Source organism: Aromatoleum anaerobium (assembly GCF_012910705.2).
Taxonomy (GTDB): domain Bacteria; phylum Pseudomonadota; class Gammaproteobacteria; order Burkholderiales; family Rhodocyclaceae; genus Aromatoleum; species Aromatoleum anaerobium.
This window is the reverse complement of record NZ_WTVG02000038.1, coordinates 562603-620273: the sequence shown is the minus strand read 5'-3', so window position 1 is coordinate 620273 and position 57671 is coordinate 562603. Positions and strand designations below refer to the sequence as shown.

Genomic DNA, 57671 nt, shown 5'->3' with positions numbered 1-57671 from the left:
GCGGCCTGATCGTGCCGCTGGGCGAATGGGTGCTCGAAACCGCCTGCCGGCAGGCGCGTCAATGGCGCGACGCGGGCCTCGCGCCGTTGGTGGTGGCGGTGAATCTGTCGGCGCGCCAGCTGTGGCAGGCCGAGCTGCCGGACCGCATCGCGGCGATCCTCGAACGCACCGGGCTGCCGCCGGAATGTCTCGAGTTCGAACTCACCGAGAGCATGATCATGGGGCACGAAGCCCAGGCCGAGCAGCGTCTCGGCCTGCTCAAGTCGATGGGGATGCGGCTGGCGATCGACGATTTCGGCACCGGCTACTCGTCACTCGCGTACCTGAAGAACTTCCCAATCGAAATGCTGAAGATCGATCAGGGCTTCATCCGCCACATCCCCAATGACCGCAACGACATGGAGATCACCGCCGGGATCATCGCGCTGGCGCGCAAGCTCAACATCAAGGTACTCGCCGAGGGCGTTGAAACCGACGCGCAGCTCGCGTTCCTCACCGAGCAGGGCTGCGACGCGTACCAGGGCTACCTGTTCAGCCGCCCGCTGTCGGCCGAGGATTTCGCGCAGCTGCTCGCACAACAGGCCCGCTAGCCGCGCCGTCGCCGGTCACGCCGCCGGTCGCAGTTCGACGCCGGTCGCCCCGGCGTTCAGTTCGCCGCCCAGTGCTTCGATGAGTGCCGGCAGCAATCGGCCGAATTCTCCGGTCATCAGCGCGAAACCGCCGTCGAACAGCGCGCGCGCGTCGTCTGCCCCCTGCTCGTCGAGCTTTTCCTTGACGACGTCGAGGAAATCGACGCGCTTGATCTCGAGCTTCTCGCTCAGCACGAAGCTGACGCGATCGTCGAACGTCAGCGCGAGGCGGGTCGGCAGCTTGCCGGCCGCGAGGTGGCCGCGAACTTCATCACCTTCGAGCGGGTGACGGACGTAGCGCACCGCCGCCTTGTCCTCGCTGACCGAGCGCAGCTCGCAATCCTGGTCGATCGTGAACCCGGCCGGCGCTTCGCCGCCGGCGAGCCAGTCGGCCATCGCGCTGGTCGGCGAGCGCTCGGTGCGCAGCAAACCGAGCGGGAGTGCATCGAGAGACTGGCGCAATGCCTCCAGCACGTCCTCCGCGCGGGCCTGGCTCGGCGCATCGATGCCGAGCCACCCCCCGATAGGGTCGATCCACGCGAAGACCTTGCGGCGCCGCGTGAAGGCCCGCGGCAGCAGTTCCTGCATTACCTGTTCGCGCAGGTCCTTCATCTGCTTGCGACCGAGCTTGTAGCCCTGGCGCGCGGCGATGTCCTCGGCGCGCTCTTCGGCCTCCTGCTTGACCACCGACGACGGCAGCAGCTTCTGCTCCAGGCCGAGCGCGATCAGCCACTGCCCGCCGACGCGGTGCAGCAGGAATTCGTCACCGGTCGGCGACACCCAGCCACGGGTTTCCTGGTCCTGGCTGCCGCACGGCACGAAACGCTTGCGGGCGAGCTGGTCCTCGAGCGTCTCGGCGCTGATGTCCCAGCCGACGGGAAGGCGATAAACCTGCAGGTTCTTGAACCACATGAATATTTTTCCGGATTTTCGATGATCTGACGGTCGCGCCGGCGCCATCGTAGCGATGCGGCGCATGACGAAGGATTACTGGATGCGCCCTGACTCGGCAATCATGCGGATCACGCGAACGGTGTCGAGGTCCGATTGATGATAGGCGGCCTTGACATATTCGGCGTAGGCCCGGTCCGGACTTCCCGCCTCTTCGGGGAACGTCGTCAGGTAGCGGAAACGCAGCACGAGGACGCCCTCGGCCGGCTCCTCGATCGCGATCGTCAGGCTGCCTCCCGGATGGCTCGCAGTGCGCTCAGACTCGAAGCAGATTGATTCCATGGGCATCAGCGTGACCCGGTCGCGAACCAGCGCGCTGCCGAACCGCAGTTCCCGCACGAGCTCGTTCGTGCTCCGCTCGACGATCGTGCACGCCTCGAGGCCGGGCAGGAACGGCCGCGCATCCTCGGCCCGGCACAGCAGCCCGAACCACACTTCTTCGCGATTCAGCTCGGTGAGCAGGGGGTCGGCGGGGTCATTCACCACCACCACATGTTCAAAGTTCACACTCCACTCCGGTACCGCGGGGGGCAACAGTCTAACGCGCTTCGGTTAGCATCCACCGATGCATATCGAACGAATTCTCCACTCCCAGGGCTTCGGCAGCCGCAAGGTTTGCCGCGCCCTGATCCGCGCCGGCCGCGTGACGATTTCCGGCCAGGTCCAGGACAACCCCTTTGCCGATTTTCCGGCCGAAGACCTGGTCTTCACGGTCGATCGCGAGACCTGCCGGTTTCGCGACAAGGCCTACCTGATGCTGCACAAACCCTCCGGTTACGAGTGCTCGCGCCAGCCGCAGTTCCATACTTCGGTGTTCGCGCTATTGTCGGAACCGCTGGTGAACCGTGGCGTCCAGGCGATCGGCAGGCTGGACCAGGACACCACCGGCCTGCTGCTGCTGTCCGACGACGGACAGTTCATCCACGTCTGGAGCGCCGGCAGGAAACGCGTGCCGAAAATCTATGAAGTCGTCGTGCGTCACCCCGTCAGCGAGACGATGACCCAGGCGCTGCTCGCCGGCGTGCAGCTTCACGACGACCCCGAGCCGGTCGCAGCGGCGGCTTGCGAACGAACGGGGGAGCGGAGTCTAAAGCTGACGATCACCGAAGGCAAGTACCACCAGGTCAAGCGCATGGTCGCTGCCGCCGGCAATCGCGTCGAGTCGCTGCACCGCAGCGGCATCGGCGGCCTGATGCTGCCCGACGACCTCGCCCCCGGCCAGTGGCGCTGGCTGGACGACGGCGATTTCGCCCGGTTGGCCGATTTCGATACCCCTGCAGACTGAAAAACCCGCATCGGGAAGTCCCGGCGACCTGCCTGCCAAACCTTTTTCCCCTTCGCTGAAGACGCTTTGTACAGCAGAGTCCGGGCGCCGTCCAGCGCCGCTCGAAGCGGTTTCGCCAAGGGTTCGGAGTGGCTGCGGGTTTTCGTTCGCCGCGTTTCGCAGGTTCGTGTTTTGTTCTTCTGTTTTTTAAGATTAATTAAAGATAAAGAAGTATACAGTGCCCGCTTTTCTGTGGATAAGTCGATTTTCTCCAGCAGTTGAAAGCGATTCGGCGCGGGACAAAGCCGTAGATAAACCTGCTGTTCACCTGTGTGCGGATTGTGGTCGAATTTGGGCCGTCCGCCGTTGAAGGCCTTTTTCCACAATGCATTCACGCTTGTTCCCTGTGCTTGTCCACCAAAATGAACGCTTGCGCTGACGAACGCTTTTTCGACTGGGACATCTTCTGCCGGGTTGTGGATAACTTCGGGGATATCGGGGTCTGCTGGCGCCTGGCCAAAGGGCTTGCGGGCGATCATGGCCTCGCGGTCCGCCTGTGGATCGATGACCTGAAAGCGTTCTCGCGGCTGTGTCCGGAAATTTCGACAGTCGACGGGCGACTCCTCGCCGCCGGCGTCGAAATTCGTCGCTGGAGTCGCGACTTTCCGTCCGTCGCGCCGGCCGCGGCGGTCATCGAGGGGTTCGGCTGCGAGCTGCCGGAAAGTTATCTGGCGGCGATGGCGGCGCGCCCGTCGCCGTCGCCGTGGGTCAATCTCGAATACCTGTCGGCCGAACGCTGGGTCGACGATTGCCACCGCATGACGTCCCCGCACCCCCGCCTGCCGCTGGTGAAGCATTTCTTCTTTCCGGGTTTTTCGCCGCGCACCGGAGGGCTGTTGCGCGAACGCGGCCTGCTCGACGCACGCGACCGTTTCCAGGCACAGCCGGCGGCGCGCGAGACGCTGCTGCGCTCGCTGGGGGTCGCGACGCCGCCACCGGGGGCGCGCCTGATATCGCTGTTCGCCTACGAGCAACCGGCCGTGGCCGCGCTGCTCGCGCGCTGGGCGGACGGCGACGAGCCGGTGCTGCTGCTCGTGCCCGAAGGGCCTGTCGTCGGCGACGTGATGCGTTTTTTCGGCGAACATGCAACGGCACCCGGTATGTGCCGCAGGCAGGGCGCGCTGACGGCAACCATCCTGCCTTTCGTCGACCAGGAGCGCTACGACCGCCTGTTGTGGGCGTGCGACGTCAATTTCGTCCGCGGCGAAGACTCGTTCGTCCGCGCGCAGTGGGCCGGGCAGCCGTTCGCCTGGCACATTTACCGGCAGGAGCAGGACGCCCACCGGGTCAAGCTGGAGGCTTTTCTCGACCGCTACACCGAGGCGATGGAACCCACTGCGGCAGCGGCAGTCAGGCGGTTCTGGCTGGCGTGGAACGGCTGGGGCGACATCGGCTCGGCGTGGCGCCCGTTCGCGGCCGCCCTGCCTGCGCTCCGCGCCCATAACCGGTCGTGGGCGCAGGCGCTCGCGAGCGCGCCGGATCTGGCTTCGTCGCTGGTGCAATTTTCGCGGAACGCAGTAAAATGACCGGTTTTTAAATATTTACGGGCCGCACCCGTTCGACAGGAAACAGCATGAAAACCGCACAGGAACTTCGCTCCGGCAACGTCATCATGGTGGGTGCCGACCCGCTGGTGGTGCAGAAAGCCGAATACAACAAGTCCGGCCGCAACTCCGCGGTCGTGAAGATGAAACTCAAGAACCTCCTGACCGGCGCGCCTTCGGAGTCGGTGTACAAGGCCGACGACAAGTTCGAAGTCGTCCAGCTCGACAAGAAGGAAGTCACGTACTCGTACTTCGCCGATCCGATGTACGTGTTCATGGATGCCGACTACGAGCAGTACGAAGTCGAAGCCGAGAACATGACCGACGCGCTGAAGTACCTCGAAGACGGGCTGCAGTGTGAAGTCGTGTTCTACAACGGCAAGGCGATTTCGGTCGATCTGCCGAATTCGGTGGTCCGCGAAGTGATCTACACCGAACCCGCCGTCAAGGGCGACACTTCCGGCAAGGTCATGAAACCGGCGAAGATCGCCAGCGGTTTCGAATTGCCGGTGCCGGCGTTCGTCGAGATCGGCGACAAGATCGAAATCGATACCCGTACCGACGAGTACAAGAACCGCGTCAAGTAAGCCGGTTCAGTGCCGCGTACTCGGGCCCCTGCGGGGCCCGAGTTTTTTGCGGCTTTCCGTTGCGTGACGAACGCACTGAAGCACCGCGCGGCCCGTCCGGAAACGACGCACGCTCCGTGGCGCAAGGCCCGTGCCGACGCTCCTCGATTTCGCCGGGGAACCGTTCGGCGAGAGCGCAATCTCTTCTCTTCGCCCCCACGCCCGGATCGCCCGCTTCCCAAATGTCAGCCCCCATCCGCATCCTCGGTGCGCGTCAGAACAACCTGAAGAACCTGTCGCTCGACATCGCGCTGAACGAGATCACGGTCGTCACCGGCGTTTCCGGCTCGGGCAAGTCGTCGCTGGTGTTCGACACGCTGTATGCGGAAGGCCAGCGGCGCTACGTCGAGACGTTCTCGCCGTACGCGCGCCAGTTTCTCGATCGCATGGACCGCCCGCAGGTCGATCGCATCGAAGGCGTGCCGCCGGCGATCGCGATCGACCAGACCAACCCGGTGAAGAGCTCGCGCTCGACGGTCGGCACGATGACCGAGCTCGCCGATCACTTCAAGTTGCTCTACGCGCGCGGCGCGCGGCTGTATTGCCGGCGCTGCGGCGCGCCGGTGCGGCGTGACGATCCGGACAGCATTCTTGCCGCGCTCGCCGAGCGCTGCGCGGCGGACGACCCGCGCCTGGTGCTGACGTTCGCGGTGCCGGTGCCGGCGAATTTCAGCGAGGACGAGGTCACGAACCTGCTCAGCCAGCAGGGCTACACACGCATCCACGCGCGCGAGCAGGGCAATGGAGGGACGGGCGGTGACATGCTGCACGTCGTGCAGGACCGCTTCCGCCTGTCGAACGCCGGGCGCGGCCGCGTCATCGAGGCCATCGAGACGGCGTTGCAGCACGGCCACGGCCACCTCGCGGTGCGCGCTCAGCATGACGGCGGCGAGACGGTGTGGCGCTTTTCCCGCGACCTGCACTGCGCCGACTGCGACATCCATTACGCCGATCCGACGCCCGGCCTGTTCTCGTTCAACTCGCCGCTCGGCGCATGCGAAACCTGCCGCGGCTTCGGCCGCGTCATCGGCGTCGATTTCGCGCTCGTGATCCCGGACGAATCGAAGACGCTCGCCGCAGGCGCCGTCAAACCCTGGCAGACCGCGAGCTACCGCGAATGCCAGGAAGACCTGGCGAAGATGGCGAAGAAATACGGCGTGGCGATGGACATCCCGTTCCGCGACCTGCCGCCGGAACATCGTCGCTGGGTGCTCGAAGGCGATCCGGAGTGGAAGAGCTGGGACGCGTCCTGGCCGCGCAAGTGGTACGGCGTGCGCCACTTCTTCGACTGGCTCGAGAGCAAAGCCTACAAGATGCACATCCGCGTGCTGCTGTCGCGTTACCGCAGCTACACGGAGTGCCCGGCCTGTCACGGCGCAAGGCTGAAGCCGGAAGCGCTGCTGTGGCGGTTGGGTGACGGAAACCCCGCGGATTCGCGCCGCCCCGGCCTTGCGATCCACGAACTGATGGCGCTTCCCGTCAGCCGCGTGCGCGATTTCATCGCCCGCATCGAACTGCCTGCCGGCCTCGACGAGGCGACCGGACTGCTGCTCGGCGAGATCAGGAGCCGCCTCGACTACCTCGCCAACGTCGGGCTTGCGTATCTGACGCTCGACCGCCAGTCGCGCACGCTGTCCGGCGGCGAAGTGCAGCGCATCAACCTGACCACCGCGCTCGGCACCTCGCTGGTCAATACGTTGTTCGTCCTCGACGAGCCGTCGATCGGCCTGCATCCGCGCGATATCGACCGCATCCTCGCGGTGATGACGCGGCTGCGTGACGCGGGCAACACGCTCGTCGTCGTCGAACACGACCCGCAGCTGATGCGCGCCGCCGACCGCCTGCTCGATATCGGCCCAGGTCCCGGCGAGCGCGGCGGCGAGATCGTCGGCTACGCGTCGCCGGCCGGGATCGCCGCCGATCCGGCGTCGCTGACCGGCGCCTATCTCGCCGGTCGCAAGCGCGTCGATGCCGGCCGCATGCGACGGCCGGTTTCGCCGGGCGACACGATGCTGCGGCTCGTCGGTGCGCGTGAGCACAACCTGCGCGGCATCGACGTCGATTTTCCGCTCGGCCGCCTGGTGTGCGTCAGCGGCGTGTCCGGTTCGGGCAAGTCGAGCCTGATCCAGGACGTGCTGTACCCGGCGCTGGCGAAGCATTTCGGCCAGGGCAGCGACGCGGCCGGCGCGTTCGCGCGCCTCGAAGGGGTCGAATCGCTGGCCGGCGTCGTCATGGTCGACCAGGCGGCGATCGGCAAGAGCGCGCGCTCGAACCCGGTCAGCTATGTCGGCGCGTGGGACGCGATCCGCGCGCTGTTCGCCGCGCTGCCGGAAGCGACGAGCCGCGGCTACACGCCCGGCACGTTCAGCTTCAACGCCGGCACCGGGCGCTGCCCGACCTGCAACGGCTCGGGTTTCGAACACGTCGAGATGCAGTTCCTGTCCGATGTCTATCTGCGCTGCCCCGACTGCGACGGCAAACGCTACCGGCCCGAAGTGCTCGAGCTCGCGTGGCGCGGCAAGTCGGTCGCCGACGTGCTCGCGCTGACGGTGTCGGAGGCGCTGGCGTTCTTTGCCGACCAGCCGGCGGTGCAGGCCGCGCTCGCGCCGCTCGCCGACGTCGGCCTCGACTACCTGCGCCTTGGCCAGCCGGTGCCGACGCTATCGGGAGGCGAGGCGCAGCGCCTGAAGCTTGCCGGCCATCTCGCCGATTCGGCGAAACTCGCCGGCCGCCGATCGATCGGGAAAGCTGCGCGCGGTAAGGCGCAGGCGCCCGGCCGGCTGCTGTTCCTGTTCGACGAGCCGACCACCGGGCTGCATTTCGACGACGTCGCGACGCTGCTGCGGGCGTTCGAAAAGCTCCTCGACGCGGGCCATGCGCTGATTGTCATCGAGCACAACCTCGACGTGCTGCGCGCCGCCGACTGGATCATCGATCTCGGCCCGGAAGGCGGCGAGGGCGGCGGCGCACTCGTCATTGCCGGGCGGCCGGCTGCCGTCATGGCTTGCGCCGCGTCGCATACCGGCCGCGCGTTGCGCGCGTATGACGCGGAATTCGCGGCGGAGGCGGCCGGCAGCGCGTCACCCGCGAATGGCCTCGTGGCCGCCGAACCCGCCGCGCGTTACCGCCCGGCCGCCGCGCCGGCGATCGGGATCCGCCATGCGCGCGAGCACAACCTGAAGAACGTCAGCCTGTCGATCCCGCGCGACCGCTTCACCGTGATCACCGGCCTGTCCGGCTCGGGCAAATCGACGCTCGCGTTCGACATCGTGTTCGGCGAAGGCCAGCGCCGCTATCTCGAGTCGCTGAACGCCTACGCGCGGCAGTTCGTCCAGCCGGCGGCGCGGCCCGATGTCGACGCGCTGTCCGGCATCCCGCCGACCGTCGCAATCGAGCAGCGCGTCAGCCGCGGTGGGCGCAAGAGCACCGTCGGCACGCTGACCGAGATCCAGCCTTTTCTGCGCCTCTTGTACGTCAAGCTCGGCACGCAGTACTGCCCGCAGTGCGACGTGCCGGTGTCGCCGCAGAGCTTCGACGCGATCGCGGCGCAGCTCCTGCGCGACTATCGCGGCACCTCCGTCGAACTGCTCGCGCCGCTGGTGACGAACCGCAAGGGGTTGTACACGGCGATCGCGAAATGGGCGAGGGGCAAAGGCTACGCGCAGCTGCGCGTCGATGGCGAGTACTTGCCGACGGCGAAATGGCCGCGCCTCGACCGCTACGTCGAGCACACGATCGAGCTGCCGGTCGGCATGGTCGTCGTCGCGCCGGAGCACGAGGCGGCGCTGCGCGCGCAGCTCGCCGATGCGCTCGAACATGGCAAGGGCGTCGTCAAGGTGCTCGAGCTCGGCAGGCTCGGCGCGAGTCCGGTCACGTTCTCGACGCTGCGCGCCTGCCCGTGCTGCGGCGACAGCTTCCCGGAACCGGATCCGCGGCTGTTCTCGTACAACGCCAAACACGGCTGGTGCCCGGCGTGCTACGGCACCGGCCTCGCGCTGTCCGGTCGCATCGAGGACCCGGACGCGCTGGACCTCGGCGATCTCGGCGAACAGGAGCATGCGGACGGCGCGGTGTGCGCGGTGTGCGACGGCGCGAGGCTCAATCCGGTCGCCCGCGCGGTGCGTTTCCGCGAGCGCGGCATCCACGAACTGTCGGCGCAGCCGGTCGCAGCGCTCGCCGCGTTCTTCGACGGCCTGCGGCTCGCCGGGCGCGAGATCGACATCGCGCGCGACCTCGTTGCCGAGATCCGCGGCCGGCTCGACTTCCTGCAGCAGGTCGGGCTCGCCTACCTCGCGCTCGACCGCGGCGCGCCGACGCTGTCGGGCGGCGAGGCGCAGCGCATCCGGCTCGCCGCGCAGCTCGGCTCGAACCTGCGCGGCGTGTGCTACATCCTCGACGAACCGACGATCGGGCTGCATCCGCGCGACAACCGCATGCTGCTCGACACCCTCGAGCGCCTCCGCGACCGTGGCAACACATTGCTCGTCGTCGAGCACGACGAGGAGACGATCCGCCGCGCCGACCATGTCATCGACCTCGGTCCCGGCGCGGGCGTGCGCGGCGGCCGCGTCGTCGCCGAAGGCCGCCTCGCGGACCTGATCGCCGCGCCCGAATCGGCGACCGGCGCCTTCCTGCGGGCGCCGCTGCAGCATCCGCTGCGCCCGCGCCGGCCGCTCGACGATGCGCATGCGGCGATCCACGTCGTCGGGGCGAACCTGCACAACCTGCGCGACGTGTCGGCAGCCGTGCCGCTGGCGCGCCTGACGGTCGTCACCGGCGTGTCCGGCTCCGGCAAATCGACGCTCGCGCGCGACGTGATCCACGCCAGTCTGCGCAAGCTGCTCGGCGACCCCGACGCGGCGCGTGCCCGGCGCCGCGGCCAGGCGCAGCCGCAGCGCAGCGATGTCGAACCGGTCGGCTGCCGCGCGATCGAAGGCTGGCAGGCGATCGGCCGCGTGCTCGAAGTCGACCAGACGCCGATCGGCAAGACGCCGCGCTCGTGCCCGGCGACCTACGTCGGGTTCTGGGACGCGATCCGCAAGCTCTTCGCCGACACGTTCGAAGCGCGCACGCGCGGCTGGAGCGCGTCGCGCTTCTCGTTCAACACCGGCGCCGGGCGCTGCCCGGTGTGCGAAGGGCAAGGCCAGACGACGGTCGAGATGAGCTTCCTGCCGGACGTCAAGCTGCCGTGCGACGCGTGCGGCGGCGCACGCTTCAACCCCGAGACGCTGATGGTGCGCTGGCGCGACAGGACGGTCGCCGACGTGCTCGCGATGCCGATCGACGAAGCGGTCGGGTTCTTTGCCGCGCATCCGTCGATCGCGCACCCGCTCGCGCTGCTGCAGGACGTCGGCCTGGGCTACCTGACGCTCGGCCAGTCGAGCCCGACGCTGTCCGGCGGCGAAGCGCAGCGCATCAAGCTGGTCACCGAACTGGCGAAAGTGCGTGGCCGCGCCAGCGACAGCACCCCAATGAGTGCGGCGACCGCCGGACGGCCGCTGCCGGCCGAAAAGCACACGCTGTACGTCCTCGACGAGCCGACCGTGGGCCTGCACATGGCGGACGTCGACAAGCTGATCCGGGTGCTGCAGCGGCTCGCCGACGCCGGCCACACGGTGCTGGCGATCGAGCACGATCTGGACGTCATGGCCGAAGCGGATTGGCTGATCGACCTTGGGCCCGAAGGCGGAGACGGCGGCGGCGAAATCGTCGCGCAGGGCCCGGTCGATGCCGTGTGCGAGTGTTCCGCTTCGCACACGGCGGTGATCCTGAAAGAGTTCCTCGCCGCGCGCAGCGCGGCGCCCGCGGGTACACCCGCCACGCCGTCGCCGCCGGCGCGGCCGGAACGACGCCAGCTTCCGCCTAGTTGACGCGCATCGGCACGAAGATGCGCGCACCGCCGCGCTGGATCAGCAGCGCGAAGCGGTCGCCGGCTTTTTCGATCAGTGCGCGGAACGAGGCGATGTCCGACACCGGCTGGTTGTTCAGTGCGAGTATGACGTCGCCGCGCTGCAGGCCGGCGCGTTGCGCCGGACCGGCCGCGCGCTCGATGACGATGCCGCCGCGCACGCCCAGCAGTGCTGCTTCTTCCGCAGTCAGCGGGCGAATGACGAGGCCGATCTTGCCGCCGGCGTCTTCGCCCTGCGGACCGCCCGGCTCGCCGCGGCCTTCCGCGACCGCTTCGCCGCGCATCTCGCCGAGCGTCGCCGTCACCGTGCGGGTGCGGCCGTCGCGCCACAGTTCGAGCTTCACCTCGCTGCCGGGACGCTTGTCGCCGATGATGCGCGGCAGATCGCCCGACTCTTCGATCTTCGTGCCGTTGACGCCGAGCACGACGTCGCCGGCCTTGATGCCGGCCTTGTCCGCGGCGCCGCCCGGTTCGACGTTCGAGACCAGGGCGCCTTTCGGTTCGGCAAGTCCGAACGACTGTGCCAGCTCACGCGTCATGCCCTGGATCGTGACGCCGAGCTTGCCGCGCTGCACGCGACCGTACTTGATGATCTGGTCCTTGACGTTCAGCGCGACATCGATCGGGATCGCGAACGAGATGCCCATGAAGCCGCCCGAGCGCGAGTAGATCTGCGAGTTGATGCCGATCACTTCGCCGGTGAGGTTGAACAGCGGGCCGCCCGAGTTGCCGGGGTTGATCGCGACGTCGGTCTGGATGAACGGCACGTAGTTCTCGTCCGGCAGGCGCCGCGCCTTCGCCGAGATGATGCCGGCCGTCACGGTGTTGTCGAAGCCGAACGGCGAACCGACCGCCACCACCCATTCGCCGACGCGCGCCTTGTCCGCGTTGCCGGTGCGCACCACCGGCAGGCCGCTCGCGTCGATCTTGAGCAGCGCGATGTCGGTGCGCGGATCGGTGCCGACCACTTTCGCCTTGAATTCGCGCTTGTCGATGAGCCGCACGGTCACTTCCGATTCGACTCCGTCCTCACCCGCGCCGACGACGTGCGCATTGGTCAGCACGTAGCCGTCGGCACTGACGATGAAACCCGAGCCGATGCCGCGGCTGATCTGCGGGCCGCGGCTGCCGTTGCCCGGCATCCCGGGCATGCCGGGCAACGGCACGCCGAAGCGGCGGAGGAAGTCGTAGAACGGGTCTTCGGCGAGCGCTCCGGCTTCCGGCGCAGCCCGTTCCTGCACGACACTGATGTTGACGACCGCCGGGCCGACGCGCTCGACGAGGTCGCCGAAATCGGGCAGGCCGAGGGAGTTTGGCGCGACCAGCGGAGCCACGGATTCCGCGGCTGCGAACGCCTGCGGGGACGGGAGCAGGCCGATTGCGGCCGGCACAATGGCGGCAAGGGCGACGACGAACGGGCGGCTGAACGGATGGTTTCTCATGTTTTTCCTGTATCCCTGAAGAAAATTGCCTGCGCCGGTGGACTTGCAGGGCATGCAAATTGTTCCCGGCATGAATTGGCCGACGATCCGTGCGTCATCGCCTGCGTATTCGGCGCAGCAGGCGTGCGATCCGGTGCGGGCAGCGATTTCCGGCCGGATTTCAGGGTTCCGTCGCGCCGGGCAGGGGGTTCGTTCGCGCACGGACCGATCCGGGGGCGGCCGGAGGTGCTTGTCTGCGCCGGCAGGGTACGGAGTAATATCTTTCCTGATACTCCTTTCCGGGGCAGACCGACGCGATGACCCTAACCGACCTGCGATACCTCATAGCGCTTGCCCGTGAACGTCACTTCGGCCGCGCGGCCGAGAAGTGCCATGTCAGCCAGCCGACGCTGTCGGTTGCAATCAAGAAAATCGAAGAGGAACTCGGCGTACAACTGTTCGAGCGCAGTGCGACCGAAGTGAAGATCACCGCGACCGGACGCCGCATCGTCTCGCAGGCCGAGAAAGTGCTGCTGGAGGCGGCCCAGATCCCGGAGATCGCCTCGGCCGGCAGGGATCCGCTGGCGGGGCCGTTGCGGCTCGGGGTCATCTTCACGATCGGGCCTTATCTGTTGCCGCGCCTGATCCCGCGCGTGCATCGACTCGCGCCGCGGATGCCACTGATCATCCAGGAAAACTACACGGCCCGCCTCGCCGAGGCGCTCAAGCGCGGCGAACTGGACGTCGTGATCCTGTCACTGCCGTTCGCCGAGCCCGGGATCGTCGCCCAGCCGGTCTACGATGAGCCGTTCCGTGTCCTGATGCCGGCTGCGCATCCGTGGCACGGCCAGGAGCGGATCGACCCCGACATGCTCGCCGAAGAGCAGCTGCTGCTGCTCGGCGCCGGCAACTGCTTCCGCGACCAGGTGCTCGAAGTGTGCCCGCACTGCCGCAACGTCAGCGGCCTGCAGCGCACGCTCGAGGGCAGCTCGCTGGAGACGATCCGCCACATGGTCGCGACCGGCCTCGGCGTGACGGTGCTGCCGAGCTCGGCAGCGGATGAACTCCCCGCGCACAATCCGCTCGTCGCGGTCCGTCCGTTCGCGGCGCCCGAGCCTTTCCGGCGCGTCGCGCTGGCGTGGCGCGTGACGTACCCGCGCAACGGCGCGATCGACGTGTTGCGCACCGCCATCCTCGAAAGCGCCCTGCCCGGGGTCCGGCCGATCGGCCGGGCCGCGACGGTCGAGACGGCGGAAGCGCCATGAACCTCGGGGGGATGCGCTGCCGGCTACGGCACGGGCGGCCGGCGTGGCGGTGAAGGCGGTCGCGCCCGGCGAGCGAAGTCCGCGCGAGCACCCGAGCGCCGGACGTGCAGGAGCGCCGGGATGAACGCGCCGCTCGTCATCGTCGGCACCGGGGCTGGCGGGTACGCGCTGCTGCGCGCGCTGCGGCAGATCGATGGCGACCGGCCGCTGGTGCTGATCACGCGGGACGACGGTGCGGCCTACGAAAAATTCCGGCTTGCGCGCGCGCTCGGCACCCGCACGCGGGCCCGGGACCTGGTGCTCGCGACCGTCGAGCAGATGGCGCACCGCTACGGCGCGACGATCCTCGCGCATCGCCACATCCTGCGGATCGACCGGCTGCGCCATGAGCTGGTGATGCGGGAAGGCCGGCACGGGTACGGACAGCTCGTGCTCGCGACCGGCGCGGCGCCGCTGCGCCAGCCCGGGCTGCGCGGAACGGCGGCGGCGCAGGCGCTGACGCTGGGAAGCCTCGCCGACTATGCCTATCTGCGCAGTGAACTGGCCGGACGAAGCCGCGTCGCCGTGCTCGGCGGAGGCCTTGCCGGCTGCGAACTGGCCGACAACCTCGCGCGTTCCGGCTGCGAAGTGGCGCTCCTCGAACCTGCCAACCAGCTGCTCGCGGAAACGCTGCCGGCGCTCAGCGCCGCACGCGTCGCGCAGGGGCTGCAGGCGGCGGGAGTGCGGGTGATGACCGAGGACGGCATCCAGCGCATCGACCAGGGTCCGGACGAGCTGGAGCTGACGACGCTCGCAGGCGTACGGTTCTCGACGGACCTGGTGGTGTTGGCGCGCGGCGCGGCTCCCCGAACGGAACTTGCGCGCGACGCGGGGCTTGCCGTGGCGCGCGGAGTCGTCGTCGATCAGGCGTTGGGCACCGCTGATCCGGATATTTTTGCGTTGGGCGAATGTGCCGAGATCGACGGCCGGCTGTTCAGGCTTGCGGAAGATATCGAAGCCGGCGCCCAGGTGCTCGCCGAGGTGCTGTGCGGGAGAAAGCGGCGCATGCGGTGGCCGGCGCGGCTACGGCGCCTGCAGATGGAGAGTTGCCCGGTGACCGTCTGCGAACCGCCGCCGCTCGCCGGGGAATGGCACGAGGCGGCGACGCAGCGCGGCGTCAGGGCAGTGTTCCGCGACCGCCGCGGAGCGCTGCGAGGATTCGCGCTGCTCGGCGACCAGGTCGCCGCGGCCGAGCGCCTGCTCGGCGAGCTCGGACGCTGAACCGGTCGCCGGCCGGGCCGTGCGCCGGGGCTCGCTGCGACGCGGCGGTCGCGAGGAAACGGCAGCCGCGGGGTAGTAACAATCCCTCGGCAAAGCCGGGGCCTTCCGGGGCCCTCATTTGTGAGCCGCTCAAAGCGGCTATACGGGGACGCTAACGCGGCCCCGTGTTCTTGGCGCCGCCCACTGGCGGGCCCCTGTCACATCAGCTTGAGCTGCTCCAACCGCTCGTCCTCCTTCTCCTGGTCTCGGATGTCCTGGTCTCGGATGTAGCGCCGAATCACCTCTTCGTCTCGCCCCACCGTTGAGACGAAATACGCCCTCGCCCAGAAGTGCTGCCCACCTCTTCTCCTTGAGATAGAGACTGCCTGTTGCCCGGTGTTACCGCACAAGTGCCGCGTGTTTTCTGTCGCGCGGCGCGCTTTCATGAACGCTTGGCATCCAGCCGAAACCTGACGTAGGTTCCGGGAGCGTCCTCAAGTACTTTGAGCCTTCCTGCAGCCGGGTCGCGAGCAACAACCTTTTCGCCCCCATCCTGCGCGGCGGCCCAGTCCGACCAGTCGTTCCACCACGAGCCGGCATGCTGCGTGGCGCCGGCGAACCATTGGTTGGCGCTGGCGGGCGGCTTGGCCGCGGGGTTCACCCAGTAGCCGTATTTGTTCGCCGCCGGTGGGTTGATGATGCCGGCAATGTGCCCGGAACCGCCCAGCACAAAGCGCACCGGGCCGTTGAACAATCTTGCCCCGACGTAGGTGCTTGTCCACGGTGCAATATGGTCCTCGATGGCGGAGACGAAATAGGCGGGCACCCGGATCTTGCCCAGATCGATCGGAACGCCATCCAACGTGACTCCACCCGGCTCCTTGAGGCGATTCTTCATGTAGAGCTCGCGCAGGTAGAAGCTGTGCATTCTGGCCGGCATGCGCGTGGAGTCGGAGTTCCAGTACAGCAGGTCGAAGGGGAAAGGGTCCTTGCCCATGAGATAGTTGTTCACCACGAACGACCAGATCAGATCGTTGGCCCGTAGCATGTTGAAGACGCCTGCCATCTCCGAGCCATCCAGGAAGCCACGCGCGGCCATTTTCTTTTCCAGGCTCGCGATCGCCTGGTCGTCGATGAACACGCCGAGCTCACCGGGCTCGGAGAAATCGAGCATGGTGGTAAAGAAGGTCGCCGAGGCGATCCGCTCGTCTTTCTTGGCAGCCATCCAGGCAAGCGTGGTGGCGAGCAGCGTGCCGCCCAGGCAATAACCGACGGCGTTTACCTTATCCTCGCCGGTCTGCCGGCACACGGCATTCACTGCCGTCAGCGCGCCCTGTGTCATGTAGTCGCCGAAGCCGGTATGCGCCAGCGTCTCGTCGGGGTTCACCCAGGAAATCACGAACACCGTGTGGCCCTGATCGGTCGCCCACTTGATGAAGGAGTTCTTCTCCCGCAAGTCGAGGATGTAGTACTTGTTGATCCACGGCGGGATGATGAGCAGCGGCCGCTTGAATACTTCCCGGGTGGTCGGGGCGAACTGCAGCAACTGCATCAATTCGTTCTCGAACACGACTTTGCCCGGCGTGGTCGCGACATTACTCCCCAACTTGAAGGCCGCGGCGTCGGTCATCCTGATGCGCAGGCTGCCGTCACCCTCCTCGATGTCGCGCAGGAGGTTCTTGAAACCCTTGATCAGGTTCTGACCATGGGACTTGACCGTTTCACGGACCACTTCCGGGTTGGTGAGCGCGAAATTGGATGGGGACAGGGCATCGATGCATTGGCGGGTAAAGAAGTCCACCTTGCGCTGGGTGCCACTTTCCAGACCCTCCACCTTGCTCACCCCGCCATGGACGTGGTGCGCGACGATCAAGTAGGACTGCTTGATGAAATCGAACAGGAAGTGCTCCTCCCACTGCTCGTCGCGGAAGCGGTTGTCGCCCTTGGCCGGAATCGCCATCGGACTCGCCTGCACGCCCATGCAGCGCAACACCGAGCGTTGCCACAGGGAGAAGTGGTCCCGCAGCAGGTTCATCTGGGTCGGGGCCAGCACGTAGGGATTGGAAAGCAGTTTCGCCATCATCTCCATGAATGCCGCAGCGATGCCGAGTTCATCGCCGGGAGGCGTGATCCCCTTTTCGATCCGGCGCCGGAAATGCTCGCAGATCAGCTTGGCCGATCGCTCGGCTACCTCGGCGAAAGTCTTGGTAATTTCGCCCGGTTCCTGCAGCGTCGGCGTCTGCGCATATTGGGTCTGGGAAGACATGGTTGCCCCTTACTGGTTAATGCAATTGCACGAATTGACTTACTCGAAGCGAAGAATCGCCTGATCCACCGCCAAGCTCTCGCCCGTCTTGGTCATCACCTCGGCGACCACGCAGTCCTGTTCGGCCTTGAGGACGTTTTCCATCTTCATGGCCTCGATCACGGCGAGCTTCTCGCCCGCCTTCACTTCCTGGCCCGCCGCCACCGCCACCTGGGTAAGGAGTCCGGGCATGGGCGAGAGCAGAAACTTGGACATGTCGGGCGGCGCCTTGTAAGGCATCATCGCCAGAAGTTCGGCCGAGCGGCGCGGCATCACGCGGATGTCCAATTGCTTGCCCCAGTGGAGCAGCCGGTAGGAAAGCCCCACCCGCTCCACCTGCATGCAGAACTCCAGGCCGTTGATGCGGCCGCAGTAGAGGGGCTGGCCGAATTGCCAGTCAGAACTTACCTGGTAGCGCTCGCCCCTGTATTCGACGTGGTAGCCGCCTTCAACCGGATGCACCTTCACGGGATGCTGCTCGGGGCTGCGCCCCATCAGCACCACATAGTCCTCGCCCAATTGGCGCGAATGGCCGGGCATCTGGCCCGCAATGCGCACTGCACGCTCCATGTAGCAACCGTGCATCGACGCCGCCACGGCAATGAGCAAGGCCGGATCGTCGTGGGGGACATCCTCGGCGTGAAAACCGTCGGGATATTCCTCGGCGATGAAGGCCGTGGTGAACTGCCCGCTCACGAAGCGCGGGTGCTGCATCAAGGCGGCCTGGAAGGGAATGTTGGAGGAAACGCCGCGGATCACGAAGGCGTTCAGCGCCTCGCGCATGCGGGCGATGGCGGCGTCGCGCGTCGCACCGTGGGTCACGAGTTTTGCGATCATCGAGTCGTAGTACATCGAAATCTCGCCGCCTTCGTACACCCCGGTATCCACGCGTACCTGCCCCGGCTCTTCGGCCGGTGGCCTGTACTTCACCAGCCGGCCCACCGAGGGCAGGAAGTTGCGGAACGGATCCTCGGCGTTGATCCGGCATTCCATCGCCCACCCCTCGAGCCTGATCTGTTCCTGGCCGAACGGGAGTTTTTCGCCGGCCGCGACCCGGATCATCAGTTCCACGAGATCCAGCCCGGTGATCATTTCGGTCACCGGATGCTCGACCTGCAGGCGGGTGTTCATCTCCAGGAAATAGAAGCGCTTGTCCTTGCCGACCACGAACTCGACGGTGCCGGCGGACTCGTACTTCACTGCCCTGGCCAGCGCCACCGCCTGCTCGCCCATCGCCTTGCGCATCGCGGGGTCTACAAAGGGCGACGGCGCTTCCTCGATCACCTTCTGGTGGCGCCGCTGGATCGAGCACTCCCGCTCCCACAGGTACACCGTGTTGCCGTGGGCGTCGCCGAGCACCTGGATCTCGATGTGGCGGGGCTCCTCGACGTATTTCTCGATGAATACCCGATCATCGCCGAAGGCGTTCTTCGCTTCGTTGCGGCAGGAGGTGAAGCCCTCGTGCGCTTCGGTATCGTCGAAGGCCACACGCAGGCCCTTGCCACCGCCCCCGGCGGAAGCCTTGATCATCACCGGATAGCCGATGCCGCGTGCAATCTCCACCGCTTGCCCGGCCGTTTCGATGGCCTCGTTGAAGCCGGGAATCACGTTGACCTTCGCGGCCAGCGCTAGCTTCTTCGATGCGATCTTGTCGCCCATCGCCGCCACCGAGTAATGCTTGGGGCCGATGAAGACGATGCCCTGCTCCTCCAGTTTCCTGGAGAATTCCTCGTTCTCGGAGAGGAAACCGTAGCCGGGATGGACCGCCTCGGCGCCGGTCTGCCGGCAGGCGGCGATGATCTTGTCCATCACCAGGTAGGATTCCTTCGAGGGCGCCGCCCCGATGCATACGGCCTCGTCGGCGAGGCCGACGTGGCGGGCGTCCTTGTCTGCTTCCGAATACACGGCGACGGTGGCGATCCCTATTTCCCGGGCGGTCTTGATGACCCGGCAGGCGATCTCACCGCGGTTGGCGATCAATATCTTCTTGAACATGGTGTACCCCTTCAGAGCGGGATGTTGCCGTGCTTGCGCCACGGGTTGTCGAGCTTCTTCCCCTGCAGCATTGCGAGGGAGCGGCACACGCGCTTTCTCGTCTCGTGCGGCATGATCACGTCGTCGATATAACCGCGCTGGCCGGCGATGAAGGGATTGGCGAACTTCCGGCGATACTCCTCGGTGCGCAGGGCCGTCTTGGCGGCATCGTCGATGTCCTTGCGGAAAATGATCTCGACGGCCCCTTTCGGCCCCATCACCGCAATCTCGGCGGACGGCCAGGCGAAATTGACGTCGCCGCGCAGGTGCTTGGAACTCATGACGTCGTAGGCGCCGCCGTAGGCCTTGCGCGTAATCACGGTGACCTTGGGTACGGTGCACTCGGCGTAGGCGTAGAGTAGCTTGGCGCCGTGCTTGATGATGCCTCCGTACTCCTGCGCGGTGCCGGGCATGAAACCGGGCACATCGACGAAGGTGAGGAGGGGAATATTGAAGGCATCGCAGAAGCGCACGAAACGGGCCGCCTTGATCGAGCTCTTGATGTCGAGGCAGCCGGCCAGCACCAGCGGCTGGTTGGCCACGATCCCCACCGGCCGCCCTTCCATACGCGCAAAGCCGATGATGATGTTCTGGGCATGCATGGGCTGGAGCTCGAAAAAATCGCCGTCATCGGCGATCTTGAGGATGAGCTCCTTCATGTCGTACGCCTTGTTCGAGTCGTCCGGCACTAGGGTGTCGAGGGACTCGTCCATGCGGTCGGCAATGTCCGGCGTATAGCGCGTGGGCGGCTTGTCGCGGTTGTTGGACGGCAGGTAGTTGAACATGCGGCGCACCATCATCAGCGCATCCACGTCGTTCTCGAAAGTGAGGTCCGACACGCCCGACTTGGTCGAATGGGTGAGCGCCCCGCCCAGTTCCTCGGCCGTCACCTCCTCGTGGGTCACCGTCTTCACCACTTCCGGACCGGTGACGAACATGTAGGAGGAGTCCTTGACCATGAAGATGAAGTCGGTCATGGCAGGCGAGTACACGGCGCCGCCGGCGCAGGGGCCCATGATGACCGAAATCTGCGGAATGACGCCGGAAGCCATGACGTTGCGCTGAAACACCTCGGCGTAGCCTCCCAGCGAGGCCACGCCTTCCTGGATGCGCGCCCCGCCCGAGTCGTTCAGGCCGATCACCGGGGCGCCGATCGTCATCGCGTGGTCCATGATCTTGCAGATTTTCTCGGCGTGGGCCTCCGAGAGCGAACCGCCGAACACGGTAAAGTCCTGGGAGAAGACGAAGGCGACGCGGCCGTTGATGGTGCCGTAGCCGGTCACCACCCCGTCCCCAGGCACCGAGCTCTTGTCCATCCCGAAATCGGTGCAGCGGTGCTCCTTGAACATGTCCCATTCCTCGAAGCTCCCCTCGTCGAGCAGCAACTCGATGCGCTCGCGGGCCGTGAGTTTTCCTTTGGCGTGCTGCGCATCGATGCGGGCTCGGCCACCGCCCAAGCGGGCCTGCTCGCGCTTTTCGTCGAGTTGCTCGATGATTTCATGCATAGTCCTCTCCCCTCGTATGCGTGGCTGCCAGCCCGTTTGCGGCATCAGGCGGGCTGTGCGCCCTTAGCGGTCTCCCTGCAAGCCTCCCCGCGGGCTCCCTCCCGCGGGAGGGAGCCCGCCATCGGTGGGTGGCCTCAGTACATGTGTTGCCCGCCGTTGATCGAGACGTTGGCGCCGGTGACGAAGGCGGCTTCCTCGGAGGCGAGGTAAGCCACCAGGCCGGCAATTTCTTCCGGCTTGCCCAAACGACCGACGGGGATCTGCGGCAGGATTTTCGAGTCGAGGATCTCCGGCTCGATCGCCATCACCATCCGGGTCCCGATGTACCCCGGCGAAATGGTATTGACGGTAACGCCGCTCCGCGCGACCTCCAGCGCGAGCGCCTTGGTGAAGCCGTGCATGCCCGCCTTGGCGGCCGAGTAGTTGCTCTGGCCGAAAGCGCCTTTCTGGCCGTTGACGGACGAGATGTTGATCACCCGGCCCCACTTGCGCCCGACCATGCCGTCCATGACCTGCTTGGTCATGTTGAAGCAGCTGTCGAGGTTGGTGTGGATGACCGCGTCCCAGTCCGCCTTGGTCATCCTCCGGAAGGTCATGTCGCGGGTGATGCCGGCGTTGTTGACCAGCACGTCCACCGCGCCGATCTCTTGTTGGACACGGGCAACGGCCGCCCGGCAGGACTCGAAATCGCTCACGTCCACCGGCACCGCGTGCACGTCATAACCCTTCTCGCGCATCTGCTTCAGCCACGCTTCGGCCGTGGTGTTGCCGGGGGAACACGTTGCAACCACCGTATTGCCCCCTTCGCACAGCTTGACGCAGATCGCCTCGCCGAGACCACCCATGCCGCCGGTTACCAATGCCAATCTTTTTTTCATGACTCCTCTCCCAAAGTGAACACACTATTGCCGAGAACGCCGCAGCCGGACTCGTTCGATCCTTCCTCAATTCCCCTTCGCCTCCGAGCCGGCATCGACCACGGCCACGGCCGTCATGTTGACGATGCGCCGCACGGTCGACGACGGGGTCATGATATGTACCGGCTTGGCCGCCCCGAGCAGGATCCCGCCGACCGTGATGCCGCCGCCGGCCGCGACCCGCAGCAGGTTGTAGGCGATGTTGGCGGCATCCATGCTGGGCATGACCAGCAGGTTCGCCTCGGCCTCCAGGCCGGAGTCGGGGAAGGTCTCGTCGAGCAGCGTTTTCGACAGTGCTGAATCGCCACGCATTTCGCCTTCCACCGCCAGCCCGGGTTCGCGCTCCCTGATCAGCGCCAGGGCGTCGCGCATCTTCCGCGCCGACGCTGCATCCGAGCTGCCGAAGCTCGAATGCGACAAGAGGGCGACGCTCGGCGTCAGGCCGAAGCGGCGTACCTCTTCGGCTGCCAGGAGGGTCATTTCCGCAATCTGCCCGACGCTGGGGTCGAGGTTGACATGCGTATCGCAAATGAAGAGCTGGCGTCCGGGCAGCATCAACATCTGGAGTGCCGCCAGCGTGTCGACGCCGGCCCGGTGGCCGATGGCTTCGCGCACATATTTCAGGTGATCGTCATACGATCCATAGGTCCCGCACAGCATCGCGTCGGCATCGCCGCGCCTTACCAGCATGGCGCCGATCAGGGTGGTGCGGGTGCGCATCGCTTCCTTGGCCAGGGCGCGGGTCACCCCCTTGCGCTTGACCAGGCTGTAGTACTCGGTCCACAGCTCGCGGTAGCGGGGGTCGTCGAGGACATTGACGCACTCGTAGTTCTCGCCGTGCTTCAGGCGCAGGCCGAAGCTCTCGATGCGGGCGGCGATCACCTCGGCCCGGCCGATCAGGATGGGGCGGGCGATCCCTTCGTCGACGACCACCTGCACCGCGCGCAGCACACGCTCTTCCTCGCCCTCCGCATAGATCACCCGCTTCGGCGCCTTTTTTGCCGCCTCGAAGACCGGATGCATGCTGGTGCCGGACTGGTAGACGCGGCGGCGCAGCTGTTGACAATAGGCATCCAGATCCGCGATCGGCCGCGTGGCGACACCGCTGTCCATCGCGGCCTTGGCCACCGCCGGACAAACCTTTTCGATCAGCCGCGGATCGAAGGGCGTCGGCAGCAGATACTCCGGACCGAAGCGCAGCCCCTCGCCGCCGTAGGCGCTCGCCACGGCGTCGGGAATTTCGGCGTGCGCGAGCGCGGCGATCGCGCGCACGGTCGCCAGCTTCATCTCCTCGTTGATCGTGGTGGCGCCCACGTCGAGGGCTCCGCGGAAGATGAAGGGGAAGCACAGGACGTTGTTGACCTGGTTCGGGTAGTCGGAGCGACCGGTGCCGATGATCGCGTCCGGCCGCACCGCCTTCGCGTCCTCCGGCCTGATTTCGGGCGTGGGGTTGGCCATCGCCAGGATCAGCGGGTCGCGCGCCATCTGCTGCACCATCTCCGGCTTGAGCACGCCGCCCGCCGAAAGCCCGAGGAAGATGTCGGCCCCCGGCATGGCGTCGGCCAGGGTGCGCGCGGCGGTGGTTTTCGCGTAGCGCTTCTTGTTCGGCTCCATCGCCTCAGGGCGGTCGGTATGCACGATCCCCTTGCTGTCGGCGACCAGGATGTTCTCCACCGACATGCCGAGGCTGACCAGCAGGTCCAGGCAGGCGAGTGCGGCGGCGCCCGCACCGGAGCACACCAGCTTGACCTGGCCGATGTCCTTGTCGACCAGCTTCAGGCCATTCAGCACAGCGGCGGCCGCGACGATGGCCGTGCCGTGCTGGTCGTCGTGGAACACCGGGATCTTCATCCGCTCGCGCAGCTTGCGCTCGATATAGAAGCATTCGGGCGCCTTGATGTCTTCGAGGTTGATGCCGCCGAAGGTGGGTTCCAGGCTGGCGATGATCTTCACCAGCTCGTCGGGGTCGTTCTCGTCGAGCTCGATGTCGAACACGTCGATGCCGGCAAACTTCTTGAACAGACAGCCCTTGCCTTCCATCACCGGCTTGCCGGCGAGCGGGCCGATGTTGCCCAGCCCCAGCACCGCCGTGCCGTTGGTGACCACGGCGACGAGATTGCCGCGGGCGGTGAGGTTGAAGGCTTCGCGCGGATCCTCGACGATCGCGTCGCAGGCGTCGGCGACGCCGGGCGAGTAGGCCAGGGCCAGGTCCCGCTGCGTCGCCATGGCCTTGGTCGGCGTCACCGAAATCTTTCCGGCGGTGGGCGTGCGGTGGTATTCGAGCGCGGCTTCGCGCAGATTTTCAGCCATTTGATTTTCCTTCCCTTGTTGCGGCCGGACGCCCGTCGTTCATTTGGCGGCGGCGAGCACGGCCTTGACCTGTTCGACGCCGACGACGTCGTCCAGTGTGGTGAGATCGCCGGGGTCGCGCCCCTCGGCGAGGGCCTGGATCGAGCGGCGCAATACCTTGCCGGAGCGTGTCTTCGGCAGTTGCCCGACGAAGCAGACGCGGCTCGGCCGCGCAATGGCGCCCAGGCTGCCATCGACGATGCCCATGACTTCTTTCTCCAGCGCCGCGCATAGCTCCGGCGTGGCGACGCTGGCAGCGTCCTTCACCACGGCAAAGGCCAATGGCATTTGCCCTTTGAGTGCGTCGGCGACGCCGACCACGGCAACCTCGGCAATGGCGTCGTGGCTGCTGATCGCCTCCTCGATCTCGCGGGTGCCGAGGCGATGGCCGGCGACGTTGATCACATCATCGGTGCGGCCGAGGATGAAGTAATAGCCGTCTTCATCGCGGATGCCCCAGTCGAAGGTCGAGTAGATCAGCTTGTCCTTGAAGCCGGTGAAATAGGTCTCGACGAAGCGCTCGTCCTGTCCCCACACGGTGGACAGACAGCCGGGCGGCAGCGGCGGGATGATCGCGACGACGCCCTTTTCATTGGCGGCCGTGATTTCCTCGCCGTCCTCCTGCAGCAGCTTGACGTTGTAGCCGTAGGCCGGGAACGACGGCGAGCCCGGCTTGGTCGGCATCTTCTCGATGCCCGGCTGTCCGGCGAGAATCGCCCAGCCGGTCTCGGTCTGCCAGAAGTGATCGTAGATCGGCACGCCGAGTTCGCCCTCGATCCAGCGCGCGGTCGTCTCGTCCAGCGGCTCGCCGGCAAGGAACACGTGCTTGAGCGAGCTGATGTCGTATTGCTTGAGGAAGGCCGGATCCTGCTTTTTCAGGACCCGGATCGCGGTGGGGGCCGAGAACATGACGCTCACCTTGTAATCCTGGACGATCTTCCACCATATCCCTGCGTTCGGGCGCGTCGGCATGCCCTCGTAGACCACGGTGGCCATGCCGTTGAGCAAGGGGCCGTACACGATGTAGGAATGGCCGACGACCCAGCCGATGTCCGAGGTGGAGAAGAACGTTTCACCGGGCTCGCCGCAGTAGATGTACTTCATCGACGCAGCCAGCGCCACCGCGTAGCCGCCGGTGTCGCGCTGCACGCCCTTGGGCTTGCCCGTCGTGCCGGAGGTATACAGGATGTACGAGGGGTGGCTGGACTCCACCCAGGTCACGGGCACCACGGCGTTCGTGTGCTCGGCCCGCAGGCGCGCGTAGTCGAGGTCGCGCCCGGCGGTGATCGGCATGTCCTTGTCCAGGCCGCGGTTGACGATGACGACCTTTTCCGGCGGCGTTTGCGCCAGGCGCAGTGCTTCGTCGACCAGATGCTTGTAGGGAACCGGCTTGCCGTTGCGCATGCCGGCATCGGCCGTGATCATCACCTTGGGCTGCGCGTCGTCGATGCGGGTCGCGAGCGAATGGGCGGCGAAGCCGCCGAACACCACCGAATGGATGGCGCCGAGGCGCACCATCGCCAGCATCGCGAAGATCGCCTGCGGGATCATCGGCATGTAGATCAGCACGCGGTCGCCCTTGCCGACGCCCAGGCTCTGCAGCACTGCCGCCATGCGCTGCACTTCGATGTGCAAATCGTTGAACGTGTAGGTCTTGTACTCGCGCGTTTCCGTGGAGATGTAGATCAGCGCATTCTGGTCGGCACGCTCCTCCAGATGGCGGTCGACCGCGTTGTAGCAGAGGTTGGTCTCGCCGCCGACGAACCACTTGGCAAATGGCGGACGGGAGTAGTCGAGCACCTCCTGGAATGTTTTGTTCCAGTGGATCAAGCCGGCCTGCTCCGCCCAGAATGCCTGCGGTTGCTCGACCGAGCGGCGATGTACTTCCTGGTATTTGGTTCCCATCATTCCCTCCCAACGGCAAAAACGCGCCCCGGGACATGCCATGGCTCGATCCGGGGCGGAAAAAATCACATCACGTAAAGATCGACATACTCGTGGACGGGCATGCGATCGAGCCTCGCCGGATCCTGATTGGCCTCGACGATTGCCCGCTGTTGCCGCTCCGGGAATCTTCGCGCGAGGTTGCGCCGGAACTTTTCGATCAACAGCGGAACCGCCTCGGCGCGGCGACGGCGATGACCGATCGGGTACTCCACGACGATCTCCTCGGTTTGCGTGCCGTCCTTGAAGAAGACCTGAACGGCGTTGGCGATGGAGCGCCGCTCCGGGTCGAGGTAGTCGCGGGAGAAACGCGGCTCCTCGACGCATCGCATGCAGGCACGCAGGGCATCGATGCGCGGATCGGCGGCGACGTCGTCCTCGTAATCGAAGGCGGCCAGGCGGCCGAAAAGCAGCGTTACCGCGACGATGTACTGGAGGCAGTGATCGCGGTCGGCGGGGTTGGCGAGCGGTCCCTGCTTGTCGATGATGCGCAACGCCGATTCCTGCGTGCGGATGACAACGCGCTCGATCTCGCCGATGCGCCCGCCCACCTGCGGGTGCAGCTTCATCGCGCACTCCACCGCCGTCTGGGCGTGAAATTCGGCCGGGAAAGCGACCTTGAACAAGATATTCTCGATGACGTAGCTGCCATAGGGCCGCTGAAATCTGAACGGCTGACCGTGGAAATGCACGTCGTAGAAGCCCCAGGTCTTCGCGCTCAGCGCCGACGGGTAGCCCATCTCGCCCTTCAGGGAAAGCATTGCCAGGAACACCGCGCGCGATGTCGCATCACCCGCCGCCCAGGACTTGCGCGAGCCGGTATTCGGTGCCTGGCGGTAGGTGCGCAAGGCCTGGCCGTCCACGAAGGCCTGGGATGCCGCATTGATGATCTCTTCGCGCGAGCCGTCCATCAGCCAGGCACACACGGCGGTGGAGGCGACCTTGACCAGCGCGACATGGTCGAGACCCACACGATTGAAGGCGTTCTCGAGCGCAAGCACACCCTGGATTTCGTAGGCCTTGATCATGGCTTCGAGAACCGTGCGCATCGGCAGCGGCCGCAGGTCCACGGCAACGCGCCGGCGCGACAACCAGTCTGCCGTCGCGAGGATCCCGCCGAGGTTGTCGGAAGGGTGGCCCCATTCGGCTGCGAGCCAACAGTCGTTGAAGTCCAGCCAGCGGATCATCGTGCCGAGGTTGAACGCGGCCTGCACCGGGTCGAGCTGGAACGAGGTCCCGGGAACCCTGGCGCCGTCGGGTACGACGGTACCGGGGACAATGGGTCCCAGCAACTTCGTGCAGGCAGCGTAGTACAGCGCGTCCATGGCACAGCCGAGAGCGTCGGCCAGGCAAAGGCGGGCCGTATCGAAGGCTTCCCGGGACTCGATCCGGTAATCCAGCACGTAGTCGGCAATGTCGGCCAGAACCGGGTCGGGCCGGGGGCGGATCGAGGTGGTGTCGTTGGTCATTTTCAACCCCGTTCAGCGCCTGCGGGCGAGGGGCACGAAAGCCCGGTGTTCCGGGCCGACGTAGACGGCGGATGGCCGGATGATCTTGCCGCCTTGCCGCTGCTCGATGATGTGAGCCGCCCAGCCGGCGGTGCGCGAAATGACAAAGAGCGGTGTGAACATCGGCGTGGGTACGCCGAGACGGTGATAAGCCACCGCACAGAACCAGTCGACGTTGGCAAACATCTTTTTCTCCTGCCACATCACCGACTCGATGACGTCCGCGACGTCGAAAAGCAGGCGGTTGCCGTGGTCTTCGCTCAGGCGCCACGCGATGGCCTTGATGACCTCGTGCCTCGGATCGCAGACGGTGTAGACCGGATGGCCGAACCCGGCGACGATTTCGTTGCCTGCGATCCTGCGGCGGATGTCGGCCTCGGCCTGTTCGGTAGTGTGGTAGCGGAGCTGGATTTCGGAAGCCGCCTCGTTGGCGCCGCCGTGCCTAGGCCCACGCAGTGCGCCGATGGCGCCGGTGACGGCCGAGTACAGATCCGAGCCTGTGCCGGCGATCGTCCGGGCGGCGAAGGTGGACGCGGTGAGCTCATGCTCGGCGTACAAACTGAGCGACCGGTCCAGGCCGCGGGTGTGCAACTCGGGCGGTTCCGTGCCGTGCAGCAGGCGCAGGAAATGCCCTGCGATCGAATCGTCGTCGGATTCCGTCTCGATGCGATGGCCGTTGTGGCTCCAGTGGTACCAATACAGAAGCATCGAGCCGAAGGAGGCGATCAGGCGGTCGGCGATGTCGCGCGCACCGGAAATATCATGGTCGCGGGATTCCGGTAGCACGGTACCGAGCGCCGAGCAGCCCGTACGCAGCACGTCCATGGGATGGGCCGAGGCCGGAATGCGCTCGAGGATCAGCCTGAGCGCCTCGGGCAGCGCCCGCAGCGTCCTCAGCCTGCTCCTGTAGAGACCGAGTTCGGCCGGCGTCGGCAGCTTCTCGTGAATCAACAGATACGCGACCTCTTCGAAGCTCGCCTGCTCGGCGAGTTGAATGGCGTCGTAGCCGCGGTAGCGCAGATCGCTGCCCGCGCGCCCGACGGCACAGATCGCGGTGCTGGCCGCCGGGACTCCGGACAGAGCCACCGACTTCTTGGCCCTGGCGGCCGGCGCGTGCGTTGCGTCGTTCATGCCACTCCCCCTCCGGTCCCGGTCGTCGGTCGGCGATAGGCGCTGAAGTCGTAGACGCGAGCGCAAGTCCGCGTGGCGTTGCCGACCTCGGAGGGCGTCCTTTCGCCGCGCCCCGTTTCGAGCGCGTCGACCGCAGCCTCGCTCATGGCGCGAAAGGCCTGCAGGGGAGATACCGCCAGGCCGATGGCCACCGCGACCAGAAGGTGCGCGATGCCTGCGCAGTCGGTCGACGAGCTCATGAGTGCTCCTTTGCGAAGAGCGCATCAAGCCGGGTTTCATACGTGTGGTAGTCGAGCAACTCGTAGAGTTCGTTGCGCGTCTGCATCATCGGCACAACGCTCTGTTGCCCGCCTTCACGCCGAATGGTTTCGTAGACCCTCAGTGCGGCCTGGTTCATGGCGCGAAAGGCGGAGAGCGGATAAATCGCCAGCCGCACGCCGGCATCGGCAAGCTCTTCGGTAGTGTAGAGCGGAGTCGAGCCGAACTCGGTGATGTTGGCGAGCACGGGGACCTTCACCGCTTCGGCGAAACGGCGGTACGTTTCCAGTTCTGTCGCCGCCTCGGGGAAGATCATGTCGGCGCCAGCCTCGACGAAGGCGCAAGCGCGGTCGATCGCCGCCTCGACGCCTTCGACCGCCAGGGCGTCTGTGCGCGCGATGATGACAAAGTCAGGGTCGGTGCGAGCATCCACCGCTGCCTTGAGGCGGTCCACCATTTCCTCGCAACTGACGATAGTCTTGCCGGGGCGGTGCCCGCAACGCTTCGCCTGTACCTGGTCCTCGAGGTGGCAGGCCGCGGCACCGGACTTGATGAGCGACCGGACCGTGCGCGTGATGTTCAATGCCGTACCAAAGCCGGTGTCGGCATCGACCAGCAGCGGCAGATCGCAGACGTCCGTGATGCGACGGACTTCGATCATCACGTCCTCAGGCGTGGAAATGCCGAGATCGGGCAAACCCAGGGCACCAGCGGCCACGCCGCCGCCGGACAGGTAGATCGCTCGGTACCCCACGCGCTGCGCCATCTTCGCGTGCAAGGCATTGATCGCGCCCACTACCTGGAGCGGCTTCTCTTTTTCTACAGCCACGCGGAAGCGCATACCGGGTGAAAGCAGTCGGTTAAGCATGGGTGTGTTCTCTCAGCCAGATCAAATCGTCTTGGGAACCATCTTGATGGCGCTGCAGGGGCATTTGGAGGCGCAGGCGCCGCAGCCACGAAGCCGTATTTGGAACACTTTCCCTCCTGATCTCGCTAGCCACTTACTGCAAGTCCTGTGCCACGCTTGGGCGGGGCGCCGGGGAAAAGTGCAAGATATTGAATTGAAACAAAACACAGGGAAACGTGCGGATTGCCACGGACGCTGTGAGCAGGAAACCGGTTTTCGTTCTCGAAACGCGCGTTCCACCGGCGAAACGCTGGGCGTATCATGAACTGCAATGCAAAGGGGGAGTCATGACGAGATTGAACCGCGAAGCCGACCGCAAACCCGTTATCTGGGCGGTCAGCATCAGCCGCCTCAAGCAACTGTTTCACGCCATCATTCCAACCTATGCGCCCGTGGCGAATATCCAGTTGATCGAGCGGGGCTTCGATGAAGCGGTGCAGGAATTACGCCAGCGCATGAAAACCGAGGACGTCGATGTTGTGGTCGCCGCCGGGTCGAACGGCGCCTATCTGCGCCAGCACCTCAGCGTGCCGGTCATGCTGGTGCGGGTCACGGGCTTCGACATGCTGGGCGCCCTGATTCGCGCCCGCAAGATTTCCGACCGGATCGCGATCGTCACCCACGAGACGATCACGCCCGAACTGGAGCAATTCAAGCACCTCTTCAACCTGCCGATCGAACAGCGTTCCTATCTCACCATCGAAGATGCGGAAGAACTCGTGCAAGACCTCGTTAACGAAGGCATCGAAGTGATCGCCGGTCCGGGAATGGTTACCGAGCTCGCCGAAAAGGCCGGGATCCGCGGGGTGTTCCTCTATTCGCAGGGATCGGTGCGCGAAGCGCTGGACGAAGCGATCGGACTCGTCCAGGCCGGACACATCGAGGAGGCGCGCCGGGCTCGCCTCAACACCATCCTGCTCCATCTGAACGAGGGGGTCGTGGCGGTGGACATGGCCGAGCGCATCCAGTCGATCAATCCGGCGATGGAGCGGCTCCTGGGGATCGACACCGGAATGGCGGTCGGACGCCCGTTGAGCGAAATTGCTCCCGAACTCTCGCTTCGGCGCACGCTGCAAAAGGGCATCGCCGAACTCGAAGGGATCGAAATCATCGGCACACATACTGTCGTTGCCAACCGCATACCGGTCACCGAGCAGGGAATTCAGACCGGGGCGGTGCTGACGGTACAGGATTCGGCCGCCATCGAGCGCGTCGACCGCAATCTGCGCATGCATTACCGGCCGCGCCATTTCATCGCCAAGTACAAGCTTTCGCATCTCCTTGGGAACTCCCTGTCCATCAGCCGCGCCAGGGCCTTGGCGGAGAAGTACGCGAGAACCGATGCGACGGTGCTGATTACCGGCGAGAGCGGAACCGGAAAAGAAATTCTTGCCCAGGGCATCCACAACGCCAGCCGACGCCGTGGACGCCCCTTCGTCGCCCTCAACTGCGCGGCTTTTCCGGAAACGCTGCTGGAAGTGGAACTGTTCGGCTATGAAGAAGGCGCCTTCACCGGCTCCCGCAAAGGAGGCAAAACAGGGCTTTTCGAACTGGCGCACCTGGGAACCATCCTGCTTGACGAAATCGGCGAACTGTCGGTGACTCTGCAGACTCGATTGTTGCGGGTGCTGCAGGAAAAGGAGGTGCTGCGCCTGGGCAGCATCGACCCCACGCCCATCGACGTCCGCGTCATCGCATCGACCAACCGCAATCTGCGCGATTGCGTCAAGCAAGGCGATTTCCGCGAGGATCTCTTCTATCGCCTCAATATCCTGCAGATCGAATTGCCGCCGTTGCGCGAGCGCCAGGACGACTTGATCACGATTGCCGCCTGTCTGCTCGACAATGCCTGGCGGCGGCTGGGGTTACAGGGGTCACCCCAGCATGTACTGGAGCCGCTGCTGCCGCTCTTGCGTTCTCACGATTGGCCTGGCAACGTGCGTGAAATGGAAAGCGTCATCGAGCGCGTTGCGGTCTTTTGCGGTGATCTCGGCCAGAACGAGTCGCCGGATCCGTTGGAAATGAGGCTGATCGTGCCCGAGTTGTTCGTCGAGGATGCCGCTGCCGGCGAAGCGCCGGCCGGGCCGCAGGGGTTGCGTTCGACCAGCCGCAACGCCGAATTGACGCATATCCTCAAGACTATCGAGGAATGCGGCGGCAACCAGGTCGAAGCGTGCCGCCGTCTTGGCATTGGCCGAACAACGCTGTGGCGCAAGCTGAAGATGCTGGGGGGCGACGCAGAGACCGGGAAGCAACAGCGCTGAGCCCCATCTTCGTGGACTTCGCTCGCCGAATTAACTAACCGGCACTGCTGCGCTTGCGCGCCGCGACGCGCGCGGGTTTCGCCGTCGCGCTCCCGGCGGCCGATTTTTCCTCATCCGCGACCGCTGCCGCCTTGCCTTTCGCGGCACCCGCTTTCGGCGTCTTCGCTTCGAATTCGAAGCCGACCTTGCCGTCGCCGCCGCGCACGAGGAAAGCCGAGAACTTGCGCCGCGTGCGCGTCGACACGAATCCCTTGAGCAGATCGGTGCGTCCGTCCGCGAGCAGCTTCACCATCTGCTCGCGCTCGACCGGTTGCTGCAGGATGATCTTGCCGGAGCGGAAATCGCAGGACTTTTCCGGCCCGACGGACTTCTCGCAGACATATGCCATGCCGTGCTCGAACACGCGCGCGCCGCACTTTGGGCATGGGCCGAGCGGCTCCTGCGCGGAAAAATCGACCGGTTCGGCGCCTTCGCCGTCGTCCTTCGGCTGGCCGAAATCGAACTCGGGCTGCTGCTCGTCGTTGAGGCGGATCTCGGCGTTGAACAGCCGCCCCATCTTGCTGCGAAAGCCGGTCAGCGGTCCGACGCGCCGTTCGCGCAGCAGCGTCTCGATCTCGTCGATCTCGAACTGGCGGCCGGCGACGATCTTCCACGCGCTCCAGTCGCAGGACTGGCACGCGAACTTCTTGTAGTTTTCCCTGACGACGCCGCCGCATTTCGGGCACGGCGCCGACAGCGTCGCGAAGTCGCCCGGCACGGTGTCGGATTCGTAGCGCTTCGCGCGCTCGACCATCTCGCGCGCCATCTCGGCGATCTCGCGCATGAATTCGGGCCGCGACAGCTGGCCGCGCTCCATCTGCGCGAGCTTGTGCTCCCATTCGCCGGTGAGTTCCGGTGACGTCAGCGCCGACACGTCGAGGCCTTTCAGCAGCGTGATCAGCGAAAAGGCCTTTGCGCTCGGGATCAGCTCGCGGCCTTCGCGGTGCAGGTACTGCTCGGCGATCAGCCCTTCGATGATCTGCGCGCGCGTCGCCGGTGTGCCGAGGCCCCGCTCGCCCATTGCGGCGCGCAGTTCCTCGTCGTCGACCATCTTGCCGGCGCCTTCCATCGCGGACAGCAGCGTCGCTTCGTTGTAGCGCGCGGGCGGCTTCGTCACCAGCGCCTTGACGAGGATGTCCTCGGTCGCAACGCGTTCGTTCTGTTCGACGGCGACGAGCTGTGCGCCGCCCTCGTCGTCGACCTTCGCCGCTTCCTTGCCGTACACCGCGAGCCAGCCGGGGTTCACGAGCACTTTGCCTTCGGTCTTGAAAGCTTCGTTCTCGACGCGCGTGATACGGGTCGTGATGCGGTATTCCGCGGCCGGGTAGAACACCGCGAGGAAGCGCCGGGTGACGAGGTCGTAGATCTTCTGTTCGGCTTCCGACAGGCTTTTCGGCACCGTGCCGGTCGGAATGATCGCGAAGTGGTCGGAGATCTTCGCGTTGTTGAAGATGCGCTTGTTCGGCCTGACCCAGCCCTGCTTCATGATTTCGCCGGCGAACGGCGCGTAGTCGTCGGGCAGCGCGTGCAGCACGTCCTTGACGGTGCCGACGTAGTCCTCCGGCAACGCGCGCGCATCGGTTCGCGGATAAGTCAGCGCCTTGTGCTTTTCGTACAGCGCCTGCGCGATCTGCAGCGTCACGCGCGCCGAGAAGCCGAAGCGGCCGTTGGCTTCGCGCTGCAGGCTCGTGAGGTCGAACAGCAGCGGCGACAGCTGCGTCGACGGCTTCGATTCCTCGCTGACGATGCCCGGCTTGCCGTCGCACTTCGCCTTGATGGCGTCGGCGCGGGCGCGGTCCCACAGCCGGAACGCGGTCGCGTGTTCGTCGCCTTCGGGTTTGCGGAAACCTTCGTCGAACCAGCGCCCGGCATAGCGGCCGGCCTTGCAGCCGAACGTCGCTTCGAGCTCCCAGTAGTCGCGCGGCTTGAAGCGGCGGATCTTCTCTTCGCGTTCCACGACGATCGCCAGCGTCGGCGTCTGCACGCGGCCAACGGTGGTCAGGTGAAAGCCGCCGGTCTTCGAGTTGAACGCGGTCATCGCGCGCGTGCCGTTGATGCCGATCAGCCAGTCGCTCTCGGCGCGGCACACCGCCGCCGAGCGCAGGCCTTCGACTTCCTGCGCCGAACGCAGCTGGGCAAAACCGTCGCGGATCGCGCCTGCGGTCATCGACTGCAGCCACAGCCGCGATACCGGCTTGTCGGTCTTCGCGTGCTGCACGATGAAGCTGAAGATCAGCTCGCCTTCGCGCCCCGCGTCACAGGCGTTGATGAGCCCGGTGACGTCCTTGCGCTTGATCAGGCGGGTCAGCAGCTTGAGGCGGTCATCGGTCTTCTCGATCGGCTTCAGCGCGAAGCGCGGCGGGATCACCGGCAGGTGCGCGAACGTCCATTTGCCGCGCTTGACTTCGTACTCCTCCGGCACGACCAGCTCGAGAAGGTGGCCGACGGCCGACGAAAGCACGTACTCGTCCGACTCGAAGTAGTCCTTTTCCTTCGTGAAACCGCCGAGCGCGCGGGCGATGTCCTGCGCGACGGAGGGTTTTTCCGCGATGATCAGTTGCTTGCTCATGCCGGTAGGGCTGCCTTCGAAAATCGCCGGAGCGTTTTCGGTTGAGGGTTATCGAGCGGCGCATGATAAGCACGCCGCTGCGGCAGTTGCAAGCGCCGGCCGGAGGCTTTACTGCAGGACCGGGGCGAGTTCTTCCGCTTCGTCGGTCAGCAGTTCGTCGAGGATCAGGCTGTCGAGCGGTTGCTCCTGCTGCCACAGGACCATCAGCACGATGAGCTTGAAACGGTGCAGGTTCATGTTGAAGCCGCCGAGCGCCATCGTGCGTTCGATGATCAGTTCGCGGGTCTGCGGATCGAGCGCGCCGGCGTTTTCGAGAAACGCGAGAAAGCCGCGGCAGCTGGCGTCGAGCTTCGCCTGTTCTTCGGCGGCGTAGAGGCGGATCGAGTCTGGTTGCGGAACCCTCGCCAGCGGCGACACGGCGACCGCGCGCAGACCGGAAAGCCAGTCGAGCGCTTCGGTGATTTCGTCCTCCTCGAAGCCCGCCGCGGAGAGCTTGCGCGCCAGCTGCTCGGATTCGGGGCACGCTGCGGCGTGGAGGTAGTTCTCGAAGAGGTAGACAAGGATGTCGAACATGTTTGGCACACGAGGGAATCAAAGGCGCTGGAACCGGCCTCCCGGCAAGCGGGTCACGTGCCCTTCGAGCTCCAGCGCAAGCAGAATGGCGTACAGCGCATCGAGCGTCAAGCCGGAACGGGCCGCGAGGGTGTCGATATCCAGCGCATCATGGCCGAGCGTGTCGAGCACCCGGAGCTCTTCCGCGGACGCCGCGGGAGGCGCCGTTCGCGGCTCGAACGGCGGATCGGCGGGCCGGGTTTCGCGCGTCCTCGCGGAGCGGGCCGGGCGTGCCGGCGCGTCCGGTTCGGCCGCACGGGTGCTCGACGGGAGGCCCCAGCTGAGCTCGTCGAGCACGTCCGCGGCCGTCTCGACGAGCTTCGCACCGTCGCGGATCAGGCGGTGGCAGCCGCGTGCCAGCGGGGAATGGATCGAGCCCGGGATCGCGAACACTTCGCGGCCGTTCTCGGTCGCCAGCCGCGCGGTGATCAGGGAGCCGCTGCCGACCGCGGCCTCGACGACCAGCGCGCCGCGCGACAGGCCGGCGATGAGGCGGTTGCGGCGCGGGAAGTTGTACGGCAGCGCTGGCGTGCCGAGCGGGTATTCGCTGACGATCACGCCGCGTTCGGCGATCTGCCTGGCGAGCGCCTGGTTGCGTGCCGGATAGACGCGATCGGCGCCGGTGCCGATCACCGCGACGGTGATGCCGTCCGGATGGGCCAGCGCGCCGCGGTGCGCCGCGGCGTCGATGCCCAGCGCGAGGCCGCTGACGATCGTGAGGCCGGCTTCGGCGAGGCTCTTCGCGAACGCGGCCGCATTGCTGATGCCGGGTGCGGTCGCCGAGCGCGCGCCGACGATCGCGAGCGAGGGGCCGGAGAGCCGCGCCGGGTCGCCCTTGACATACAGCAGGACGGGCGGATCGGCGATATCGAGCAGCGCGCGCGGGTACTCCGGGTCAGCGAGCGTGACGATGCGGTTGCCGGGTTCGGCGGCCCACGCGAGCGCGGCGTCGACTTTCTCGTTGTCGGGCGGCGCGCGCAGCAGGTCGGCGACCTCGGCGCCGACGACGGACGCGATGGCGCTGCGGCTGGCGGCGAAGATCTGCTCGGGCAGTCCGAACGCCGCCAGCAGCGCGCGCTGGCGTTCGGCGCCGACACCGGGGCGCAGCGTCAGCCGCAGCCACCCGGCCAGTTCGTCCTCGATCGGCGTCACGCTCAGGGTTTGCGCACGCTGTCGCCGACCGTCACCGGGCCGTCCGCATCCATCACCAGCGCATAGGCGACGCGGTCGAACACGCGGAAGACGAAGGCCAGGCCGTAACGCTGCTGCGGCAGATCGAAAGTTTCCTTGCCGCCTTCGTCGTCCTTGTACACGACGCTGCCGCGCTCGCGGTGCAACGCGAGGACGTGCCCGCGCTCCAGCCCGGCGCGGCTGCCGATATTGAGGGTGACGACGTTATGGCGTCCGGTCTCGATCACGCCGCGGTAGATGCCGATCAGCCGCCCTTCGATTTCCGCGTCGGGCGCATGCGGCATGAAAGAGAAAATCTCGGGCCGCTCGCTGACGACGAGGCGGTCGCCGGCGCCGATCTCCTCGACGCTCGAGAGCAGCCTCAGCGTCGCCGGCGTGCCGTGCTCGGTGACGCGCGCGGTGCCGAGGAACATCGCCTCGTGGCCGAGCACCTCGTTCGTCACCGGATCGACGAGCGGGCGGGCGGGCCGGAATACCTGCCAGACGTCGCTGCCTTCGGTCACGTCCTTGGCGAACACGGTGTCGCCCGCGCCCATGAAGACGCGGCTGGTTTCGGTGGCGACGACGGTGCCCGCGCCGGCAAGTTTCGCGTCGTCGACGACGAGCGGCCGCGTCAGGAAAGGCTCGATGATCTGCATCGGGATGCTCGGGATCGCGCTGTCGACCTCTTCCGAATAGATCTGCGGGAAACGCTTTTCATAGAGCGGCGCGCCGATCCGCCGCCCGATCGACAGGTAGGGGCCGCTGCGGTCGAGCACGATGAGCTGCCCCGGATAGATCAGGTGCGGGTTACGGATCTGGTCGCGGTTGAGGCGCCACACTTCGGGCCAGCGCCACGGCTGCCTGAGGAAACGACCGGAAATGTCCCACAGCGTATCGCCGCGGACGACCGTGTAGCTGTCGGGGGCATCGTCCGCGAGCGTCGCCTGGTCGGCGACTGCGGGCACGCTCAGAAGGGTCGCAATGCCGAACAGCAGAGGGAATATAATGCGGATCATTGCTCGTTTCCGATTAGAGCAGACCGGATTCCTGCGCTACCGGAACGCCAGCGGCCGGTCGAAGGTCCAATCCGCGGTCTTGATTTCAAATGCCACGGCGCGCGGACGAGCATGCCAAAGCACTTGAAATTCTGCACGTAATGAATTAACCCGGCAAGCATCCATGGCTCTACTTCCAATTCTCCGTTATCCCGATCCGCGGCTGCACAAGCGCGCCGCGCCGGTCGCCGTGGTCGACGATTCGATCCGCCAGCTCGTCAGGGACATGGCCGAAACAATGTACGAGGCGCCCGGCGTCGGTCTTGCGGCGACGCAGGTCGACGTGCACAAGCGGGTCGTCGTGATCGACGTCAGCGAGGACAGGTCGACGCTGCGCGCTTTCATCAACCCCGAAATCCTCGAGAAATCCGGCGAGCAGACGTGCGAGGAAGGCTGTCTCTCGGTGCCGGGCGTCTACGAGAAAGTGACGCGCGCCGAGCGGGTCAAAGTCCGCGCGCTCGACGAGCGTGGCGAACCGTTCGAGCTCGAGGCCGAAGGCCTGCTCGCGGTGTGCATCCAGCACGAGATCGACCACCTCGATGGCCGCGTCTTCGTCGAATACCTTTCGCCGCTCAAACTCGCGCGGATCAAGGCGCGGCTCGCAAAGAAAGCGCGGATCACGGCGTGACGGCCGCCCCCCCGAGGGTCGCGTTCGCCGGCACGCCGGAGTTCGCCGCGGCGGCGCTGGAAGCGATTCTTGCCGCAGGCTTCGAGGTCCCGCTGGTGCTGACCCAGCCCGACCGGCCGGCCGGGCGTGGCATGAAGCTCAGCCCAAGTCCCGTCAAGCAGCTGGCGCTCGCCCGCGGCATCGCCGTGGACCAGCCTGCCAGCCTGCGCGGCGAGGCGCAGCGCGCGACGCTTGCCGCCTGCGCGCCCGACGTGCTGGTGGTGGCAGCGTACGGCCTGATCCTGCCGCGGGCGGTGCTCGACCTGCCGCGGCTCGGCTGCGTGAACATCCACGCCTCGCTGCTGCCGCGCTGGCGCGGGGCCGCGCCGATCCACCGCGCGATCGAAGCCGGCGACACCGAAACCGGCATCACCATCATGCAGATGGACGAGGGGCTCGACACCGGGCCGATGCTGATGAAGCGCGCCGTGCCGATCGGTCCGGCGGACACCACCGGCGCGCTGCACGACCGGCTGGCCGCGCTCGGCGCGCAGATGATCGTCGAAGCGCTGCGCCGCCTGCCGTCGGGCGAGCTCGTCGCGACGCCGCAACCGGCCGAAGGCGCGACCTACGCCGGCAAGATCGGCAAGGCCGAAGCCGTGATCGACTGGCAGCGCGACGCGTCGTCGGTCGCCCGCGCCGTGCGTGCGTTCAACCCGTTCCCGGGCGCGGTCGCAAGCCTGCGGCAGGTGCCGCTCAAGATCTGGTCCGCCGAACCCGTTGCCGGGCACGGGGAACCCGGCACCGTGCTCGCGGCGGATGCCGACGGTGTCGTGGTCGCGTGCGGGACGCAGGCCGTGCGCCTGGCGGAATTGCAGAAACCGGGCAGCCGGCGCCTGGCTGCCGGGGAATTTCTGCGCGGATTCCCGGTCACTGCAGGCGAGCGCTTCGACGGCGCGGTGCGCTGATTGAATATTGCGGCAGCCGCCCCCACCTGAAGGGGCAAGTCCCCTGCAACGTCCAAGGAAGGAAAACGGAACATGTTCGGCAACTGGCTCAAGACCTCGATCCTCATGGCGGGCATCGTCGCGCTGTTCGGCGCCGTCGGTGCGATGATCGGTGGCCGGCAGGGCATGCTGATGGCACTGCTGTTCGGCGGCGCGATGAACGTGTGGGCCTACTGGTTCTCGGACAAGATGGTGCTCAGGATGTACAAGGCGCGCCAGGTCGACGAGACCACCTCGCCGTATCTCTACAACATGGTCCGCGAACTCGCGTTCCGCGCCCAGCTGCCGATGCCGAAGGTCTACATCATCGACGAGGCGCAGCCGAACGCGTTCGCGACCGGCCGCAACCCGGAGAACGCCGCCGTCGCGGCGACAAGCGGCATCATGCGCATGCTGTCCGAGCGCGAGCTGCGCGGCGTGATGGCGCACGAGCTCGCACACGTGAAAAACCGCGACATCCTGATTTCGACGATCTCGGCGACCGTCGCCGGTGCGATCTCGATGCTCGCGCAGTTCGGCATGTTCTTCGGCGGCCGCGACGAGGACCGGCCCAATCCGGTGCTGCAGATCCTGGTGATGATCCTCGCGCCGCTGGCGGCGATGGTGATCCAGATGGCGATCTCGCGCACCCGCGAGTTCGGCGCGGACAGCGGCGGCGCGGCGATCTCGGGCGACCCGGACGCGCTCGCCGATGCGCTGGCGAAAATGGAGGCCTACTCGAAAGGCATCCCGATGCACGCCGCCGAGGCGCACCCCGAAACCGCGCAGATGATGATCGTCAATCCGCTGTCCGGCGGCGGCCTGCGCGGCCTGTTCTCGACGCACCCGTCGACCCAGGAGCGCATCGCGCGCCTGCGCAGCATGGTCCGCGCCTGAGCCCGGACTCCGCCCGTAAAACTCGATCCACCGGCTCCCCCGAGGGCAAACGCATGTTCCGGACCGTGCGCCCGGCGGGCGGCGGATCGTCCGGACGCGTCGCCTGTCCGGCATCGTCGAGTATCATCCGTTACTGATTGAAGGGTAGAGGCCGCCGCATTTGGCAGCCGCCTGCTACCGGGAGGCAGGATGCAGCGCGACCACGCCGAGCCGGCGCTCGAGCCGGCGAGAGCCGCGGAATTCAACTGGCAGGCCCATTCGATCCTCGTCGTCGATGACGACGAGGGCACGCGTGGCTTCCTGGAGCGGGCGCTGCGTCCGCGCTGCGGCCTCGTCGAGGTCGCGCGCGACGCCGAGCAGGCGGCGCGCCTGATGGCGCGGCTGCACTTCGACCTGCTGATCCTCGACATCGCGCTGCCGGGCAAATCGGGCCTCGCGTGGCTGCACGAATTGCGCGAACACGGTTTCACGGGCGACGCGATCCTGGTCGCCGCGTTCGCCGACCTCGATACCGCGATCGCCGCGCTGCGCGGCGGCGCCTCGGATTTCCTCCTCAAGCCGTTCCGCGTCGAGCAGATCCTCAATTCGGTCAGGAACTGCTTTCAGCGCGCTCACCTCGCCCGCGAGAACTTCGTGCTGCGGCGCGAGCTTGCCGGCTTGGGCGGCGAGGTCAGCAACGGCCTGGTGGGTCGTTCGGACGCGATGCAGCAGCTGCGTGAGGTACTGCGCCGCGTCGCGCAGACAGCGAGCACGGTGCTGCTGCTGGGCGAGTCCGGCACCGGCAAGGAAGTGGCAGCGCGCGCGCTGCACGAGATGAGTCCGCGGGCGCGGCGGCCGTTCGTGCCGGTGAATTGCGCCGCGATCGCCTCGGAGCTGATCGAGAGCGAGCTCTTCGGCCACATCCGGGGAGCTTTTACCGGCGCCACCGAGAGCCGCAACGGGCTGTTCCATTATGCCCACGGCGGCACGCTGTTCCTCGACGAGATCGGCGAGCTGCCGCTGGCGCTGCAGACGCGGCTGCTGCGCGTGCTCGAGGAGCGCCGCCTGCGGCCGGTCGGGTCGGAGCGCGAGGTGCCGGTCGATGTGCGCATCATCGCCGCGTCGAATCGCGACCTGGCCACCGAGGTCGCGGCCGGCCGCTTCCGCGAGGACCTGTATTTCCGTCTCGCGGTCGTCGATATCCTGATCCCGCCGCTGCGCGAACGCGCCGAAGACATCCCGGACCTGCTCCATCACTTCATGGACCTGCTGACGATGCAGCTCGCGGTCCCGGCGCTCGCGGTCCCGGAGGCGCTGCTCGCGCGGCTGGCACAGTACCGTTGGCCGGGCAACGTGCGCGAATTGCGCAACTTCGTCGAACGTTCGCTGATCCTCGGCACATTTCCGCCGGAGGCGCCGAACCTGCGCGGCGATGCGCTGCCGGTCGGCGGTGACCTGTCGCTCGGCGAAGTCGAGAAGCGCCATATCCTGCGCATGCTCGAAGCGTGTGGCGGGAACAAGTCCGAAGCGGCACGCCGGCTCGGCGTTTCGCGCAAGACGCTGGAGCGCAAGTGCGCCGAGTGGGACGAATCGCTGACCTGAAAGGACCGCGCGCATGAAAGTGATCGGATTCGCCGGCTGGTCCGGCAGCGGCAAGACGTCGCTGATCGAGCGCGTCATCGCCGTGCTCGATGCGCGCGGGCTCGCGGTGTCGCTGATCAAGCATGCGCATCACCGCTTCGACATCGACCATGTGGGCAAGGACTCGTGGCGCCACCGCCGTGCCGGCTGCCGCGAAGTGCTCGTGAGTTCCGCGCGGCGCTGGTCGCTGATGCGCGAGCTGCGCGACGAGCCGGAGCTGCCGCTCGACGCACTGCTCGGCAAGCTTTCCGACTGTGACCTCGTGCTCGTCGAGGGTTTCAAGCACGCCGTGGTGCCGAAGATCGAGGTCTATCGCGCCGAAGTCGGCGAACCGCTGCTGTTTCCGCACGATCCGCACATCGTCGCGATCGCCACCGATGTCGACCTCGACACGGCCCTGCCGCGCCTCGACCTCAACGATCCGCAGGCCGTTGCCGATTTCATCGTCGCTTACGCCTTCGCAAACGCCTTTACAGCGGCAGCACGTGCCCCAGGGACGTGAGGTCGTAGCCGCCGAGCCGCGCGGCGAGATGGCGCAGGTCCGGCGCGCCGAGCCTCGCGAGCAACTGCTGGAACAGATGACGGAAAAACACTTCCCTGGGTAAGGCGACGTCAAGCGCTGCCCAGCCGAGCGCGAGGAACGCGAGCCCGGCCTCGGTGGCGGCAGCGCGGCTGCCGGGGGCGCAATCGGCCTCATCGCGCGCCAGCAGCGCCACCGCATCCCGTTCGCTGCGCGCGGTCGTGACCGCGTTGCAGTCTTCGGCGCGAAGGCCGCGGTCGGTCAGCGCCGAAGCAAGGAAGTGCTGCGAGCCCGATCCTGCCCGGCGCATCGCCCAGCGCACCTCCTGCCCTGCGAGCCTCTCGAGCGGCTGGCCCGCGAAGCTCGGGCGCAGCAGCACGCCCTGTTCGCGCAACGCGAGGCGCACGAGCGTCCAGCGCGCGTGGCCGGGGTAGCCGCGCAGCAGCGTCGCGTGCTGCGCAAGGCTGTGCTGCGCGTCGCCCCAGTGCAGCAGGCTCAGCTCGACGCGCCGCCGTGCGAGCTGCTCGACGCCCGGCAGCGTCCCGGTCGCGCTGTAGGCGACCAGCGCCTGTGCGCCGAGGTCCGGGGCGAGGGCATCGACCGCTGCGGCAAGCAGCGGGTCGTCGCTGCCGGCGATCAGCAGGCGGTCGGTGAACAGGCCTCCGTGCGCCTGTTCGAGCAGCCAGTCGTCGAGGAGCTGGCGCGGGAACAGCCATTTGCCGCCGATGCGCGCCGCCGGAATCTCGCGGCTGTTGGCGAGCTCGTAGAGTTTCTTCTCGTTCAGGTGCAGATAGGCCGCAGCCTGCTTCGCCGTCAGGCACGGGCTTTCGAGGGCCGCGCCGCTGTCGGTCGCGCTCATCGGTCGAAGCTTTGCAGCTCGCCCCGCGTGTTGATGTTGCGAAACGCGTCTTCCTCGTCGTCGAAGCGCACTTCGACGACTTTCAGCGTCGCATACCACGCGTCGACCTTGCGGCCGCCGCCGGCGAGGTAGGCTTCCAGATGCGCCAGCAGGTCGCGTCGGCACAGGCAGAACACCGGGTGCGGCTGGTCGAAAGTGCGCGCGACGGCGAGCTCGGCATCGGCGTCGGCGAGCCCGGCGTGCAGCCGCGCGACGAGGTCGGCCGACAGGAACGGCGAATCGCACGGGGCGGTCGCGACGAGCGGATGCTGCGCGCGCGCGAGCCCCGCGTGCAGCCCGGCGAGCGGGCCGACGAAGCCGCCGATGTCGTCGGCAAACACCGGGTGACCGAAGGCGGCATAGCGCTCGGCGTTCTGGTTCGCGTTGATGATCAGCTCGTCGACCTGCGGACGCAGCCGTTCGAGCACCCAGTCGACCATCGGCCGGCCGCGTAGCGCGACGAGTCCCTTGTCGACGCCGCCCATGCGCCGGCCCTGTCCGCCGGCGAGCACGACGCCGGTGATTTTCTCGCGCGGCGCGCTCATCGCGTGAAGCGCTCCGCGCCGGTGAACAGCAGGTAATGCCGGCCCTGCGCGCGACCGATCATCGTCAGGCCGATGCGCCGCGCGATCTCCCAGCCCATCTGCGTGAGGCCCGAGCGCGAGACGAGAAACGGGATGCCCATCTGCGCGGTCTTGATGACCATCTCCGACGTCAACCGGCCGGTCGTGTAGAAGATCTTGTCGCTGCCGTCGAGCCCTTCGAGCCACATCCGGCCGGCGATCGCGTCGACCGCGTTGTGGCGGCCGACGTCCTCGACGAACATCAGGATCCCGCAGCCGTCGCCTTCGCCCGCGGCGAGCGCGCAGCCGTGCACGGCGCCCGCCTGCTTGTAGACCGACTCGTGGTGGCGCACCGCTTCCATCAGCGCGTACAGCGTTGCCTGCGACAGGCGGCGGTCAGGGGGCAGATGGATCGTGTCGATTTCGTCCATCAGGCCGCCGAATACCGTCCCCTGGCCGCAGCCGGTCGTCACCGTGCGGCTGCCGAGGCGCTCGTCGGCATCCTTGATCCCGGAGCGCGTCGTCACCGCGACCGCGTCGGTTTCCCAGTCGACCTGCACCGAGGCGATGTCGTCGAGGCTGTCGACGAGCCGCTGGTTGCGCAGCCAGCCGATCGCGAGCGCTTCGGGTGCGGCGCCGAGCGTCATCAGCGTGACGATCTCGCGGCGGTCGACATACAGCGTCAACGGGTATTCGCCGGCAATCGGCGTCGGCACGACGTCGCCGGCCTCGTTGCGGGCCGGGATCGTGACCGTCAGCGGCCGGCTGGCGTGGCTGAGAGTCGGACGACGCGTGGCGTTAGCGGGAGAGCTGCTCATCGAAGGCGCAAGGTCGCACGGGAAAATCCCATTCTAGTCTCAACGCGGCGCCTCGCCGCAAGCGGGAGCCGCGATCGCGCGGCGCCGATTTTCCGGGCGCCGCCGCTCACGTATGCTGTGCGGCATCGCGCCCCGCCGGAGCAGGACCATGGACCGCTTTCCGATCGCCGTGATCATCGAGCGCCGCCGCCTCGACAACCGCTGGGTCGACGAGGCCTGGGAAGCCGTCGGCGTCGTGCCGGCTTTCGACGATGCGCAGCCGGCGATGCGGCAGATCGTCGCCGAAACCGACCGCGACCAGTTCCGCGTCGGCGGCTTCGCGCTCGAACTGTTCCGCGACGAAGCCGCCAACTATTTCCTCAATCTCAGCTCTCCGGTGCCGAAAGTGTTCGTGATGTGGCGCCTGGAAGGCGGCGTCGCGCGGCCGGCAACGGTCACCGCGAGCTACGGCGAAGCGGCGCGGCTGCTCGACTCCGGCGAGCAGGTCGATGGCGTGCCGATGTCGCGCGAGATTGCCGACTGGGTCGGCGCGTTCGTGAACCGCCACTACGAGCCTGCGCCGCGCAAGAAGATCCGGCGCAACGATCCGCTCGCGCAGGATCGCGAACAGCCATGACGACGCCGGCGCGCTTTCTCGAACGCTGGTCGCGGCTCAAGCGCCGCGGCGACGACGCGTCGGCGTCGGCCGCAGGCGCGCCTGACGAGATCGCGCCGGGCGGGGAAACCGCAACGCCGGCCGACGCCAGTCTTCGTGCCGAAGCCGGCGAGCCCCAGCCGGGAGTGGCGCGTGGCGCAGACGCGCCAGTGGTCGATCCGGCCGCCGCAGCGTTGCTGCCGCCGATCGACACGCTCGACCTCGACGCCGATTTCACCGGTTTCCTGAAGAAGGAAGTCGGCGAGCCGCTGCGCCGCGCGGCATTGCGCAAGCTCTTCAGCGATCCTCACTTCAATCGCATGGACGGCCTCGATACGTATATCGGCGACTATTCGGCTGCCGATCCGATTCCGCCGGACGTGATGAAACGACTGCGGCAGTTCCGGACTTTTTTCGGCGACGAGCAGGACGAGGACGGGCGGCCTGCTGCGCCGGTCCCCGGCCCAGGCGCTGCGGAGCCCGATCCTGATGCCGGGGCGGGGGTTGCGGCCGATGCCGAGGGCGGAACCGGGGCAGACGCCGCGCCGCCCGCTTCTGCCGATGGCCCGCGTCCCCCCGAAGGGTGTGCGGGCGCGAGCCGCAACCCGGCAAGTGCGGAGGGCGATACCGGCAGCGCCTGCGCCGGTCGCTGAACCGAAAGGCGCGCCAGCGCTCTCCGGATGCGACACTTTGGGGCGCGAAGGACAAATTGTCGCCCGGTCGCCCGCTTCGGGGCTCTTGCCGCGGAAAATCGCTCCGTTGCGGTTCGCATTCTGCCGCGATCACGGGTATCGCCCATGCTTCGGTCCGATATCCGACACGAAGACTTCCACGATGCCGACAGGCCGCAGGCAGATAAAACTCTGCGATTGCAATCGCAGTTCGACGCTCGACGCGGCCGCGCTCGCCAGTGCGATCGGCGCCGACAAACCGCTCCGGGTTCACCATGAACTGTGCCGCCGCGAGATCGCCGTGGTCGAAGCGGCGCTTGCCGACGGCGATGTGCTGGTCGGCTGTACGCAGGAGGCCGCGCTGTTCGCGCAGCTTGCCGCGGACGCCCCGTCACGCATCGATTTCCTGAACCTGCGCGAGAACGCCGGCTGGTCGGTCGAAGCGCCGGCGGCGACGCCGAAAATCGCCGCGTTGCTCGCCGCGGCGCTGCTGCCCGAAGCCGATCCGGTCCCCGGCGTCACGCTCGCGGCGGGCAGCGCGCTGCTGATCATCGGCGAAGCGGGCGCGGCGCTCGGCTGGGCCGAACGCCTGCAGACCCGTTTCGAAGTCGCGGTGCTGATGACCGGCGCAACGCCGGACGCCGAACTGCCGGCCGAGCGCCGCTATCCCGTCTGGTCGGGGAGCGACGTGCGCATCGCCGGGCATCTGGGCGCTTTCGACGTCGCCTGGACGCAGGGCAACCCGATCGACCTCGACTTGTGCGTGCGCTGCAACGCCTGCATCCGGGCCTGTCCCGAAGGCGCGATCGGCTGGGACTACCAGGTCGATTCGTCGCGCTGCCGGTCGCACCGCAGCTGCGTGACGGCGTGCGGCACCGTCGGCGCAATCGACTTCGCGCGCCGCGACACGACCCGCGAAAGCCGTTTCGATCTCGTGCTCGATCTCTCCTCCGCGCCGCTGATCCGGCGCGTCGAGCTGCCGCATGGATACGCCGCCCCCGGACGTGATCCGCTCGAGCAGGCTCTTGCGGCGCAGGCGCTCGCGGAGCTCGTCGGCGAGTTCGAAAAGCCGCGCTATGTCGCGCTCGAAGCGCGGCTGTGCGCGCACGGGCGTTCGAGAAAGCGCGGCTGTTCGAACTGCGTCGAAGCCTGTGCGGCCGAAGCGATCTCCTCCGCGGGCGATACCGTGCGCGTCGACCCGTACCTGTGCCAGGGCTGCGGCAGCTGCTCGACGGTCTGCCCGAGCGGCGCGCTGGCGTCGCACTATCCGCGCGTCGAAGATGTCGGAATGCGCGTCAGGACCGTGCTCGCGACGTATCGCGATGCCGGCGGCGAGGCGCCGTGTGTGCTGTTCCATTCGACCGGTGCCGGGCGAGCGCTGATCGACCGGCTCGCGCGCCGCGGCAAAGGCCTGCCGGCGCGGGTGATCCCGCTCGAAACCTGGAGCGCCGATTCGGTCGGCCTCGAGCTGCTACTCGGCAGCATCGCGCTCGGGGCCTGCCAGGTCGCGGTGCTCGCGGCCGGCACGCACGATCCGGGCGTGCTGCGCGTCCCGGCTGCCCAGGGCGCGGCGATCCTCGCCGGGCTCGGCTACGCCGGCGAGCATTTCCGCGTCGTCGAGGCCGACGACTGGCCGGCGCTCGAGGCGGCGCTGTGGGACTGGGCTCCGGCAAGCGGGGCGAGCCGGCCCGCAATGTTCCACCTGCCGGGCCGCAAGCGCGACGCGCTGGAGCTCTCGATCCGGCATTTGCTCGCGGTCGCGCCGCAGCCGGTGGCGGAGATTCCGCTCGCCGCGGGGGCGCCGTTCGGCACGGTTTCGGTCAGCGACGCCTGCACGCTGTGCATGTCCTGCGTCGGCGCCTGCCCGAGCGGTGCGCTGAGCGCGGCAAGCGACGCGATGCGGCTGGGCTTCATCGAGAAAAGCTGCGTGCAGTGCGGCCTGTGCGCGGCGTCCTGTCCGGAAAACGCCGTCACCCTCATGCCGCGCCTGCTCCTCGACGAGTCGGCACGACGCACCGTGCCGCTGAAGGAAGCCGAAATCTTCCATTGCATCCGCTGTGCGCAGCCGATGGGGGCAAAGCCGCTCATCGACGCGATGTTCACGCGCCTCGCGAGCCATTCGATGTTCGCCGGCGAGGCCGAGCGCCGCCGCCTGCACATGTGCGGCGACTGCCGCGTCGTCGATCTGATGCACAGCGAAAACGGCCTCAAGGCCTGGGACATGACCGAATGAGCGCATCGCAAGCCGCCATCCTCCACGAGCCCGAGTCCGCCATGTCCTCTGCGCTGCCCGCGAGCGCCGAGGACAACGCGCGCGCCGAGCACTACGCGCTGCTGGCCCGCCTGTTTTTCGCGCCCCCCGATGCGCCGCTGCTCGCCGCGCTCGCCGCTGCCGGCGACGTCTTTGGCGGCGGCAATTTGCCGTTCGCCCACTCGCCCTTTGGCGTCGCGTGGGCGGAGCTCGCGGACGCCGCACGACACACCGACGCCCGGAGCGTGCACGACGAATACGAAGCGCTGTTCCAGGGCATCGGCCGGCCCGAAGTGATGCTGTACGGCTCGTTCTATCTCGCCGGCTTCCTGATGGAAGAGCCGCTCGCGGATCTGCGTGACGACCTCGCCGGACTCGGCCTCGCCCGCCGCGGCGGCGTCACGGAAACCGAGGACCACGTCGCCGTGCTCGCCGAAGTGATGCGCCATCTCGTCGTCAGCGGCGCGGATGCAGCCGGCCTCGCGCGCCAGCGGGCATTCTTCACGCGCCATCTGCAACCGTGGTACGCCCGCCTGGCCGATGCGCTGGCGGCGGCGCCGCAAGCGTCTTTCTATGCCCGGGTCGGCGCGCTGGCGCGGGCGTTCTTCGATGTCGAGAGCGAAGCTTTCGCAATGGATTAGGCCGCGCGAGTCCGCGTTTACAGGCTTCGGACCCGGCGAACGCGCCCGGCGACCGGTTTTGGGAGAAAGGGACATGGAAAGCAACATGGACGACCGAAAACCCGCACTGCAGCGTCGCCATTTCCTGCTGACGCTCGGCGCGGGAGGCGTCGCCGCAGCGGCCGCTGTTGCCGCGGCCGCGGGCAAGACGGTGCCCGAAGCGGCGGCGGTCGTCGATGCGGCTGCGACGTCCGCGCGTGACGCCGGCGTCAGCGAACACATGCGCAGTTACTACCGCAGCGCCCGGATCTAGGGAGAACACGCGATGCTCATCAAGAAGAGTGCCGCCCCCGGCAACGCCTCCCGGCAGTTGCCCGGCCCGGTTGCCCGGCATCTGGGCGCCACGATGGACCGGCGCGCGTTCCTCAGGCGGTCCGGCCTCGGCGCCGGGGCGGGCGTGCTCGCGGCGCAGCTGCCCTACAACCTGATCGGCAGCGCGGATGCTGCGAATCCGGGGGCGCAGTCCGCGACCGGCGGCGAGGAAGTGCGCCGCACCGTCTGCACGCACTGCTCGGTCGGCTGCGCGATCGACGCGATCGTGAAGAACGGCGTGTGGGTGCGCCAGGAGCCGGTGTTCGACTCGCCGATCAACCTCGGCGCGCACTGTGCGAAAGGCGCCTCGGTGCGCGAGCACGGCCACGGCGAGCACCGGCTGAAATATCCGATGAAGCTCGTCGACGGCAAATACCAGAAGATCAGCTGGGAGCAGGCAATAAACGAGGTCGGCGACCGGCTGCTGAAAATCCGCGCGGAATCCGGTCCCGACGCGGTGTACTGGATCGGCTCGAGCAAGCACAGCAACGAGCAGGCCTACCTGATGCGCAAGTTCGTGTCCTTCTTCGGCACGAACAACATGGACCACCAGGCGCGCATCTGCCACTCGACCACCGTCGCCGGCGTTGCCAACACCTGGGGCTACGGCGCGATGACGAACTCCTACAACGACATGCAGAACGCGCGAGCGATGCTGTTCATCGGCTCGAACGCGGCCGAAGCGCACCCGGTGTCGCTGCTGCACATCCTGCATGCGAAGGAGACCGGCGCGAAGATGATCGTCGTCGACCCGCGTTTCACGCGCACCGCGGCGAAAGCGGACTATTACGCGCGCATCCGCTCGGGCACCGACATCCCGTTCATCTGGGGCATGCTGTACCACATTTTCGAGAACGGTTGGGAAGACCGGGAATACATCCGCCAGCGCGTCTACGGCCTCGACAAGGTGCGCGAGGAAGTCATGAAATGGACGCCGGACAAGGTGCTCGAAGTCACCGGCATTGCGGAGGAGCAGGTCTACACGATCGCCGAGATGCTGGCGAAGAACAAACCTTCGACGGTCGTGTGGTGCATGGGCCAGACGCAGCATACCGTCGGCAACGGCAACGTGCGCGCGATGTGCATTTTGCAGCTCGTGCTCGGCAATGTCGGCGTCTCGGGCGGCGGCACGAACATTTTCCGCGGTCACGACAACGTGCAGGGCGCGACCGACGTCGGCCCGAACCCGGATTCGCTGCCGGGTTACTACGGGCTCGCCACGGGTTCATGGCAGCACTGGTGCCGCGTCTGGGGCGTCGATTACGAGTGGGTCAAGAGCCGCTACGCGTCCGAAGAGCTGATGACGAAGTCCGGCATCACGGTGTCGCGCTGGATCGACGGCGTGCTCGAGAACCCGGCCGACATCGACCAGCCGGGCAACCTGCGCGCGGTCGTCTACTGGGGCCATGCACCGAACTCGCAGACGCGCGGCGCCGAGATGGTCGAGGCGATGAAGAAGCTCGACACGCTCGTCGTCATCGATCCTTACCCGTCGGCGACCGCATCGATGGCCGCGATGGTCAGGAAGGACGGCGTGTATCTGCTGCCGGCCGCGACGCAGTTCGAGACCTCGGGCTCGGCGACCGCGTCGAACCGTTCGCTGCAGTGGCGCGAGAAAGTCATCGAGCCGCTGTTCGAATCGAAGCCCGACCAGACCATCATGTACGCGTTCGCGAGGAAATTCGGCTTTGCCGACGAGCTCGTGAAGAACATCAAGCTCGTCAAGGACAAGCAGGGCTGGGACGAGCCGGAGCCGGAGGACATCCTGCGCGAGATCAACCGCGGCACGTGGACGATCGGCTACACCGGCCAGTCGCCCGAGCGGCTGAAACTCCATATGCAGAACATGCACACGTTTGACGTCAAGACCTTGCGCGCCCACGGCGGACCGTGCGATGGCGACTATTTCGGCTTGCCCTGGCCGTGCTACGGCAACCCGGAGCTCAAGCATCCCGGCACGCCGAACCTGTACGACACCTCCAAGCACGTCATGGAAGGGGGCGGCAATTTCCGCGCCAATTTCGGCGTCGAGAAGGACGGCGTGTCGCTGCTCGCCGAGGACGGCTCGGCGTCGAAAGGTGCCGAACTGCAGATGGGCTACCCCGAGTTCGACGACGTGCTGTTGAAGAAGCTCGGCTGGTGGGACGAACTCACCGATGCCGAGAAAGCCGCGGCCGAAGGCAGGAACTGGAAGACGGACCTGTCGGGCGGCATCATCCGCGTCGCGATGCAGAACCACGGCATGCATCCGTTCGGCAACGCGAAGGCGCGCGCGCTGGTGTGGAACTTCCCTGATCCGGTGCCGCTGCACCGCGAGCCGATCTACTCGCCGCGCCCCGACCTCGTCGACAAGTACCCGACGCACGAGGACAAGATGAAGTTCTGGCGTCTGCCGACGCTGTACAAGACGCTGCAGGACAAGGTCCGCGACATCTCGAAGGAATACCCGCTGATCATGACTTCGGGACGCCTCGTCGAATACGAAGGTGGCGGCGAGGAGACGCGCTCGAACCCGTGGCTCGCCGAGCTGCAGCAGGAGATGTTCGCCGAGGTGAACCCGAAGGATGCCAACGACGCGGGTTTCCGCAACGGCGACTACATCTGGGTCGAGTCGCCGACCAAGGCGCGGCTCAAGGTGCGCGCGCAGGTCACGCAGCGCGTCGCGCCCGGCACCGTGTTCCTGCCGTTCCACTTCTCCGGCTGGTGGCAGGGCCGCGACATGCTGGAATTCTATCCCGAGGGCGCGGCGCCGATCGTGCGCGGCGAAGCGGTCAACACCGCGACAACCTACGGTTACGACTCCGTGACGATGATGCAGGAAACCAAGACGACGCTGTGCCGCGTGAGCAAGGCCTGACCGAGGGAGAGCGATATGGCACGCATGAAATTCCTGTGTGACGCCGAGCGCTGCATCGAATGCAACGGCTGCGTCACGGCCTGCAAGAACGAGCACGAAGTGCCGTGGGGCGTCAATCGCCGGCGCGTCGTCACGATCAACGACGGCGTGCCGGGCGAGCGCTCGATGTCGGTCGCGTGCATGCACTGCTCGGATGCGCCGTGCATCGCGGTGTGTCCGACGAACGTGATCTATCACACCGAGGAAGGCGTCGTGCTGCACGACAAGGACGGCTGCATCGGCTGCGGCTACTGCTTCTACGCCTGTCCGTTCGGCGCGCCGCAGTTTCCGAACGGCCCGGCTGCGTTCGGCGCGCGCGGCAAGATGGACAAATGCACGTTCTGCGCCGGCGGTCCGGAAGAAAATCACTCCGACGCCGAGTTCGAGAAGTACGGCCGCAACCGGCTCGCCCAGGGCAAGTTGCCGCTGTGCGCCGAGATGTGCTCGACGAAAGCGCTGCTCGCCGGCGACGCGGCCGAGCTGTCCGACATCTTCCGCGAACGCGCGCTGCGGCGCGGCAAAGGGTTCGAGGCGTGGGGCTGGATGACCGCGTATGGCAAGGACAAGGAGGAAGCGAAATGAAGCCGCGTTTTCCGCTCGGTCTGCCGGCAGCCGTCGCGGCGTTCGTGCTGCTGGCCGGCTGCAGCGAAGAGCCGCAGGTCGTGCAGTACGAGCAGGGCAAATACCAGGGCAAGACCGATTCGCGGCCGTGGGAGGGCGGCGCGTTCAACGGCGACAAGACAGCCTGGGAGCGCGCGCTGCACGACCGCGTCCGCAGCCAGAACGAATACCGGCGGGTCGAGTGAGGAGAGCGCGATGAGCACGAGCCTGATGCGGCGCGACGGCCGGGGTCTGCTGCTCGCGCTCGCGCTGTGGCTGCTGGCGCTGGCGCCGCCGCCGGTGCTGGCGCAGGCCGAGCCGGGCGACGAACCGGCGCAACGCCAGCTGCGCGAGCAGACCCGGCAGCGCGGAGAGTTCCAGCCGGGTGAAGAGATCCGGCAAAGCGAACAGGTCCGGCAGCGCGAACAGACCGGGCAACGTGAACAGACGCGGCAGCGCGAGCGGGAGCGGGCCGGACCGCTGAACGATGCACCGATGTGGCGTCAGGCGCGCTCGGGTGACGAGTTCTTCACGACGGTGCGCGGCCCGGAGGCCGGCGTGCTGATCCAGGACGAAGGCAACACCTGGCGCCAGATGCGCAACGGCCCGATCAAGCAGTACGGCAGCGCCCTGCTGCTGGTCGTGCTGCTCGCTCTCGCGGTGTTCTACGCCGTGAAAGGCATGATCAGGCTGCACGCCGCGCCGACCGGGCACCGCATCCAGCGCTTCAGCATGTTCGAGCGCGTCGTCCATTGGGGCACCGCGATCACTTTCGTGCTGCTCGCCGTCACCGGGCTCGCGATCCTGTTCGCCAAGCACCTCGTCGCCCCGCTGCTCGGGCACGACGCGCTCGGCGTGCTGCTCGTCGTCGGCAAGAACATCCACAACTACATCGGGCCGGTGTTCCTCGTGTTCACCGTGCTGATGATCCTCGCCTTCGCCCGCGACAACCTCTGGGAGGCGAGTGACCGCGTCTGGATCCGCAAGGGGGGCGGCTTCATCAGCGGCGAACACGTGCCGTCGGGGCGCTTCAATTTCGGCGAGAAAACGTGGTTCTGGGGCGGCGTCGCGTTTCTCGGCCTGATCGTCGCCGGCTCGGGGCTGGTGCTGGACTTCCCGAACTTCGGCCAGCTCCGTGTGACGATGCAATGGGCGAACGTCATCCATGCAACGGCGTCGATCCTGCTGATCGCGCTGTCGTTCGGCCACATCTACCTCGGCACGATCGGCTTGGAAGGCGCATACCGCGCGATGAGGACGGGTTACGTCGACGAAACCTGGGCGAAGGAGCACCACGCGCTGTGGTACGAGGACGTGAAGACCGGCAAGCCGCGCCATTCCTGATCACGACGTCGCGCGCGGACGCTCCCCGGCTCCCGCGCGATACCTGAATTCCCGTCTTTCCCATCCGCCGCATTCGCGGCTAGACTAGGTCCGCCATGACCTTGTCACCATGTCATGCCCCGTGACCCGCAGGCCCCAATCCAAACAGAGGAGAGATCGATGAGCAAAGTTACCCTGGGTGGCAATCCGATCGAAGTCGCCGGCAAGTTCCCGCAGCCGGGCGACACCGCGCCGCCGCTGTCGCTGGTCGGCGCCGACCTCGCCGACGTCACGCTCGACAAGTACGCTGGCAAGCGCAAGGTGCTGAACATCGTGCCGAGCCTCGACACGCCGACTTGCGCGACGTCCACCCGCAAGTTCAACGCCGAAGCGGGCAAGCTCGACAACACGGTCGTGCTGGTGATTTCGGGCGATCTGCCGTTCGCCGCGAAACGCTTCTGCGTTGCCGAAGGCCTCGACAACGTCGTCACGCTGTCGACGCTGCGCGGCCGCGAGTTTCTCAACGATTACGGCGTCGAGATCGCGTCGGGGCCGCTGCAGGGGCTTGCCGCGCGCGCCGTCGTCGTGCTCGACGAGAACAACCGCGTGCTGCATTCGCAGCTCGTCGGCGAGATCAAGGACGAGCCCGACTATGCTGCGGCGCTCGCCGCGCTGAAGTAAACATCAGGGTGCCTGCCGGCGCCCGCGCAGCGGCAGCAGCCCGACGAGCGCGACTGCCGCGAACACGGCGCCGGCGATGAAAGTCGTGGCGGAACCATAGGCGTCCCACAGCGCGCCGGCGATGACGCTCGCGGCGAGCAGCGCGAGCCCCCCGACGAGGTTGAACAGGCCGAACGCGGTGCCGCGCAACGCAGCCGGTGCCGCGTCCGCGACCAGCGCCGCGAGCAGCCCTGCGTCATCCCCATGTGCAGTCCCCACAGCACGAGCCCGAGCGCGAGGTGGACAGCCACCATCAGTGCGAACCCGAGCGCGAGCAGCCGCGGCCGGTCGAAGCGATCGGCAAGCACGCCGGCGCCCCGGTCCGCCCAAGCGGTGCGCGCGGCGGCTCACGGCAGACGGTAACAGTCTGTTTGGACGACGTTTTTCCGTGGAACAGGAGTGGGAAACACTGTGCTTTCGCGCCGCAACAGCGTAAAATCCTCGCCCTTCCCGCTCGATCGGCCTTTTCGGCGCGCACCCATGCTCTATCCCTCCCGTTTCGACGTCATCGTGGTTGGCGGCGGCCATGCCGGCACCGAGGCCGCGCTCGCCGCCGCGCGCATCGGCGCGAAAACGCTGCTCCTGACGCACAACATCGAGACGCTCGGGCAGATGAGCTGCAACCCGTCGATCGGCGGCATCGGCAAGGGTCACCTCGTCAAGGAAGTCGATGCGCTGGGCGGCGCGATGGCCGCGGCAACCGACGAAGGCGGTATCCAGTTCCGCATCCTGAACGCGTCGAAAGGCCCGGCGGTGCGCGCGACGCGGGCGCAGGCCGACCGCGTGCTGTACAAGGCGGCGATCCGCCACCGGCTCGAGAACCAGCCGAACCTGTGGCTGTTCCAGCAGGCGGTCGACGACCTCACGGTATCAGGCGACCGCGTCACCGGCGTCGTCACGCAGATCGGCCTCGCGTTCGAGGCGCCCGCGGTGGTGCTGACCGCCGGCACCTTCCTCAACGGCCTGATCCACGTCGGCCTCGACAACTACTCGGCCGGACGCGCGGGCGATCCGCCGGCAATCTCGCTTGGGGCGAGGCTGAAGGAGCTCGCGCTGCCGCAGGGACGGCTGAAGACCGGCACGCCGCCGCGCCTGGACGCGCGCACGATCGACTTTTCGGTAATGCAGGAGCAGCCCGGCGACGATCCGGTGCCGGTGTTCAGCTTCCTCGGCAAGGCCTCCCAGCATCCGCAGCAGCTGCCATGCTGGATCACGCATACCAACGAGCATACGCACGACATCATCCGCGCAAACCTCGACCGCTCGCCGATGTACTCCGGCGTCATCGAAGGGGTGGGGCCGCGCTACTGCCCGTCGATCGAGGACAAGATCCACCGCTTCGCCGACAAGACGAGCCACAACATCTTTCTCGAGCCCGAAGGCCTGGCGACCAACGAGATCTATCCGAACGGCATCTCGACGTCGCTGCCGTTCGACGTGCAGCTCGCCGTCGTGCGCTCGATCCGCGGGCTCGAGAACGCGTTCATCCTGCGCCCCGGCTACGCGATCGAGTACGACTACTTCGACCCGCGCAACCTCAAGAGCAGCCTCGAGACGAAGAGCTTCGACGGCCTGTTCTTCGCCGGCCAGATCAACGGCACGACCGGCTACGAGGAAGCCGCCGCGCAGGGCCTTCTGGCCGGCGCGAACGCCGCGCTGCAGGTACTGGGCCGCGAGGCGTGGTGTCCGCGCCGCGACGAAGCGTATCTGGGCGTGCTCGTCGATGACCTCATCACGCGCGGCGTCTCGGAGCCGTACCGCATGTTCACGTCGCGCGCCGAATATCGCCTCTCGCTGCGCGAGGACAACGCCGACCTGCGCCTGACCGAAAAGGGCCGCGAGCTGGGCCTTGTCGATGACGTGCGCTGGGCTGCGTTCTGCACCAAGCGCGACGCGATCGAGCGCGAGACCGCCCGGTTGAGAGCGACCTGGGCGCATCCGGCGCGCGTGCCGGCGGCCGACGCCGAGCGCGTCGTCGGCAAGGCGCTCGAACGCGAATACCGCTTCTTCGAGCTCTTGCGCCGGCCGAACACGCGCTACGCGGACCTGATGAGCCTGCCCGGCGCGCCGGAAAACCCCGAGACCGACCCGCAAGTCATCGAGCAGATCGAGATCGCGGCGAAATACCAGGGCTACATCGACCGCCAGCAAGGCGAGGTCGCGAAGCAGCTGCAGGCCGAATCGACCCTTCTGCCGGCCAATCTCGACTACGCGCAGGTGCGCGGCCTGTCGAAGGAAGTGCAGCAGAAGCTGAACCTGCACAAACCCGGGACGCTCGGCCAGGCCGGGCGCATCCAGGGCGTGACGCCGGCGGCGATTTCGCTGCTGATGGTATGGCTCAAGCGCCGCGACCTGGCCGCGGCGGCGGGCGCGGACGACGCCGGAACGCCGCCGACGGACGGCGCGGGCGCCGCCGGGATAGGGATGCGCTCGGTATGAGCGCTGCGAGCCTCGAGCAGGGCCTTGCGGAGCTTGACCTGCATCTTTCGCCGGCGACGCAGGCGCGGCTTGCCGCGTTCGCCGCGCTGCTGCAGAAGTGGAACCGGGTGTACAACCTCACGTCGATCCGCGACGCCGGGCAGATCGTCACGCACCACCTGCTCGATTCGCTCGCGGTGCTGCCGCATCTGGGCGGCATCGCGACGCTCGCCGACGTCGGCTCCGGCGGCGGCCTGCCGGGGATTCCGCTCGCGCTCGCCGCGCCGGATTGCCATCCCGCCCTCGCCGTGACGTCGATCGAGACCGTCAACAAGAAGGCGAGCTTCCAGCAGCAGGCGAAGATCGAGCTCGGGCTCGCGAACTTCACGGTCGTGAACGAGCGCGTCGAAAACGTCCGGCCGGAGGCAAAGTTCGACGCGGTGATCTCGCGCGCCTTCTCCGAACTGTCGGATTTCGTCGGCCTGACCGCGCATCTCTTGCGGCCCGGCGGACATTTTCTCGCGATGAAGGGCGTGTATCCTCGCGACGAGATCGCGCGCCTGCCGGCGGGTTTCCGCGTCGCCGAGGTGCACCCGCTGACGGTGCCGGGGCTCGGCGCCGAACGACACCTGATCATCCTCGAAAGGAACTGAATGGCCCGAATCTTCTGCGTTGCAAACCAGAAAGGCGGCGTCGGCAAGACGACGACCTGCGTCAACCTCGCCGCCGCGCTCGCCCAGGCCGGCCAGCGCACGCTGCTCATCGACCTCGATCCGCAAG

48 protein-coding genes and 1 pseudogene (2 of these 49 only partly in view) are annotated in these 57671 nt (G+C 66.9%); 27 read left to right on the top strand and 22 right to left on the bottom strand.

Going from position 1 to position 57671, the window contains the following annotated elements; translation table 11 throughout:
- A protein-coding gene (locus GO606_RS11820) for an EAL domain-containing protein (RefSeq protein ID WP_169116880.1) crosses the window boundary here: on the top strand, positions 1-590 show its 3' portion. The gene continues 2776 nt to the left of window position 1, outside the view; only the last 590 of its 3366 coding nucleotides appear in the window; its start codon lies off the left edge, out of view; the stop codon is at positions 588-590.
- Positions 591-605: 15 nt separating this feature from the next.
- Here the strand turns inward: GO606_RS11820 and GO606_RS11815 are convergent, their stop codons facing one another.
- Both GO606_RS11815 and GO606_RS11810 read right to left on the bottom strand, forming a co-directional pair.
- On the bottom strand, positions 606-1541 hold the full coding sequence (locus GO606_RS11815; protein WP_169116881.1) for a recombination-associated protein RdgC: 936 nt from the start codon (positions 1539-1541) through the stop codon (positions 606-608).
- Positions 1542-1616: 75 nt separating this feature from the next.
- Positions 1617-2087 carry an SRPBCC family protein gene (locus GO606_RS11810; RefSeq protein WP_169116882.1) on the bottom strand — a complete coding sequence of 157 codons (471 nt, stop codon included), beginning with the start codon at positions 2085-2087 and terminating at the stop codon, positions 1617-1619.
- A 58-nt stretch (positions 2088-2145) separates the two neighbouring features.
- Here GO606_RS11810 and GO606_RS11805 point away from each other — a divergent pair, with 58 nt between their 5' ends.
- The 4 genes from GO606_RS11805 to uvrA all read left to right on the top strand — a co-directional run bounded on the left by GO606_RS11805 (position 2146) and on the right by uvrA (position 10944).
- Positions 2146-2865 carry a 16S rRNA pseudouridine(516) synthase gene (locus tag GO606_RS11805; protein ID WP_169116883.1) on the top strand — a complete coding sequence of 240 codons (720 nt, stop codon included), beginning with the start codon at positions 2146-2148 and terminating at the stop codon, positions 2863-2865.
- Positions 2866-3266: 401 nt separating this feature from the next.
- Positions 3267-4430 (top strand): elongation factor P maturation arginine rhamnosyltransferase EarP, encoded by a 1164-nt coding sequence (earP, locus tag GO606_RS11800; protein ID WP_169116884.1) that lies wholly within the window; start codon positions 3267-3269, stop codon positions 4428-4430.
- 47 nt (positions 4431-4477) lie between these two features.
- Entirely contained in the window at positions 4478-5035 is a 558-nt protein-coding gene (efp, locus tag GO606_RS11795) for an elongation factor P (protein WP_053420616.1), read from the top strand.
- A 221-nt stretch (positions 5036-5256) separates the two neighbouring features.
- Positions 5257-10944: an excinuclease ABC subunit UvrA gene (gene uvrA / locus GO606_RS11790; protein ID WP_169116885.1), complete on the top strand. Its 5688-nt coding sequence runs from the start codon at positions 5257-5259 to the stop codon at positions 10942-10944.
- Here the strand turns inward: uvrA and GO606_RS11785 are convergent.
- Positions 10937-12424, bottom strand: a complete 1488-nt coding sequence (locus GO606_RS11785) for a DegQ family serine endoprotease (RefSeq protein WP_169116886.1) — start codon at positions 12422-12424, stop codon at positions 10937-10939. The genes uvrA and GO606_RS11785 overlap by 8 nt on opposite strands.
- A 296-nt stretch (positions 12425-12720) precedes the next feature.
- On the opposite strand from GO606_RS11785, the gene GO606_RS11780 reads away from it, so the two are divergent.
- Together GO606_RS11780 and GO606_RS11775 are read left to right on the top strand one after the other, a co-directional pair.
- Positions 12721-13668 (top strand): hydrogen peroxide-inducible genes activator, encoded by a 948-nt coding sequence (locus GO606_RS11780; protein WP_169116887.1) that lies wholly within the window; start codon positions 12721-12723, stop codon positions 13666-13668.
- Positions 13669-13788: 120 nt separating this feature from the next.
- On the top strand, positions 13789-14928 hold the full coding sequence (locus GO606_RS11775; protein ID WP_169116888.1) for an FAD-dependent oxidoreductase: 1140 nt from the start codon (positions 13789-13791) through the stop codon (positions 14926-14928).
- 197 nt (positions 14929-15125) lie between these two features.
- On the opposite strand, the pseudogene GO606_RS11770 reads toward GO606_RS11775, so the two are convergent.
- The 11 genes and pseudogenes from GO606_RS11770 to prpB all read right to left on the bottom strand — a co-directional run.
- A pseudogene (locus GO606_RS11770) lies at positions 15126-15302 on the bottom strand (transposase); the annotation flags it as partial.
- A gap of 47 nt (positions 15303-15349) precedes the next feature.
- A complete protein-coding gene (locus tag GO606_RS11765; RefSeq protein ID WP_169116889.1) occupies positions 15350-17173 on the bottom strand; it encodes a PHA/PHB synthase family protein in 1824 nt (607 codons plus the stop codon).
- 39 nt (positions 17174-17212) lie between these two features.
- A complete protein-coding gene (gene accC, locus GO606_RS11760) occupies positions 17213-19207 on the bottom strand; it encodes an acetyl-CoA carboxylase biotin carboxylase subunit (RefSeq protein WP_169116945.1) in 1995 nt (664 codons plus the stop codon).
- Positions 19208-19218: 11 nt separating this feature from the next.
- Entirely contained in the window at positions 19219-20751 is a 1533-nt protein-coding gene (locus GO606_RS11755; RefSeq protein WP_169116890.1) for an acyl-CoA carboxylase subunit beta, read from the bottom strand.
- A 134-nt stretch (positions 20752-20885) separates the two neighbouring features.
- Positions 20886-21629, bottom strand: coding sequence for an acetoacetyl-CoA reductase (gene phbB / locus GO606_RS11750; RefSeq protein ID WP_169116891.1), 744 nt, complete (start codon positions 21627-21629; stop codon positions 20886-20888).
- 66 nt (positions 21630-21695) lie between these two features.
- Positions 21696-23978, bottom strand: a complete 2283-nt coding sequence (locus GO606_RS11745; RefSeq protein ID WP_169116892.1) for an NADP-dependent malic enzyme — start codon at positions 23976-23978, stop codon at positions 21696-21698.
- Between the two features lie 39 nt (positions 23979-24017).
- Positions 24018-25925, bottom strand: coding sequence for a propionate--CoA ligase (locus GO606_RS11740; protein ID WP_425532208.1), 1908 nt, complete (start codon positions 25923-25925; stop codon positions 24018-24020).
- A gap of 62 nt (positions 25926-25987) precedes the next feature.
- Complete coding sequence (locus tag GO606_RS11735; protein WP_169116893.1) at positions 25988-27430, bottom strand: bifunctional 2-methylcitrate dehydratase/aconitate hydratase; 1443 nt, start codon at positions 27428-27430, stop codon at positions 25988-25990.
- Between the two features lie 12 nt (positions 27431-27442).
- Complete coding sequence (prpC, locus tag GO606_RS11730; RefSeq protein ID WP_169116894.1) at positions 27443-28600, bottom strand: bifunctional 2-methylcitrate synthase/citrate synthase; 1158 nt, start codon at positions 28598-28600, stop codon at positions 27443-27445.
- Positions 28597-28839, bottom strand: a complete 243-nt coding sequence (locus GO606_RS11725; RefSeq protein ID WP_169116895.1) for a hypothetical protein — start codon at positions 28837-28839, stop codon at positions 28597-28599. Before GO606_RS11725 ends, prpC begins: the two co-directional genes overlap by 4 nt.
- On the bottom strand, positions 28836-29726 hold the full coding sequence (gene prpB, locus GO606_RS11720; RefSeq protein WP_169116896.1) for a methylisocitrate lyase: 891 nt from the start codon (positions 29724-29726) through the stop codon (positions 28836-28838). The genes GO606_RS11725 and prpB overlap by 4 nt, the downstream gene beginning before the upstream one ends.
- On the opposite strand from prpB, the gene GO606_RS11715 reads away from it, so the two are divergent.
- Positions 29725-30030, top strand: a complete 306-nt coding sequence (locus GO606_RS11715; protein ID WP_246979515.1) for a hypothetical protein — start codon at positions 29725-29727, stop codon at positions 30028-30030. The two genes, prpB and GO606_RS11715, sit on opposite strands and share 2 nt — an antisense overlap.
- A 31-nt stretch (positions 30031-30061) precedes the next feature.
- Positions 30062-32029: a propionate catabolism operon regulatory protein PrpR gene (gene prpR, locus GO606_RS11710; protein ID WP_211166450.1), complete on the top strand. Its 1968-nt coding sequence runs from the start codon at positions 30062-30064 to the stop codon at positions 32027-32029.
- A 34-nt stretch (positions 32030-32063) separates the two neighbouring features.
- Here the strand turns inward: prpR and GO606_RS11705 are convergent, their stop codons facing one another.
- From GO606_RS11705 to GO606_RS11690, 4 genes are all read right to left on the bottom strand, one after another.
- Positions 32064-34637, bottom strand: a complete 2574-nt coding sequence (locus GO606_RS11705) for a DNA topoisomerase III (protein WP_169116898.1) — start codon at positions 34635-34637, stop codon at positions 32064-32066.
- A 108-nt stretch (positions 34638-34745) separates the two neighbouring features.
- Positions 34746-35210: a Smg family protein gene (locus tag GO606_RS11700; protein WP_169116899.1), complete on the bottom strand. Its 465-nt coding sequence runs from the start codon at positions 35208-35210 to the stop codon at positions 34746-34748.
- An 18-nt stretch (positions 35211-35228) separates the two neighbouring features.
- Positions 35229-36401, bottom strand: a complete 1173-nt coding sequence (gene dprA, locus GO606_RS11695; RefSeq protein ID WP_169116900.1) for a DNA-processing protein DprA — start codon at positions 36399-36401, stop codon at positions 35229-35231.
- A gap of 2 nt (positions 36402-36403) precedes the next feature.
- A complete protein-coding gene (locus GO606_RS11690) occupies positions 36404-37438 on the bottom strand; it encodes a LysM peptidoglycan-binding domain-containing protein (RefSeq protein ID WP_169116901.1) in 1035 nt (344 codons plus the stop codon).
- Positions 37439-37601: 163 nt separating this feature from the next.
- On the opposite strand from GO606_RS11690, the gene def reads away from it, so the two are divergent.
- The 5 genes from def (at position 37602) to mobB (ending at position 42089) form a co-directional block, all read left to right on the top strand.
- Complete coding sequence (gene def, locus GO606_RS11685) at positions 37602-38105, top strand: peptide deformylase (RefSeq protein WP_169116902.1); 504 nt, start codon at positions 37602-37604, stop codon at positions 38103-38105.
- Complete coding sequence (gene fmt / locus GO606_RS11680) at positions 38102-39052, top strand: methionyl-tRNA formyltransferase (RefSeq protein ID WP_169116903.1); 951 nt, start codon at positions 38102-38104, stop codon at positions 39050-39052. The genes def and fmt overlap by 4 nt, the downstream gene beginning before the upstream one ends.
- A gap of 72 nt (positions 39053-39124) precedes the next feature.
- Positions 39125-39967 carry a zinc metalloprotease HtpX gene (gene htpX / locus GO606_RS11675; RefSeq protein ID WP_169116904.1) on the top strand — a complete coding sequence of 281 codons (843 nt, stop codon included), beginning with the start codon at positions 39125-39127 and terminating at the stop codon, positions 39965-39967.
- A gap of 189 nt (positions 39968-40156) precedes the next feature.
- Complete coding sequence (locus GO606_RS11670; protein WP_169116905.1) at positions 40157-41548, top strand: sigma-54-dependent transcriptional regulator; 1392 nt, start codon at positions 40157-40159, stop codon at positions 41546-41548.
- A gap of 13 nt (positions 41549-41561) precedes the next feature.
- Positions 41562-42089, top strand: coding sequence for a molybdopterin-guanine dinucleotide biosynthesis protein B (gene mobB / locus GO606_RS11665; protein WP_169116906.1), 528 nt, complete (start codon positions 41562-41564; stop codon positions 42087-42089).
- Here the strand turns inward: mobB and GO606_RS11660 are convergent.
- Genes GO606_RS11660 through GO606_RS11650 form a run of 3 tightly spaced genes read right to left on the bottom strand, consistent with a single transcriptional unit; the run spans position 42058 to position 44386 of the window.
- Positions 42058-42966: a helix-turn-helix transcriptional regulator gene (locus GO606_RS11660; RefSeq protein ID WP_169116907.1), complete on the bottom strand. Its 909-nt coding sequence runs from the start codon at positions 42964-42966 to the stop codon at positions 42058-42060. The genes mobB and GO606_RS11660 overlap by 32 nt on opposite strands.
- Positions 42963-43550: a molybdenum cofactor guanylyltransferase MobA gene (gene mobA, locus GO606_RS11655; RefSeq protein ID WP_169116908.1), complete on the bottom strand. Its 588-nt coding sequence runs from the start codon at positions 43548-43550 to the stop codon at positions 42963-42965. The genes GO606_RS11660 and mobA overlap by 4 nt, the downstream gene beginning before the upstream one ends.
- Positions 43547-44386, bottom strand: coding sequence for a formate dehydrogenase accessory sulfurtransferase FdhD (locus GO606_RS11650; protein WP_169116909.1), 840 nt, complete (start codon positions 44384-44386; stop codon positions 43547-43549). The genes mobA and GO606_RS11650 overlap by 4 nt, the downstream gene beginning before the upstream one ends.
- A 148-nt stretch (positions 44387-44534) precedes the next feature.
- Between GO606_RS11650 and GO606_RS11645 the strand changes: the two genes are divergently transcribed.
- From GO606_RS11645 to tpx, 10 genes are all read left to right on the top strand, one after another.
- Entirely contained in the window at positions 44535-45002 is a 468-nt protein-coding gene (locus GO606_RS11645) for a DUF3305 domain-containing protein (RefSeq protein WP_169116910.1), read from the top strand.
- On the top strand, positions 44999-45673 hold the full coding sequence (locus tag GO606_RS11640; RefSeq protein ID WP_169116911.1) for a DUF3306 domain-containing protein: 675 nt from the start codon (positions 44999-45001) through the stop codon (positions 45671-45673). The genes GO606_RS11645 and GO606_RS11640 overlap by 4 nt, the downstream gene beginning before the upstream one ends.
- Positions 45674-45854: 181 nt before the next feature.
- Complete coding sequence (locus GO606_RS11635; protein WP_169116912.1) at positions 45855-47924, top strand: 4Fe-4S dicluster domain-containing protein; 2070 nt, start codon at positions 45855-45857, stop codon at positions 47922-47924.
- Complete coding sequence (locus GO606_RS11630) at positions 47921-48583, top strand: TorD/DmsD family molecular chaperone (protein WP_425532207.1); 663 nt, start codon at positions 47921-47923, stop codon at positions 48581-48583. The genes GO606_RS11635 and GO606_RS11630 overlap by 4 nt, the downstream gene beginning before the upstream one ends.
- Before the next feature lie 73 nt (positions 48584-48656).
- Positions 48657-48875 carry a hypothetical protein gene (locus GO606_RS11625; RefSeq protein ID WP_211166451.1) on the top strand — a complete coding sequence of 73 codons (219 nt, stop codon included), beginning with the start codon at positions 48657-48659 and terminating at the stop codon, positions 48873-48875.
- Between the two features lie 12 nt (positions 48876-48887).
- Positions 48888-51791 carry a formate dehydrogenase subunit alpha gene (locus tag GO606_RS11620; protein ID WP_169116913.1) on the top strand — a complete coding sequence of 968 codons (2904 nt, stop codon included), beginning with the start codon at positions 48888-48890 and terminating at the stop codon, positions 51789-51791.
- Between the two features lie 15 nt (positions 51792-51806).
- Complete coding sequence (fdh3B, locus tag GO606_RS11615; protein ID WP_169116914.1) at positions 51807-52412, top strand: formate dehydrogenase FDH3 subunit beta; 606 nt, start codon at positions 51807-51809, stop codon at positions 52410-52412.
- On the top strand, positions 52409-52636 hold the full coding sequence (locus GO606_RS11610; RefSeq protein ID WP_169116915.1) for a hypothetical protein: 228 nt from the start codon (positions 52409-52411) through the stop codon (positions 52634-52636). Before fdh3B ends, GO606_RS11610 begins: the two co-directional genes overlap by 4 nt.
- Positions 52637-52646: 10 nt before the next feature.
- Positions 52647-53774, top strand: a complete 1128-nt coding sequence (locus tag GO606_RS11605) for a formate dehydrogenase subunit gamma (protein WP_169116916.1) — start codon at positions 52647-52649, stop codon at positions 53772-53774.
- Positions 53775-53933: 159 nt separating this feature from the next.
- Positions 53934-54434, top strand: a complete 501-nt coding sequence (gene tpx, locus GO606_RS11600; protein ID WP_169116917.1) for a thiol peroxidase — start codon at positions 53934-53936, stop codon at positions 54432-54434.
- 3 nt (positions 54435-54437) lie between these two features.
- Here tpx and GO606_RS11595 read toward each other — a convergent pair whose 3' ends face one another.
- Positions 54438-54692 carry a hypothetical protein gene (locus GO606_RS11595; RefSeq protein ID WP_211166452.1) on the bottom strand — a complete coding sequence of 85 codons (255 nt, stop codon included), beginning with the start codon at positions 54690-54692 and terminating at the stop codon, positions 54438-54440.
- Positions 54693-54953: 261 nt separating this feature from the next.
- Here GO606_RS11595 and mnmG point away from each other — a divergent pair, with 261 nt between their 5' ends.
- The 3 genes in view from mnmG to GO606_RS11580 are tightly spaced (each overlapping or abutting the next) and all read left to right on the top strand, a layout consistent with a single transcriptional unit that may run on beyond the window.
- A complete protein-coding gene (gene mnmG / locus GO606_RS11590) occupies positions 54954-56912 on the top strand; it encodes a tRNA uridine-5-carboxymethylaminomethyl(34) synthesis enzyme MnmG (RefSeq protein ID WP_169116918.1) in 1959 nt (652 codons plus the stop codon).
- Positions 56909-57544, top strand: coding sequence for a 16S rRNA (guanine(527)-N(7))-methyltransferase RsmG (rsmG, locus tag GO606_RS11585; protein WP_169116919.1), 636 nt, complete (start codon positions 56909-56911; stop codon positions 57542-57544). Before mnmG ends, rsmG begins: the two co-directional genes overlap by 4 nt.
- On the top strand, positions 57545-57671 hold the beginning of the coding sequence (locus tag GO606_RS11580; protein WP_169116920.1) for a ParA family protein. The gene runs 644 nt beyond the window's last position; 127 of the gene's 771 nt are visible here — the first part of the coding sequence; its start codon is at positions 57545-57547; its stop codon lies beyond the right edge, outside the window.

Excerpts from the sequence above, each read along its gene's own strand:
- earP (WP_169116884.1), top strand. The coding sequence starts at position 3,267 with ATGAACGCTTGCGCTGACGAACGCTTTTTCGACTGGGACATCTTCTGC.
- uvrA (WP_169116885.1), top strand. The coding sequence starts at position 5,257 with ATGTCAGCCCCCATCCGCATCCTCGGTGCGCGTCAGAACAACCTGAAG.
- GO606_RS11805 (WP_169116883.1), top strand. The coding sequence starts at position 2,146 with ATGCATATCGAACGAATTCTCCACTCCCAGGGCTTCGGCAGCCGCAAG.
- efp (WP_053420616.1), top strand. The coding sequence starts at position 4,478 with ATGAAAACCGCACAGGAACTTCGCTCCGGCAACGTCATCATGGTGGGT.
- GO606_RS11645 (WP_169116910.1), top strand. The coding sequence starts at position 44,535 with ATGGACCGCTTTCCGATCGCCGTGATCATCGAGCGCCGCCGCCTCGAC.
- GO606_RS11705 (WP_169116898.1), bottom strand. The coding sequence starts at position 34,637 with ATGAGCAAGCAACTGATCATCGCGGAAAAACCCTCCGTCGCGCAGGAC.
- GO606_RS11660 (WP_169116907.1), bottom strand. The coding sequence starts at position 42,966 with ATGAGCGCGACCGACAGCGGCGCGGCCCTCGAAAGCCCGTGCCTGACG.
- accC (WP_169116945.1), bottom strand. The coding sequence starts at position 19,207 with ATGTTCAAGAAGATATTGATCGCCAACCGCGGTGAGATCGCCTGCCGG.
- GO606_RS11625 (WP_211166451.1), top strand. The coding sequence starts at position 48,657 with ATGGAAAGCAACATGGACGACCGAAAACCCGCACTGCAGCGTCGCCAT.
- GO606_RS11775 (WP_169116888.1), top strand. The coding sequence starts at position 13,789 with ATGAACGCGCCGCTCGTCATCGTCGGCACCGGGGCTGGCGGGTACGCG.
- GO606_RS11715 (WP_246979515.1), top strand. The coding sequence starts at position 29,725 with ATGGGTGTGTTCTCTCAGCCAGATCAAATCGTCTTGGGAACCATCTTG.
- GO606_RS11745 (WP_169116892.1), bottom strand. The coding sequence starts at position 23,978 with ATGGCTGAAAATCTGCGCGAAGCCGCGCTCGAATACCACCGCACGCCC.
- GO606_RS11815 (WP_169116881.1), bottom strand. The coding sequence starts at position 1,541 with ATGTGGTTCAAGAACCTGCAGGTTTATCGCCTTCCCGTCGGCTGGGAC.
- GO606_RS11785 (WP_169116886.1), bottom strand. The coding sequence starts at position 12,424 with ATGAGAAACCATCCGTTCAGCCGCCCGTTCGTCGTCGCCCTTGCCGCC.
- phbB (WP_169116891.1), bottom strand. The coding sequence starts at position 21,629 with ATGAAAAAAAGATTGGCATTGGTAACCGGCGGCATGGGTGGTCTCGGC.
- mobB (WP_169116906.1), top strand. The coding sequence starts at position 41,562 with ATGAAAGTGATCGGATTCGCCGGCTGGTCCGGCAGCGGCAAGACGTCG.
- GO606_RS11650 (WP_169116909.1), bottom strand. The coding sequence starts at position 44,386 with ATGAGCAGCTCTCCCGCTAACGCCACGCGTCGTCCGACTCTCAGCCAC.
- GO606_RS11755 (WP_169116890.1), bottom strand. The coding sequence starts at position 20,751 with ATGCATGAAATCATCGAGCAACTCGACGAAAAGCGCGAGCAGGCCCGC.
- fdh3B (WP_169116914.1), top strand. The coding sequence starts at position 51,807 with ATGGCACGCATGAAATTCCTGTGTGACGCCGAGCGCTGCATCGAATGC.
- GO606_RS11725 (WP_169116895.1), bottom strand. The coding sequence starts at position 28,839 with ATGAGCTCGTCGACCGACTGCGCAGGCATCGCGCACCTTCTGGTCGCG.
- GO606_RS11780 (WP_169116887.1), top strand. The coding sequence starts at position 12,721 with ATGACCCTAACCGACCTGCGATACCTCATAGCGCTTGCCCGTGAACGT.
- GO606_RS11765 (WP_169116889.1), bottom strand. The coding sequence starts at position 17,173 with ATGTCTTCCCAGACCCAATATGCGCAGACGCCGACGCTGCAGGAACCG.
- mnmG (WP_169116918.1), top strand. The coding sequence starts at position 54,954 with ATGCTCTATCCCTCCCGTTTCGACGTCATCGTGGTTGGCGGCGGCCAT.
- prpC (WP_169116894.1), bottom strand. The coding sequence starts at position 28,600 with ATGAACGACGCAACGCACGCGCCGGCCGCCAGGGCCAAGAAGTCGGTG.
- rsmG (WP_169116919.1), top strand. The coding sequence starts at position 56,909 with ATGAGCGCTGCGAGCCTCGAGCAGGGCCTTGCGGAGCTTGACCTGCAT.
- def (WP_169116902.1), top strand. The coding sequence starts at position 37,602 with ATGGCTCTACTTCCAATTCTCCGTTATCCCGATCCGCGGCTGCACAAG.
- GO606_RS11610 (WP_169116915.1), top strand. The coding sequence starts at position 52,409 with ATGAAGCCGCGTTTTCCGCTCGGTCTGCCGGCAGCCGTCGCGGCGTTC.
- GO606_RS11605 (WP_169116916.1), top strand. The coding sequence starts at position 52,647 with ATGAGCACGAGCCTGATGCGGCGCGACGGCCGGGGTCTGCTGCTCGCG.
- htpX (WP_169116904.1), top strand. The coding sequence starts at position 39,125 with ATGTTCGGCAACTGGCTCAAGACCTCGATCCTCATGGCGGGCATCGTC.
- prpB (WP_169116896.1), bottom strand. The coding sequence starts at position 29,726 with ATGCTTAACCGACTGCTTTCACCCGGTATGCGCTTCCGCGTGGCTGTA.
- GO606_RS11740 (WP_425532208.1), bottom strand. The coding sequence starts at position 25,925 with ATGATGGGAACCAAATACCAGGAAGTACATCGCCGCTCGGTCGAGCAA.
- GO606_RS11640 (WP_169116911.1), top strand. The coding sequence starts at position 44,999 with ATGACGACGCCGGCGCGCTTTCTCGAACGCTGGTCGCGGCTCAAGCGC.
- mobA (WP_169116908.1), bottom strand. The coding sequence starts at position 43,550 with ATGAGCGCGCCGCGCGAGAAAATCACCGGCGTCGTGCTCGCCGGCGGA.
- GO606_RS11635 (WP_169116912.1), top strand. The coding sequence starts at position 45,855 with ATGCCGACAGGCCGCAGGCAGATAAAACTCTGCGATTGCAATCGCAGT.
- GO606_RS11670 (WP_169116905.1), top strand. The coding sequence starts at position 40,157 with ATGCAGCGCGACCACGCCGAGCCGGCGCTCGAGCCGGCGAGAGCCGCG.
- GO606_RS11700 (WP_169116899.1), bottom strand. The coding sequence starts at position 35,210 with ATGTTCGACATCCTTGTCTACCTCTTCGAGAACTACCTCCACGCCGCA.
- GO606_RS11620 (WP_169116913.1), top strand. The coding sequence starts at position 48,888 with ATGCTCATCAAGAAGAGTGCCGCCCCCGGCAACGCCTCCCGGCAGTTG.
- GO606_RS11630 (WP_425532207.1), top strand. The coding sequence starts at position 47,921 with ATGAGCGCATCGCAAGCCGCCATCCTCCACGAGCCCGAGTCCGCCATG.
- tpx (WP_169116917.1), top strand. The coding sequence starts at position 53,934 with ATGAGCAAAGTTACCCTGGGTGGCAATCCGATCGAAGTCGCCGGCAAG.
- GO606_RS11735 (WP_169116893.1), bottom strand. The coding sequence starts at position 27,430 with ATGACCAACGACACCACCTCGATCCGCCCCCGGCCCGACCCGGTTCTG.
- GO606_RS11690 (WP_169116901.1), bottom strand. The coding sequence starts at position 37,438 with ATGATCCGCATTATATTCCCTCTGCTGTTCGGCATTGCGACCCTTCTG.